Raw genomic sequence first — 57,083 nt, 5'->3', positions numbered from 1 at the left:
GGCGCGGGCAGCATAGGCGGCAGCCGACGCCGACGTGTTGCCGGTCGACGCGCACAGCACGGCCTGCTGACCGCGGGCGACCGCGTCGGTGACCGCCATGGTCATGCCGCGGTCCTTGAACGACCCGGTGGGATTGAGGCCTTCGACCTTCAAATGCACTGTGCAGCCGGTCTGCTCGGACAACCCGGTCGCATGGATCAACGGGGTGCCGCCCTCGAACAGCGTCACCGGGGTCCAGTCGTCGCCCACGGGCAGCCGGTCGCGGTAGGCCGCTATCACGCCGGGCCACGGCTGGTGGGTGCTGGTCTTCGGCAGACTCATGGGTTGGTTCCTTCCAGCCGCAGCACACTGGCCACGGCCTGCACCACATCCAGATCCTCCAGCGCAGCAACGGTTTCGGACAACGCGCCGTCCGTGGCCCGGTGGGTGACGACGACGACGCGAGCCCCGACCCGCTGGCCGCCCTGGTCGACGACGCCTTCCTGGCGGACTTCGGCGATGCTCACTTCTCGTTTGGCGAATTCTGCGGCCACCGAAGACAATACGCCGGGCTCGTCGGCAACGTGCATGCTCACGTAGTACCGGGTCACAGCCAGGCTCATTGGAAGTACCGGCAGCTGAGCGTATTTGGACTCCCGCGGGCCCCGGCTGCCCAGCACCCGGTTGCGGGCGGCCATCACCAAGTCGCCGGTCACCGCCGAGGCGGTCGGTGCCCCGCCGGCACCCTGACCGTAGAACATCAACCGCCCGGCCGCCTCGGCCTCGACCACTACGGCGTTGAACGCACCGTTGACCGCGGCGAGCGGATGGCTCAAGGGTACTAGTGCAGGATAGACCCGCGCCGAAACCCGTTGTTGCCCAACGTCTACGGTGACGCGTTCACAGATGGCCAGCAGCTTGATGGTGCAGCCCAGCGCCCGCGCCGATTCGAAGTCGTCCGGCGTGATGTTGGTGATGCCCTCGCGGTAGACGTCGTCGGCGGTGACCCGGGTGTGGAAGGCGATGGACGCCAGGATCGCCGCTTTGGCAGCGGCGTCATAGCCTTCGACGTCGGCGGTGGGGTCGGCTTCGGCGTAGCCGAGCGCACTCGCGTCGGCCAGCGCGGCGGCGTAGTCGGCGCCGGTGCTGGCCATTTCGGAGAGGATGTAGTTGGTGGTGCCGTTGACGATGCCGGCCACCCGCTGGACGGTGTCGCCGGCCAGCGACTGGGTCAGCGGACGGATAACCGGGATGGCGCCCGCTACCGCGGCCTCGAAATACAGGTCGACGTTGGCGGTTTCGGCTGCCTGCGCGAGTTCGCCGGTGGAGATCGACAGCAGTGCCTTGTTCGCCGTGACGACGGACTTGCCGTGCTCGAGCGCCGACAGGATTGCCTTGCGGGCCGGTTCCACCGGCCCCATCAGCTCGACCACGATGTCGACGTCCTCGCGGGACACCAGCTCTTCGATGTTGTCGGTGAGCAGCTCGATGGGCACGCCGCGGTCGGGCGCCACCCGGCGCACACCGACTCCGCGCAACACCAACGGGGCGCCGATCCGGGCCGCGAGGTCGTTGGCGCTGCCCTCGATGATGCGGACAACCTCGCTGCCGACGTTGCCCAATCCCAGCACCGCGACACCGACCGGCTTTCCGTTAGCGCTCACGCCTCACCTCACCTCCAAACTCAACAGGTCGTCAACCGTCTCCCGGCGCAGGATCAGCCTGGCCTGCCCGTCGCGCACGGCCACCACGGCCGGGCGACCGATCAGGTTGTAGCGGCTCGACAACGAGTAGCAGTACGCCCCGGTTGCCGCCACCGCAACCAGGTCGCCGGGTTGCAGGTCGGCGGGCACCCATGCATCGCGAACCACGATATCGCCGCTCTCGCAGTGCTTTCCGACCACGCGCGCCAACGTGGGCTCGGCATCGGTGAGCCTCGAGACCAGCCGTACGTCGTACTCCGCGGCGTAGAGCGCGGTGCGGATGTTGTCGCTCATGCCGCCATCGACGCTCACGTAACGCCGCTGTGCCGTCGCGCTCACGTCGACGTCCTTGACGGTGCCGACCTCATACAGGGTAATCGTCCCGGGTCCCGCGATCGCGCGGCCGGGTTCGACGACGAGCCGGGGCGTGGGCAGGCCGACCGCCGCGGATTCGTTGCGGACGATCGCGCCGAGCTTGGCCGCCAAATCGGCGAGTGGCGGCGGATCGTCGGGCGGCAGGTACGAGATCCCCAGTCCGCCGCCGAGGTCGACGGTCGAGATCTGCGACGTTTTGTCGACACCAAACTCGGCGACGATGTCGTGCAGCAGGCCGATGACGCGGTGTGCGGCCAGCTCGAACCCCGCCACGTCGAAAATCTGCGAACCGATATGACTATGCAGCCCAACCAATCTGAGGTTGTCGGTGGCGAAGACGCGTTTCACGGCGGCCATCGCCGCGCCGTTGGTCAGCGACAGCCCGAACTTCTGGTCCTCGTGGGCGGTAGAGATGAACTCGTGGGTGTGGGCCTCCACACCGACCGTCACCCGGACTAGGACGTCCTGGACCACACCGGCGTCGGCCGCGATCGCGTCGAGGCGTTCGATCTCGGTCATCGAGTCCAGTACGACATGCCCGACCCCGGCCTTGACCGCGGCGGTCAGCTCGGCGACCGATTTGTTGTTGCCGTGAAAGGCGATTCGCTCGGGTGGGAAGCCGGCTTCTAGCGCGACGGACAGCTCGCCGCCGGTGCACACGTCGAGCGACAGACCTTCTTGATTTATCCAGCGGGCAATTTCGGTGCACAGGAACGCCTTGGCAGCGTAGTGCACGTTCTCCCCGCCGCCGAATGCCTTGGCCATCTCGCGGCAGCGTGAGCGGAAGTCGTCTTCGTCGATGACGAAAAGCGGTGTGCCGTACCGCCGCGCCAGCTCGGTCACCCTCACGTCCGCGATACTGACGTCGCCGTCCTTGTTGCGAACGGCGTTGCGCGGCCAGACGTTCGGCTCAAGGTTGAGGAGTTCCTGCGAGGTCTGCGGCCGCGGTGGCGCGCCTGCGTGATGGATTTCTTCGGCGTGTCGTGGGCCGGCCGGATGTGCGCTCACATTCGCTCCGGAGCAGTGACTCCCAGGATTGCCAAGCCGTTGGCAATGACCTGACGGGTGGCCTGGCACAACGCTAGACGGGCGGTGTGCAGCTCGTTGGGTTCTTCGTCGCCCTGCGGCAATACTCGGCAGGAGTCGTAGAACCGGTGGTAGTCGCCCGCGAGGTCTTCGAGATAGCGGCACACGCGATGCGGTTCTCGCAGTGACGCAGCGGTTTTGAGCACTCGGGGGAACTCGCCGAGACCGCGGATCAGCGTGCCCTCTTTGTCGTGGGTGAGCAGTTCGAGGTGGTTGGTGTCCGGGATCAGGCCGAGCTCGGCGGCGTTACGAGCAAGTGCCGAGAGCCGAGCGTGCGCGTATTGCACGTAGTAGACCGGGTTTTCGTTGGAGGCCGACGACCACAGGGCCAGGTCGATGTCGATCGGGGTGTCCACCGAGGATCGGATGAGGCTGTAGCGGGCGGCGTCGACGCCGATCGCCTCGACGAGGTCGTCGAGGGTGATAACGGTGCCTGCCCGCTTGCTCATCCTGACGGGCTGGCCGTCGCGGACCAGGTTGACCATTTGGCCGATGAGCACCTCGACGGTGGCCGGGTCGTCGCCGAATGCGGCTGCGGCGGCCTTGAGTCGGGAGATGTAGCCGTGGTGGTCGGCGCCGAGCATGTAGATGCACAGGTCGAAGCCGCGCTGGCGCTTGTCCAGGTAGTAGGCCAGGTCGCCGGCGATATATGCGGGCCTGCCGTCGCTCTTGATGACGACGCGGTCCTTGTCGTCGCCAAATGCACTGGTGCGCAACCAGGTTGCGCCGTCCTTTTCGTAGATGTTGCCGTTTTCGCGGAGTTTCTCGATGGCCTGGGCGACCCGGCCACTGGTGTGCATCGATTCTTCGTGGGTGTAGACGTCGAAGTCCGTGCCGAAGTCGTGCAGCGACTTCTTGATGTGGGTGAACATCAAGTCGACGCCGATGGCCCGGAAGGTCTCGTGCTGCTCCGCTTCCGGTTGGCTGAGCGCGTCGGGGGCTTTTTCAAGCACCTGCGCGGCGATGTCGGTGATGTAGCTGCCGGCGTAACCGTCCTCCGGCGTCGGCTCCCCCTTGGCCGCGGCGATCAGCGAATTGGCAAAACGGTCGATCTGCGCGCCGTGGTCGTTGAAGTAGTACTCGCGCACCACGTCGGCGCCCTGCGTCGTCAGCAAGCGGCCGAGTGCGTCGCCGACAGCGGCCCAGCGCGTCCCGCCGATGTGGATGGGACCGGTGGGGTTGGCCGAGACGAACTCCAGGTTGATCTTGTGGCCGGCCTGGGCGTCGGAGTGGCCGTACTTGGCGCCGGCGTCGATGACGTTATTGACGATCACGCCCTGCGCCGACGCGTCCAGGCGGAGGTTGATGAAGCCGGGGCCGGCCACCTCGGCCGAGGCGATGCCGTCGGCCTGCGTGAGCGCGTCGGCCAGCCATCCGGCCAGCTCGCGCGGGTTGGTGCCGACCTTCTTGGCGACCTGCATTGCCAGGTTGCTGGCGTAATCGCCATGCTCGGGGTTGCGGGGGCGCTCGACGGTGACCGTGGCCGGCAGCGCGGCGGTGTCGAGGCCGTGCTCGGTCAGCACCGCAGTTGCGGTGTCCTTGAGCAGCTCAGCCAGGTCGCCGGGGGTCACGAACGTCCATCCTATGGGCTGTAGTGCTCGCGACCCGAATCCGTTCCGGTGGTCAGACGCGTGCCGTCATGCGCTAGTCTGGCTGGGCCCGATGGCGCAGCATCCCGCGCGTGCGCCCCCGTAGCTCAGGGGATAGAGCGTCTGCCTCCGGAGCAGAAGGCCGCAGGTTCGAATCCTGCCGGGGGCACCACGTTTTCGCAGGTCAGAGGGCTATCCGCGATTTGGTGTGATTTCGACCTGCACCCGGGCCCACGAGTTGTTGCCGTAGCCCTTGGGGTTCCACAGCGACACCGCCGATTCGGGCTGGGTGTTTCCCGCGGTGTCCCACGCCCGCGCCGTCACCGGCAGAGGTCCCGGCTCGGCGTTCACGGTCAGCGACCACTGCCGCCACGCCCACCGGCTGAGCGGGGGCTCGAGTTTGGCTTGACGCCAAGTCCGGCCGTCGTCGAGAGATACGTCGACGCGGGCAATGCCATGATCGCCGTCGGCTAGGGCATAGCCGCGGATGGTCAGCGGCCCGGCAGCAACTTGCGCGCCATTCTCCGGAATGAGGATGTCGCAATTCAGCGCGACCGACGACAGCGAAATGCCTTCCTCCGGTCCGGCGGTATCCGGATCGGCATCGGCCGGAAGGATCCGATACGCGACCGCTTGAAAGTAGTTGTGCGACGGCGTTTCTTGCACCGTGACCGCGCTGACCCATTTCACGCTGCGGGCGCCGATGTATCCCGGCACGAGTACCCGCACCGGGCCGCCGTGGATCCTAGGCAGCGGTTGGCGGTTCATCTCCCAGACCAGCAGGACCTCCTCCGACAGCGCCTTTGTCAACGGGATCGAAGCACCGAAGGGCTGGGCTGGAACCGCCAGCGGCGACACGTCCGGTGCAATGAGTGCGACGTGCAGGCCGTCGACGCGACGAACCCCGGCGGCGTCAAGCACGTCGGCCAGCCGCACACCTCTCCATTCGGCTGTCGATGTCGCGCCCGGCCCCCATGGATCCTCGCCGACGATCTCGCGGATCTCGTTGAACTCAGCCCGACGGTTCCCTGCGCACTGCAGGGTCGCGACAACCGTCCGCGCATGAAACGTGCTAGTCAGCTCGTCGAAGGTCAGGTTGAGCGGGGTGGTGACCAGCCCATCGACTGTCAGCTGCCACTGGTCGAGCGGGATGTCGGGGATCGGACCGTGGTTGCGGCAGTAGAAGACGTCCAGCGGGGTGATCTCGTCGCGGGCCAGCGCCGCGGGAGCGGCTTCGGCATTGAATGGGGACAGTTCATGCACGATGGTGCTCGCGCTCTTACCCCACATCCATCCAGCTTGCCGCAGTCTGGTGGGAACCGCCGAGCAGACGCAAAGTCGCGTTGCCAGGGCAAGAAATGGGCGATTTTGCGCCTGCTCGCGACTTAAAAATCGGCAACCACCTCGGCGACCCGCCGAAGCTGGTCGAGATCGGAACTGGTTGGGATGAGCTGGATTTCGTCGGTGCCGATCGCGTCGAACTTCCGCAGCACCGCGAGCAGCTCGTCCTCGCTGCCGGCAAATCCGGTCGTCGGCGCCATCGCGTCGACATACTCCGCCGGAATCCAGTTCATGTAGCGGCGCAAATGGCGGTGCATCTGCTTGCGGGCGTCGTCGCCGGTACCAAGCGCGAACCAGAACGACGTCGCGAGGTGGGGGTCGAGCTTGCCCGCCTCGGCCCATGCCGTGCGCGCCACGTCGAACAGCTCGTTCTGTTTGGCGACGTCGAGGTCCAACGTGGTGCCTGCCAGCCCGTCCGCCCAGGCAGCGGCGCTGCGCAACGTCTTCGGCCCAATAGTGCCGACCAGCAACGGCGGCCCGCCCGGCTGAACCGGCGCCGGCCCGACCGGCAGCACCGACTCGGTGATCTTCTCCCCCGCCCAGACGCGCTTCATCACCGCCACCCGCTCGGCCATACCGCGAATGGTCTGCGTCGCCGGATCCGCGCCGACCGCCTCATAGTCTTCGGTCCTGCCACCCACCCCGATGCCGACCGTCAGCCGCCCACCACACAACATGTCACCGGTGGCGAGAGCTTTGGCCAGCATGACCGGGTCGTGCAGCTGCGGCACGAGCACCGTCGTCACCAGCCGCACCCGATCGGTCCAAGCGGCCAGCGCGCCCAACAGCGTCAAGGTCTCCGGGTTCTCGAACGCGATGCGCTCACCCCAGCACAGTGACGAGAACTGGCCCTCGTCGATCGCCTGCGCCCAGTCGCGAAGCAGGCGCGCATCCAAGTCCGGTTCCATCACCGGCATGGTCATGGCTATCTGCACACCGGCGATTCTGGCAGCATGTCTCGCGTGGGCATCACAGCGACTTCCATTGCGCATGTCCGTCTCACCGTCACCGACATCGAGCGATCCCGGCAGTTCTACGAGAGCGTCTTCGGCTGGCCGGTTTTGATCGAGCTTCCCGACAACGCCGACGAAGCGACCCGCAGCCGACTGGGGTTTCTGTTCGGCGGCGTCATCTACGACATGGGTGGGGCGCTGATAGGGCTGCGACCGGTCGCCAGCGACCGCTTTGACGAGGACCGCGCCGGGTTGGATCACATCGCGTTCCGCTGCTCTGACAGAGACGAATTAGACGCAGCGGCACAGCATCTCGACGAGCTCGGTATCCATCACGAGCCGGTCAAGGACATCGGGCCGTCATACATCCTGGAGTTCCGCGACCCGGACAACATCGCGTTGGAGCTGACGGCGCCGAAGTAATCGTCACCTGCGCGAGCGTGCGCAAACCCGGGAATTAGCCCGGCGTGGCGGCCGGGGACACGCACGCTCGCGCAGAATGGGGAGATGGCTATCGCTTTGAACCACACCATCGTCGCCGCACGCGACAAGCGCGAGTCCGCGGAATTTCTCACCGAGCTGTTCGGGCTGCCGGATCCGGTGCCGTTCGGCCACTTCCTGACCGTCAAACTCGAGCACGGCGTGGACCTCGACTACGCCGATGTTCCGGACGGAGAAGACATCCGGCCGCAGCACTACGCGTTCCTGGTCTCCGAGGACGACTTCGACGCGATCTACGACAAGGTTCGATCGCGCGGGATCCAGCACTGGGCAGACCCCGCCGCCAAGCGCCCCGGCGAGATCAACCACAACGACGGCGGCCGCGGCGTGTACTTCCAAGATCCCGGCGGCCATTACCTGGAGATCATCACCCGCCCCTACGGCTCGGGCGGCTGAGGCACCGACGAGAAGACGTAAACGCCCACAAAATCTCGGCGTGTCGGGGACTTCTGCAGCTGCTCGCGCAACTAACGGCCGTGGCGCTTGCGTTCCTGATCGCGATAGTCATCGGCGAGCCGGCCGACGTGCTTGGGCAGGGTTCCCGCGGCAACGTCGGCAACCGTCGTTTCCTCTAATACCGAGCGCATGCTCGCCCGCAGCGCCCGCCAGACGTCGGTCAGCGCCGCGGTGGGACCGGAATACGGCAGGTCGCCGAGACCGATGTCGCGCACGCTGGCCAGCGGCCCGTCGATGCAACGCAACACATCGGCGATGCTGATCTCGGTGGCCGGACGCGCCAGCTCGTAACCGCCGTCGCGGCCCCGGTGGCTGCGCACCAGCCGATCGGTGCGCAGGTCCGACAGGATGTCAACGAGAAACTGTGGGGGGATCCCCTGGGCGTTCGCCAGGTCTTCGGTCTTGACCAGCGTGCCGCTGTCGGCCGTAGCGAGCTGCACCATCGCCCGCACCGCGTACTCCGCCTTGGCCGACATCCGCATTCTGGCGATTCTGCCACCGCCGTACGATGCGCCGAGGTCAGCCGGTTACGGCCAGCACAGCGTCGGCGTATTCGGGGCGACACACCACGACATCGGGCAGCAGCGGGTCGCTCTGGTTGTAGGCCAGCGGCGACCCGTCGATGCGTGAGGTGTGCAGACCGGCCGCGCGGGCCACCGCGACGGGTGCAGCGGAATCCCATTCGTACTGTCCCCCGGCGTGGACGTACACGTCGGCCAGCCCTTGAATGACCGCGGCGACCTTGGCCCCGGCCGATCCCATCTCCACCAGGGTGCCGCCGAGCTCGTCGCGCACCTGCAGGGCAATCGCCGGCGGGCGGGTGCGGGACACCACGACCCGGGGCGGACCCGAATGCGGCGACGGCGACGCGATTTCGGGCGTGGCCAGCGTGATGCCCTGTGCGGGCAGGGCGACGGCGCCCGCGACGAGTTCGCCGGATTGCCATAACGCCACGTGCACGGCCCAGTCCTCGCGGCCGAGCTCGGAGAATTCGCGGGTGCCGTCCAGCGGGTCGACGATCCATACCCGCTCGGAGCTCAGCCGCACCCGGTTGTCGGCGCCCTCCTCGGACAGCACCGCATCGGCCGGCCGCTCGCGCTCCAGGGCCTCCATCAGAAAATCGTGGGAGCGCTTGTCCCCCACGGCTTTTCGTTCGGCCTCCGTCGCCCCGGCCAATTCCTCGCGCACGGCAAGCAGCAGCTGACCCGCCTGCGTGGCCAACCGCGCGGCCAGCTCGTGGTCGCTCACCTGCGCGACTCGAGCAACTCGAGGACTCGCTGGGCCTGCTCGTCGACGGACATTCCGGGGGTCAGGCGCAGATCCGGGTTCTTGGGCCGCTGATACGGGCTGTCGATACCGGTGAAATGGGTGATCTCACCGGCACGCGCCTTCGCGTAAAGCCCCTTGGGATCCCGCTTTTCGCAGTCCTCGATCGGGGTGTCGCAGAACACCTCGAAGAAGTCGAGCCCGGCCTCGGCATGCACCTGGCGGGCCAGCTCACGGTGCTCGGCAAGCGGGCTGATCGCCGGCACCAGCACGGTGTGCCCGGAATCGGCCAGCAGCGTCGCGACGTGCGCCAGCCGGCGCAGGTTCTCGGCGCGGTCCGCCATCGAGAAGCCCAGGTCGGCGTTCAAGCCGTGCCGCAGGTTGTCGCCGTCGAGAACATAAGCGGGAACGTCATTTTCGAGCAGCTTTCGCTCGACGAGCATGGCCACCGACGACTTACCCGAACCGGACAGCCCGGTGAACCACACCGTGCGGCCTCGGGCCATCCGGTCCTCGGCGGTCACCAGCGACTTGTGCCGCACAGTGTTTGGGCTAGAGGTGCGCCCGGCGACGTCACGCAGCACCATGCCCGCCGCCACGGTTCCGTTGGTGGCCGGGTCGATCAGGATGAACGACCCGGTGCTGGCGTTGCGGATGTACTCGTCGAGCAGCAGCGGCACCTGGGTACGCAGCGAGATGCGGCCAAGTTCGTTGAGGTTCAACGCCGTTGCGCTCTTGTCACGGTGCAGCGTGTTGACGTCGAGGCGGTAGTCCAGCCCGGTGACGATTACCCGCGTCATGCGGGTGGTGTGCTTGACGAGGTACTCGCGACCCGCTTCCAGCGCCGAGCCGTCAGCCATCCAGCAGACGGTTGCGTCGAACTCCTGGGTGACCCGCGGCTGGTTGTTGGTACGGGCGATCATGTCACCGCGCGAGATGTCGATGTCGTCGGCGAGTCGCACCGAGACCGCCATCGGCGGAAACGCTTCGTCGACCGGTCCAGTGGGCCCCTCGATCTCGGTGATCCGGCTGGTCTTGCCCGCCGGCAACACGATCACCTCGTCGCCGGGACGCATCACACCGCTGGCCACCGAGCCCGCATAGCTGCGATAGTCGTGATGCTCGCGGGTCTGGGGCCGGATGACGTACTGCACCGGGAACCGCACGTCGACCAGGTTGCGGTCACCGGCGATGAACACCTCCTCGAGGTGCGACAGCAACGCCGGCCCGTCGTACCAGGGTGTCTTGTCGGACTTGGTGACCACGTTGTCGCCGTGCAGCGCCGACATCGGGATAGCGAGCACGTCATGCACGTCGAGGCGCGTGGCGAAGGCGTGGAAGTCGTCGCGAATGGCCTCGAAAGCTTCTTTGTCCCAGTCGATCAGGTCCATCTTGTTGACCGCGAGCACAATGTGCTCGATACCGAGCAGCGACGCCAGGAAGGTGTGCCGGCGCGACTGCTCCAGCAGACCGTGGCGTGCGTCGACGAGCACGATGGCGAGTTGGGCGGTGGATGCCCCGGTCACCATGTTGCGGGTGTACTGCACATGGCCGGGCGTGTCGGCGATGATGAATTTGCGCTTGGGCGTGGCGAAATAGCGGTAGGCGACGTCGATCGTGATGCCCTGCTCGCGTTCGGCGCGCAACCCGTCGGTGACCAGTGCCAGGTCGGTGTAGTCGTGGCCGCGTTCCTTCGACGTGGCTTCGACCGACGCCCACTGGTCTTCCATCACGGCCTTGGAGTCATACAACAGCCGCCCGATCAGTGTGGATTTGCCGTCGTCGACGGAGCCGGCGGTTGCGATGCGCAGCAACGTCGCCATCAGAAGTACCCCTGCCGCTTGCGGTCTTCCATGCCTGCCTCGGAGATCCGGTCGTCCGCCCGGGTGGCGCCACGTTCGGTCAGCCGCGACACCGCCGTCTCGGCGATCACCTCAGACACCGTGGACGCGGTCGACTCCACACATCCGGTACAGGTGACGTCGCCGACGGTGCGGAACCGAACCGTCGTCTCGAACACCTCCTCGTCGGGGCGCGGCTGCATGTGCCGGTGCACGGCCAGCAGCATCCCGTCGCGCTCGAACACCTTGCGCCGGTGGGCGAAGTAGATCGACGGCAACGTGACCTTCTCGGCGCCGATGTAGGACCAGACGTCGAACTCGGTCCAGTTCGACAGCGGGAACACCCGGATGTGCTCACCCTTGTGGTGCCGGCCGTTGTAGAGGTTCCACAGCTCGGGTCGCTGGGCTTTGGGGTCCCACTGGCCGAACTCGTCGCGGAAACTGAACACCCGCTCCTTGGCACGTGCCTTCTCCTCGTCGCGCCGGGCGCCGCCGAATGCCGCGTCGAACTTGTTCTCGCGGATGGCGCGCAGCAGCGTCACCGTCTGGATCGGGTTGCGCGACGGGATGGTCTCGACCACGCGGCCGGCGTCGATGTCGTCTTGCACCTTGGCGACGATCAACCGCACCCCGGTCTGCTTGACCAGCTCGTCGCGGGTGGCGATGACCTCGTCGAAGTTGTGACCTGTGTCGACATGCATCACCGGGAACGGCAGCCGGCCCGGGCGGAACGCCTTGAGCGCGAGGTGCAGCATCACGATCGAGTCCTTGCCGCCGGAGAACAGCAGCACCGGGCGCTCGAACTCGGCGGCCACCTCCCTGATGATGTGGATGGCCTCGGCCTCCAGGGAGCGCAGATGGCTCAACTCGTACTGCCCGGCCGTCGGGCTGGCTGTTGCTTGGCTGGTCATAAGGCTCCCACGTGATTCCCGGTAAAGTTGGCTAGATTGGCCATATTTATGATCGTTACCGTGAATTTACTCAGGCCGGGCGGCCGGTGTCAACGGGCGCGCCGAGGCGGGTAGGCCGTCGCCAATGGTCGAGTGCGAACTGAGGGCTTCGAGTGTGAGGTGAGGGCGGGAATTTTCGACTGGGGCCGCCCACGATTCACAGTCGCCGCCCGGGATTCACGCTCAGACGCGGGTGGCCTGGCGGGTGCCGCGTCAGCGGGTGACCTCGTGGAGCTTGCCGGTGGCCACGTCGAACACAAACCCGCGCAGCGACTCGTGCTTGGTGACGAACGGGTTGGCTTCGATGCGACGCAGCGACTGCTTGACGTCCTCGGCCGGGTCCGGGAAGGCCTCGGCGGCCCAGGCCGGTCTGATACCGGTCTCGTTCAGGATGGCACGCTTGAAGTCGTCGTCGGTGAAGGTGAGCATCCCGCAGTCGGTGTGGTGAATGAGGATGATCTCGCGGGTACCTAGCAACCGCTGGCTGATCGCCAGTGAACGGATCGCGTCGTCGCTGACTACCCCGCCGGCGTTGCGGATGACGTGCGCCTCGCCCTCCTTGATCCCGAGTGCGCGGTAGACATCGAGCCGGGCATCCATGCATGCGACGATCGCAACGTGTTTGCTCGGTGGCATCGGCAGCGGGCCGTTGAAGGAGCTCGCGTATTGGGCGTTGTTGGCCAGATAGTCGTCGGTAACCGTCACGCCAATCTCCTTGCGTTGTTTGCTGGATCGAGCATTCGGGTGGCTGATTCTAACAATTCGGCCGTTGCTGTTCACCGGTACGAATCAGCCGGATCGCATCTGTTCGCGGCACTGGGCAAGTGCATCTCTTACCCTGTGCCCATGCGACACGGGCGAGGCCGGCAGGCATGATCCGCTTCTTGGCGCGTCGCTTGCTGAACTACCTCGTGTTGCTGACGCTGGCGTCGTTCTTGGCGTTTTGCCTGGCGTCGGTGACGTTTCATCCGCTGGACAGTTTCGTCCAGCGCCACCCTCAGCCGCCGCCGGAGGCCATCCATGCCAAAGTCGTTGAGCTTGGCCTGGATAAACCAATCCCCATCCGCTACGCCAATTGGGTTTCCGGCGCGGTTCGCGGTGACTTCGGCGCCACGGTGACCGGCCATCCCGTCTCCGAGGAGCTCTGGCGGCGGACCGGCGTCAGTCTGCGCCTGGTGGTGATCGGCTCGGTGCTGGGCGCCGTGATCGGCGTCGTGGTGGGAGCCTGGGGCGCGATCCGGCAGTATCAGCTGAGCGACCGGGTGGTCACCGTGCTGTCGTTGCTCATCCTGAGCATCCCGTCGTTCGTGCTGGCGGGCCTGCTCATCTTGGCCGGGCTCCGAGTCAACATGCTCACCGGCGTGCGGATCTTCCTCTATACCGGCGAGACGTCACCCATTCCGTTCGGCAGCGCATGGGACCGGATCGTCGACCGCATCCAGCACATCGTGTTGCCGACTCTGACGCTCGCGCTCGGCGCGATCGCGGGTTTCAGTCGCTACCAGCGCAACGCGATGCTCGATGTCCTGGGCGAGGATTTCATCCGGACCGCGCGCGCTAAGGGCTTGACCCGCCGGCGCGCGCTGTTCAAGCATGGCCTGCGCACTGCGTTGATCCCGATGGCCACCTTGTTCGCCTACGGAGTGAGCGGCCTGGTCGTCGGGGCGGTGTTCGTCGAGAAGATCTTCGGCTGGCACGGCATGGGCGACTGGGTGGTGCAAGGCATCTCGACCCAGGACACCAACGTCGTCGTCGCGATCACGGTGTTCACCGGGGCGGCGATTCTGGTTGCCGGGCTGCTGTCGGACGTCATCTACGCGATGCTGGATCCCAGGATTCGGGTGTCATGACCGCGACGACGGAGACGACGCCGGTCCGGTCCGGCATCCACCCGGCTGCTTTTACGTCGCGGCGAAATCTGTTGGTGCGCCGGTTCATCCGTAACAAGCCCGCCGTGGTTGCGTTGATTCTGTTGGCGGTGCTGTTCGTCGGCTGCTACACGCTGCCGCCGCTCCTCCCCTACAGCTACACCGCGTTGGATTCCGGCGCGCTGCTGCAGCCGCCGTCGCTGCAGCACTGGTTCGGCACCAACGCGCTCGGCCAGGACCTGCTGGCGCGCACCCTGCGGGGCATGCAGAAGTCGATGCTGATCGGCTTCTGTGTGGCAGTGATCTCGACCAGCATCGCCGCCACGGTCGGGTCGGTGGCGGGCTACTTCGGCGGCTGGCGCGACCGGGTTTTGATGTGGCTGGTGGATCTGCTGCTCGTGGTTCCGAGCTTCCTCCTGATCGCTATCGTCACTCCGCGGACCAAACAGTCGAGCAGCATTCTGTGGCTGATCGTGCTGCTCGCGGCGTTCGGTTGGATGGTCAGCTCACGGATGGTGCGCGGGTTGACGATGAGCCTGCGGGAGCGCGAATTCATCCGCGCGGCACGGTATATGGGGGTGTCGAGCCGTCGCATCATCGTCGGACACATCGTGCCCAACGTCGCCTCGATCCTCATCATCGACGCGACGCTCAACGTGGGGTTCGCGATCCTGGCCGAAACCGGCTTGAGTTTCCTGGGATTCGGTGTGCAACCACCCGATGTGTCGCTGGGCACGCTGATCGCCGACGGCACTCCGTCGACCACCACGTTCCCCTGGGTTTTCCTGTTCCCGGCCGGCGCACTGGTGCTGACCGTGTTGTGCGCCAACCTTGCCGGCGACGGGCTGCGTGACGCGTTCGACCCCGGCAGCGGAGCCGGACGCCGCAGAAAGCGGCGTTCCAAATGACCGCGCTGCTCGAGGTGACGGACTTGACCGTCACCTTCGAAACCGAAGACGTGGTCGTGCCCGCCGTGCGCGGCACCAGCTACCACATCGACCCCGGTGAAGTGGTCGCCATCGTCGGCGAATCCGGTTGCGGCAAAACCACTGCCGCGATGGCCGTCGTCGGACTGCTGCCGGAATATGCCCGGGTGTCGGGATCGGTACGGCTGCACGGCGAAGAATTGCTCACGCTCGGCGACCAGCCGATGTCACGGATCCGCGGCAAGACCATCGGCACAGTGTTCCAAGACCCGATGTCGGCACTGACGCCCGTCTACACCGTCGGCGACCAGATCGCCGAGGCCATCGAGGTCCACCACCGCGGGATCAGCCGAGCCGATGCCCGCAAGCGCTCCGTCGAGCTGCTCGAGCTGGTCGGTATCGCGCAACCGCAGCGCCGCGCAAGGGCTTTCCCGCACGAGCTGTCCGGCGGCGAGCGCCAGCGGGTGGTGATCGCGATTGCGATCGCCAACGACCCCGACCTGCTGATCTGCGACGAACCGACCACCGCGCTGGACGTGACCGTACAGGCGCAGATCCTGGACGTGCTCCGAACCGCGCGCGACGTCACCGGCGCCGGCGTGCTGATCATCACCCACGACCTGGGTGTGGTGTCGGAGTTCGCCGATCGAGCGCTGGTCATGTACGCCGGACGCCCTGTCGAGATCGCTGCCGTCGACGAGCTCTACCGTGACCGTCGGATGCCCTACACGGTCGGGCTGCTGGGGTCGGTGCCGCGACTCGACGCCCCGCAGGGCACCCGGCTGATTCCGATCCCGGGCGCGCCGCCGACGATAACGTCACTGTCCCCCGGCGTCTGCACATTCGCCCCGCGCTGCCCGCTCGCGATCGACGAATGCCGCTCTGCAGAACCGGATCTCGTTGCCATCGCCGACGGCCATCGGGCAGCGTGCATCCGCACCGACGATGTGGCGGGCCGCAGTGCGGCCGAAATCTTCGGCGTGTCCACCGGACCGTCATACACCGATACCACGGCGGGCGAACCGCCGGTGGTGCTGCAAGTGGCCGATCTGGTCAAGACCTATCCGCTGACCAAGGGTGTGGTTTTCCGAAGACGGGTGGGCGAGGTGCGGGCGGTCGACGGGGTCAGCTTCGCCTTGGAGCAGGGCCGCACGCTGGGCATCGTCGGCGAATCCGGTTCGGGCAAATCGACTACGCTGTCCCAAATTCTCGACCTCGCGAGGCCGCAGGCGGGTTCCATCGAGATTCTCGGTGCTGACGTCGCAGCGCTCGACTCGGTGGCCCGTCGTAAGCTGCGCACCGAGCTGCAGGTGGTGTTCCAGGATCCGGTCGCGTCGCTGGACCCTCGACTGCCGGTATTCGATGTGATCGCTGAACCGTTGGTGGCCAATGGTTTTGACCGACGCCGCTGCGAGGAGCGAGTCGCCGAGCTGCTGGAGATCGTCGGGCTCGACAATGCCGACGCGAGCCGCTATCCCGCCGAGTTCTCCGGCGGGCAGAAGCAGCGGATCGGAATTGCCCGGGCGCTGGCGTTGCAGCCGAAGATCCTTGCGCTCGACGAGCCGGTGTCGGCGCTCGACGTGTCGATTCAAGCCGGCATCATCAATCTGCTGCTCGACCTGCAGGAGCAGTTCGGGTTGTCGTATCTATTTGTGTCGCATGATCTTTCGGTGGTCAAGCACCTGGCACACCGGGTCGCGGTGATGTACCGGGGAACAATCGTGGAACAGGGCGATGGCGAACAGGTTTTCACCAATCCACAGCACGAGTACACCCGACGACTACTGGCCGCGGTCCCGGGGGCACACGCCGATGTCTAGCCGGCTTGTGGTGCTGCTGTCGGTGGTCTTGTTGGTCGTCACCGGCTGTTCGAGCGGGTATCGGGATCTTCCGGAGACGCACGCCGCGCGGGTCGGCAGCACCAGCGACATCAACCCGCGCGACCCGGCGACGCTGCGCGATGGCGGCAACCTGCGGCTTGCGCTGACATCTTTCCCGGAAAATTTCAACGAACTCAACATCGACGGCAACACCGCCGACGTCGGTTCCATTGTGGCGCCGACGCTTCCGGGCGCATTCATCACCCAGCCCGACGGCTCGCTGAAACTCAATACCGACTACTTCACCAACGTCGAGCTGACCAGCACCACGCCGCAGGTCGTCACCTACACGATCAACCCGAAAGCAGTGTGGAGCGACGGCACCCCGATCACCTGGGAAGACCTCAAATCAATGGTCGACGCGTGCAGCGGTCGCGACAAGCGCTACCTGATCGCCAGCAGGGCCGGATTCGAACGGGTGCAGTCGGTGACCAGGGGCCGCGACGATCGCCAGGCGGTGGTGACGTTCGCCGAGCCGTACGCGGAGTGGCGAGGAATGTTCGCGGGCGGCATGCAGCCACGCAGCATGACCGCGAACCCGGACGTATTCAACAAGGGCCAACTCAATGCGCCCGGCCCGTCGGCCGGACCGTTCATCGTGACCACCATCGACCGGACCGCGCAGCGCATTGTGCTGACCCGCAATCCGCGTTGGTGGGGCGCCAGACCGCGGCTGGACTCCATCACGTTCCTGGTGCTCGACTCCACCGCCGTCATTCCCGCCCTGCAGAACAATGCGATCGATGCAGCCGGAGTGGCCACCCTCGACGACATGGTCACCGCTGCGCGCACCCCGGGAATCGTGATCCGCAGCGCGCCGGCGCCCACCTGGTACCACCTCACCTTCAACGGCGCACCCGGATCCATCCTGGCCGACGAGAAGCTGCGGCTGGCGATCTGTCGGGGCATCGACCGCCAGGCGATCGTCGACGTCGTCCAGCACGGCCTGACCGGCCATCCGGCGCCGCTGAACAATCACGTCTACGTCGCCGGCCAGGTGGGCTACCAAAACAACAGCGGCCCATGCGCTTACAACCCCGACCAAGCTCGTGGCGATTTGGATGCGTTGGGCTGGAAACTCAACGGGGCGGTGCGGGAGAAGGACGGCAAACAGCTGGTGATCCGCGACGTGTTCTACGACGGTCAATCGGCGCGGCAGATCGCCTTGGTGGCTCAGCAGAACCTGGCCAAGATCGGGGTCAAGCTGCTGCTCGACCCCAAGCCCGGCACCGGATTCTTCAGCCAGCACGTGTCCGTCGGCGACTTCGACATCACCCAATTCGGTTGGGTGGGCAACGCTTTCCCGCTCTCTGCGCTGCCGCAGATCTACACCTCGGACGGAGACAGCAACTTCGGCAAGATCGGCAATCGCGAGATCGACGCCAAGATCGAGCAGACGCTCTCCGAGCTGGATCCGGACAAGGCGCGTGCGCTGGCCAACCAGGTCGACATGATGATCTGGCAGGAGGGCTTCAACCTGCCGCTGTTCCAGTCACCCGGCGACATCGCTGTACGCAGCACGCTGGCCAACTACGGCGCGCACGGGCTGGCCGATGTGGTCTACACCGCGATCGGGTTCACTCGCTGACGTCTGATGCCGCGAAAGTGCATTCCACGACGCATTTCGCGAGTGGACCCGTCGGCAGTTGCACTCTCGCGGTTATGAGGAGATCAAATCCGCGGCCTTCTCGCCGATCAGCACGGCGGGCGCGTGGGTGTGCCCGCGGATGATGCTCGGCATCACCGACGCGTCGGCCACCCGCAGCGCTTCGACGCCGCGGACCCGCAGCTGCGGGTCGACGACGCTGGCGTCGTCGGTGCCCATCCGGCAGGTGCTCACCGGGTGGTACAGGGTGTGCGAGCAGGTGTTGAGCGCCTCCTCGAGGGTAGCGTCGTCCAGTTCGGTGGCGCCCTGCGGTCGGGCGATGGCGCCGAGCAAACCCTTCAGCGGCAGCGTCTGGGCCATCCGCGCGCAGATCCGCAGGCCCGCCATCATCGTGGCGCGGTCGACGCCGTCGGGATCCGACAGGTAGCGCGGGTCGATGATCGGCTTGGCGTGCGGATCGGCGGATCGCAGCAAGATCTGCCCGCGACTGTGTGGCTTGAGCAGGATCGGCCCGAATACCACGGCGTGCCGGGGGTACGGCTCCCCGATTCCCTGGTCGAAGTAGGGCGCCGGTGCGAAAATCAGCTCGAGGTCGGGCAGCTCCGACTCCGGTCTGCTGCGGACAAACCCGTATGCCTCACCGACATTGGACGTCAGCATGCCGCGGCGCCGCAGCAAATAGTTGACCAGCTGCTTGGGCTTCTCGGCGAGGTACAGACTGTCCTGTTCGACCTCGAAGCCCAGCGGTGTGACGAGGTGGTCACGCAGGTTCTGCCCCACCTCGGGTGCGTGGTGCACGATGGCGATGTCGTGGTCGTCGAGGTGGTCGGAATCACCGATGCCGGAGAGCATCAACAGCTGCGGGGTGTTGATGGCGCCGCCGCACAGCACCACCTCGCGGCGGGCGTGGACGATGCGGCGTTGGCCGCCGTGGTCGAATTCCACCCCGGTTGCGCGGTTGCCGTCGAAGAGCACCCGGGTCGCAGTGGCCTGAGTGAGCACGTCGAGGTTCTTGCGGCGCAGCACCGGTTTGAGGTAGGCGTCGGCGGTGCTCCACCGAGCGCCCTTGCGCTGAGTGACGACGGTTTCACAGAAGCCTTCCGGCGCAGCGGAATTCGGGTGGGCAGTGCCGAATCCGCATTCCCGCGCGGTGGTCAGCCAGGCCGCGGTCGAGCTGCGCGGGCTGCGCTGGCGGGACAAGATCAGGGGGCCGGTCACGCCACTCTCGTCGCCGCTGACGAAATGCCAAGCGTCGGCGACGTTTTCGATGCGCCGAAAGTAGCTCAGGGCCTCGCCGTACGACCATTCCGGACCCGCCTGGGCGGCCCACTCGTCGTAGTCGGCGCCGAACCCTCGCACCCACATCATCGCGTTCATCGACGACGATCCGCCGAGCATCTTGCCCCGCGGCCAATAGATCTCGCGGCCGGCCAGCTCCTTCTGCGGTTCGGTCAGGTAATCCCAGTCCACCTCGGTGCGGAACAGCTTGGAGAACGCCGCGGGTATGCGGATGAACTTGTTGGTGTCTCGCGGACCCGCCTCCAGCGCCACCACCGAGACCGCCGGGTCGGCGCTGAGCCGATTGGCGAGCACCGCCCCCGCCGACCCCGTGCCGACGACCACGTAATCGCAGTTCAAGTCCATCACTCACCCCCTATTGCGGGTGAGTGTATGTCGGCAGCGAGTGTTAGGCGCTCAATTCGATGCGGTGCGCGCCCTTGACGCCGTCGTAGCGGGCGGGGGTACACGTCAGCACGATCACCTGGCCGTTTTCGCCCAGTGTGTCGAATACGTCGCCCATCCGGGCCAGCCGCTCGGGATCGGTGAACCCGAGAGCGTCGTCGATCAGCACCGGGACGCTATCCTCCTTGGCGACCAGCGCCGCCCCGGCCAGCCGCGCCAGGATGCCGAGTTGCTCCTTGGCTCCGCCGGACAACGACTCGTACGGCACCGTGCAGCCGTCGAGAGTGCGGCTGCGGATACACAAGTCGCTGTCGACGTCGACCTCGAAGCTCGGCCCGAACACGGGACGCCCGAGCCGCTGCAGTTCGGCGCGGAACGGCTCGACGTAGCGCAGCCGGGTGGTGTCGCGGTGACGCGCCATCACCGACCGCAGCAGCTGCACAGCTCGGGCCCGTCGCTGCACTCGCAGGTATTCGCTGTGGGCGTGTTCGCGTTTGGTCTGGGCAGTGTCGAGCTTGCCGTGACGGCCTTCGGTGCCGAATACGGCGAGTTCGACGGCGATCTCGTGTAGCACCCGCGCCGCCTCGTCGTGGCGGGCGCGCAGCGCATCGGCCGCATCGGCGGCCTCGGCCAACTCGGCCGCGACGGCATCGGGTGCGGCCGCGGCCAGTTGTTCGGACAGCTCGGCGACCCGCCGCTCGGCGGTTTGCGCGGCGCGCTGATCGGCGTCGGCTGTGGCCGCCAGTTGGTCGTCCGCAATCGATGCGCGCTGCTGGGCTAGCCGATCGGCAGCGGCGGCCAGCTCGGCACGCTGGCTCGCCACCTTGTCGCGTAAAAGTTTTGCTTGCGTGGCTATTTCGGTGAATTTGTGCGCCGCCGCGGCCGCGACGCGGCGATGGGTTTCGCAGTCTTTGGCGGCTTGGCTGCGGGCGGTTTCGGCGGCGTCGAGTTCGGCGCCGGCCGCGGCGCTGTCCGTAACGATGTTTGGGACTTGGTCGGCGCGCAGCCGGGCAAGGTGCGAGCGCAGCTCTTCGACATCGTCGTCGCCGCACAGGGCGGTCAGGGTGGCGGTCAGACGGTCGCGACTCTGCTGGAGTTCGCGGCGCCGACGGTCGGTGTATCGTGCCGCGGCCATGTCGGCCACCTGCCCGGCGGCCAGCGCTGCGGCCAATTCCTCTTGCGCCGCCGCATATTTGGCTTGCACTTCGACGGCGGTGACGCCTGCGCTGAACCGCGCCGTCAAGACCCCGGGAACCTCGACCTCGGTGGCGGCGCCGGCGGTCATCGACCAGCTCTGCCCCGCCGATAGCGGCATCCGCTGGTTGTCGACGGCCAGTTCGATGTCGCTGAGGGCGGTGAATTCCACCGTCGTCGAGATCATCGCAAGCTGTCCTTCGGCGAGGTCGACGGCGGCAGCCGCCTGCTCGATCCGCTGGAATGTCCCGTCGGTCAACGCGATTGCGGCCAGTTCGACGCCGATCGGGTCGAGTTCGGCCCGGGCGGCGTCGATTTTCGCTAGTCGGGCGGCCAAGCGGTCGGCTTCGTCGCGGCGGGACAGCTCGGCGACGACGCGACGGGCAGATTCGGCACGCTGCTGCGCGGCCGCCAGGGCCTTTTCCGCCTCCTCGACGACGGCCTCGGCGGCCACGACGACCTCGTGTGCCGTCGACTCCGCCTCGGCGACGTCGCGGGCCTCGGCTTCCGACGCGGCGACCGCCGCGGTGCGGGTGTCGATTTCCGTGCGCAGCCTAAGCCGTTCGGTGTACGCCGCCGTTGACGCGGCGCTGGTCGCGGTGGCGGCCGCGGCGATCAGCTTGGCTTCCCGCAACTGTTCGGTGAGTTCGGCGATTTTGTCGGCGGCGCTTTGAGCGGCGCTGTGCCGGTCACGCGCGGCCTTCTGCTGCTGCGACAACTCGGCCAGTTCCGCGGTCAGCGCGGCGTGCCGTTGTACCCGTTGGTCAACTTCGGCGACCGCGGCCGCGCACCGCTCCACTTCGGCCTCGGCGTCGCCCAGCGCAGCGATCGCGGCGGCCCACTCCCCTGTCGGGCGACCGGTCGGGGTGAAGTAGCGGGCGTACTCGACGTCGATCCGCTCGATGAGCAGCGGCTCGGTACCCGACAACGCGGCGGCGTCACCGGCCGCGACGTCGAGCGCGCGCGACAACGCGTCGCAGCCGGACAGGTCGACCGCCGCCGTCGAATCCGCCTGCAGGACGCGTTGAGCACGCCAGAGCTCGGTGTCCACCGTCTCGGCGAGCATGGCCCGCACCCGCTCGTGCGCCTCGTCGCCGGTGAGCTGTTCGCGGTGCGGTGCCAACACCGTCAACTGCGTCTCGGGTTTCTTGTGGAAGCGCTTATGGTAGACGAAACGGTAAGGGCCGGTGCTGATTTCGGCGGTGACTTCCGAGCCGACGTCGGCGTGGGTCGGCTTGACCTGCTTGACGTCCTTTTTGGTCGAGCGGTCCTTGGATTCCAGCAGCAGATCCAGAGCCTCGATCATCGAGGACTTGCCGACCTCGTTGGCCCCGCACACGACCACCACCCCGTGGTCGGGGAAGTCGAGCTCGCGATGGTCGATGCCGCGGTAGTTGCGCAGAACCAGCCGGTGCAGCCTCATGCCGCACCCCGATCGGCGAGCCGCAGCAGCAACGCCAGCGCCGCCTGGGCATCGTCGTCCCCGTCACGCGCGGTCGCGACCAGCTCGTCGACGGCGGCGGCGGCGAAGCCCCCGATCCCGAGATCGTCGAACTCGCCGTCACCCGGGACCACGGCGAGGTCGGTGTGCCGATCCCAGGTGCCCAGCCAGGCGAACAGCCGCGAGTAGCGATCCAGGCAGGCGTCCAGCGCGGCGCGGTCGGTGACCGACAGCGACCCGACCAACGCCAGGCGCACCACCGTGCGGTCCTTGTCGGTGATCTGGTCGAGGTTCAGGTCCAAGTCGGCGACGTCGCGGTTGTTGTCGACCTGACGGCGCAGGGTGAGGAACCGCCAGCGGCCGACGCGCCGGGCATCGACGGTGACCGCGCGGCGCGGATCGGTCGCGTCGACGTCGACGACGAGCACATGACCGGGGTCGGTTTCGATGTCGTCGAAATTGGTGACCTCCGGGGATCCGGAATACCAGATGCGATCCCCCACTTCGGTGACCGAATGCTTGTCCCCCAGCGCGACGTAGTGGATGGCGCCGCGGGCCAGCGCGTCCTGCACCACGGCCAGCCGGATCAGCGCCGGGTTTGTGGGGTCGGGGTCGAGCGCGTCGACGCCGCCGTGCGCGACCAGCACGCGGGCGACTCCGTCATCGGCCGAAAGGCCGTCGAGCACCTCGGCGACCAGGTCGGCGGTGGGCGACTTGGACCGCCATGGCGCGGCGACGATCTGCAGGCCGGGCCGCACCTCGTGCACGCCGGCGCGTTCCAGCACAACGACGTTGTCCGGGCATTCGGCTTTGAACAGCGCGCTGGTGTACACCGACGACGCGTCCAACGGGTCATGGTTGCCGGGCAGCAGATAGACCGGAATTCCGATGGCGCGCATGGCTTCCAGCGACTGGCTGATTACCTGCGGCGCGAGCTGGTTGTGTTCGAAGACGTCGCCGGCGACCACCACGAACTCGGCGCCGACCTCGCCGGCCAGAGCCCCGAGCCCGGCCACCACGTCGCGCCGGGCCGCCGAATACCGGGGTTGGGCTTCGCCGGCCAAAAAGTGGCGGGTCATGCCGAGTTGCCAGTCGGCGGTGTGGATGAACCGCATCTCGATCCCGTCCTTTCTCTAGCCAGGCATCGCGAGTGTATGGCCGGCCACCGACAAGTCCGGGGACGTCGTTCGGCAGGTCTGCCCTACCGTGGGTCGGGTGAAAGGAACTCTGGTCTTGCTGAGGCACGCGAAGTCGGCCTACCCGGACGGGGTGGCCGACCATGAGCGGCCGCTGGCGCCGCGCGGCGAACGAGAGGCCGCCCTGGCCGGTGAGTGGCTGCGCGCCAGCCTGCCGCCCATCGACTTGGTGTTGTGCTCGACGGCGACTCGCGCGCGGCAAACTTTGGCGCGCAGTGGTATCGACGCGCCGGTGCGCTATGTCGAGCGCCTCTACGGCGCGACGCCGGGAATGGTGATCGACGAAATCAACAGTGTGCCCGACGAGGTGACCACCTTGCTCGTCGTCGGGCACGAGCCGACGACGTCTGAGGTGGCCGTCGGGCTGGCCGGTGCTAAAGGCACCAATGCCGATGCGGTCGAAGCGATTTCAGAGAAGTTCCCGACGTCGGCCATCGCGGTGCTCAAGGTAGCCGGCCGATGGACAGACCTGGAATTGGGCGGTGCGGCGCTCGTCGACTTTCACGTGCCGCGCTAGCCGAACGTCGAGTTGTTGTGAAGAATCGCGCCAATTGGCCCGACAACTCGACGTTGGACGCAGATCACGAGTTCGTCGACAGGGTCAGCTCCATGAGCTTGATCGCCTGCGCACACGCGTCGATCCCCGGTGCCTGCGGGTTAACCCACCAGCCGACCACGCCGGCGGCGTCGCTGGCCACACCGCACGAGCCGTTGGGGTCGTTGGGCCGCATCACGATCGACTGCACACCGGAGATGGACCGGCTTTCGATCTGATACTTCAGGCCCTCGGCGACCTTGCGCTCGTTGTCGAGGCTGCCCTGCTCGAACCAGAACCGGGTGATGTCGATCAGTCCGGCCGGGTTGGCGGCCTGCCAGCGGCAGATTGCGCCGACGAAGGTGCTCTGGATGTCGAGTGGGTCGGCGCCGACCGTCTTGGCGAGCAGGTCGGTGGTCAGCACCTCACATTCCTTGAGCAGGTTGGGGTACTGCTGCTCGGAGTTGTTGTTGCGCTGCACGTCGCCCGAGCCCGCCTTCACCGCGGTGCCGCCGACCGACCTGGTGCAGCCGGTCACCACGGCCAGCGCGGTGAGCAGCGCGGCCGCAACAATCAGAATCCGCCTGGTCATTTCGAGTTCGCAATCGACTGGCGCGTCAGCTCTTTGGCGATGTTGCACGGATCGGGGAACGGCTTTTGGTTGAAGCTGACCGACCATTCGATGAAGTCGTCGTTGAATTGAATTCCGACCTCGCACAGGGAGTCACCCAACGTGGGCTCGTTGCCGATGGCGATGAAGCCGCCGTGGCCGTTGATGTTGATGTCTTCGACGCTCGAGCGCGACAGCTCCTCGGTTTTGCGTTCTCGGCCGATCGGGCTGCCGCGATACCACGAGAAGGAGAAGTGCGGGCCGAGGATGCCGCCACCGGCCAGCCACTGACAACCCACCGAGTTCTGGGCGGTGTTGATCAGCCCGGTGATCTGGGTGAGCTGAGCGACGGTCTCGTCGGTGACGCCGCCGCACTGCGGGAAGAACGGGCCGTGATGTCCTTCTCCGGACGCCGGGGCCGACGACTCCGTCGACTTGGCCTGGTTGGAGTCGGAACCGGAGCATGCGGCTACCGTCGGGATCAAGGTCGCTGCCGCCAGGGCCAGCGCCGCCACACTGCGCCGCACCGCTACACGCACCTGCTTCTCGTCACAGCATGCACTGTAGCGGCAGCATCTGTGGCCAACCCAGACACCACGCTGACCAGGTCTTTCTAATACAGTTACCAGATGCTCCTGGCACTGCTGCGCCAGTACGTCCGGCCGTATCGCTGGCTGGTCGCGGCGGTGATGACGCTGCAGTTGGTCAGCACGCTGGCGTCGCTGTACCTGCCGACGGTCAACGCCGCGATCATCGACGACGGCGTCACCAAGGGCGACACCTCAACCATCGTCCGGCTCGGCGGGGTGATGCTCACCGTCACCGGGCTGCAGGTGCTGTGCGCGGTCGGCGCCGTCTACTTCGGGTCCCGGACGGGGATGGGGTTCGGCCGGGATCTGCGCTCGGCGATGTTCCACCACGTCATCACCTTCTCCGAACACGAGACCGCCAGGTTCGGCGCGCCGTCGCTGCTGACGCGCACCACCAACGACATCCGGCAGATCCAGTTTCTGGTGCAGATGACCTGCACGGTGCTGGTGACCGCCCCGATCATGAGCGTGGGCGGAATCTTCATGGCCATCCGCCAGGACGCCGGGCTGTCGTGGCTGTTGCTGGTCAGCGTCCCGGTGTTGGCAGTGGCCAACTATTGGATCGTCTCGCACACGCTGCCGCTGTTCCGCAGCATGCAGCGGCTGATCGACAACATCAACCGGGTGATGCGCGAGCAACTGTCCGGTGTCCGGGTGGTCCGGGCATTCGCCCGCGAACCGTTCGAACGACGGCGATTCGGCGAAGCGAACCTGGCGCTGTCCGACACCGCGCTGGCTGCGGGCAATTGGCAGGCGCTGATGTTGCCGGTCACCACCCTGACGGTCAACTGCTCCAGCGTCGCACTTATCTGGTTCGGCGGGCTGCGCATCGACGCCGGCCAGATGCAGGTGGGCTCGCTGATCGCCTTCCTTGCGTACTTCACCCAGATCCTGATGTCGGTGTTGATGGCGACGACGATGATGATGGTGTGGCCGCGGGCCTCGGTGTGCGCGGACCGGATCACCGAGGTGCTGTCCACCCGTCCCGCAATCAGCAGTCCGGACATGCCGCTGCCGCCCGCGGCCGAGACCCGGGGCACGGTAAGGCTCGAGAACGCGACGTTTTGCTACCCCGGCGCGGATCGCCCTGTGCTGCAGGACGTCTCGCTGACCGCGCGGCCGGGTACCACCACCGCCATCGTGGGCAGCACCGGTTCGGGAAAGTCGACACTGATCTCGCTGATCTGCCGGCTTTACGACGTGACCGCCGGCGCCGTCCTGGTCGACGGCGTCGATGTGCGCGACCACGACATCGAGCGGCTGTGGGCGGGCATCGGGCTGGTACCGCAGCGCGGCTACCTGTTCTCCGGCACCGTCGCCGACAACTTGCGCTACGGCAAAGCGGACGCCACCGATGACCAGATGTGGGAAGCGCTTCGGGTGGCGGCCGCCGACGGGTTCGTGCGGGCACACGACGACGGCCTGGCGATGCGGGTGGCGCAGGGCGGTATCAACTTCTCCGGCGGGCAGCGCCAGCGGCTGGCGATCGCCAGGGCGGTGATCCGCCGCCCGGCCATCTACTTGTTCGACGACGCGTTCTCGGCTCTCGACGTGCACACCGACGCCCAAGTCCGCGCGTCGCTGCGCGAGGTCGCCGCGGAGGCGACGGTCATCATTGTCGCGCAACGCATTTCGACGGTTGCCCAGGCCGATCAGGTGATCGTAGTGGACGACGGGCAGGTAGTCGGTGCGGGTACGCACGAATCACTGCTGGGCGACTGCGCCGCCTACCGGGAGTTCGCCGAATCGCAGTCGGTGGGCAGCGGAGTGGGAGGCCAGCGGTGACCGCGGCGATGGACCGGCCGATCCGCGGCGTGGTGCAGGCACCGACGGAACGGTCCCGCGACTTCACCGGCTCGGCCGTGCGGCTGGTGAAACGCCTGGCGCCGCAACGCGGGCTGGTCGCCGCGGTGATTGCGCTCAGTGTCGTCGGCACCGGAATCGGCGTGGTGGTCCCGCGCATCCTCGGCCACGCCACCGACCTGTTGTTCAACGGCGTGATCGGCCGCCAGCTGCCGGCCGGGATGACCAAGGCGCAAGCCGTCGCCGCCGCCCGGGCACGTGGCAACAACACCTTCGCCGATTTGCTGTCCGGGATAAACGTCGTTCCGGGCCAGGGAGTCAACTTCGCCGCGGTGGCCCGGACGCTGGCTGTGGCGTTGGCCCTGTATCTGATTGCCGCAGCGATGGTTTGGGTACAGGCGCGGCTGCTCAACCTGACGGTCCAGCGAACCCTGCGGGCACTGCGCTCCGATGTCGAAGACAAACTGCACCGGCTGCCGCTGGCCTACTTCGACGGCCGACAGCGCGGCGAAGTACTCAGCCGGGTCACCAACGACATCGACAACGTCGCGACGTCGCTGTCGATGACGATCAGCCAACTGCTGACCGCGATCCTGACCGTGACGACCGTGCTGGTGATGATGCTGACCATCTCGCCGCTGCTGACTGCGCTCACCGTGCTGACCGTGCCTTTGTCGTTGCTGGCGATCCGGGCGATCACTCGGCGTTCGCAGCGGCTGTTCGTCGCGCAGTGGGCCAACACCGGACGGCTCAACGCCCACATCGAGGAAACCTACAGCGGTTTCACGCTGGTCAAGACCTTCGGCCATCGAGCGCGGGCCGAAGAGCAGTTCCGCCAGCTCAACGGCGATGTGTACCAAGCGAGTTTCGGCGCACAGTTCTTCTCGGGGCTAGTGTCACCTGCGACGACGTTCATCGGGAATCTCAGCTATGTCGCGGTGGCGGTGGTCGGCGGACTGCAGGTGGCGACCGGACAGATCACCGTCGGCAATATCCAGGCGTTCATCCAGTACGTCCGCCAATTCAATTGGCCGCTGGGCCAAGTGGCCGCCATGTACAACACGCTGCAGTCCGGAGTGGCCAGCGCCGAACGGGTCTTCGAGCTGCTCGATGAGCCTGAAGAATCACCCGATCGCTCAGCGGCGTTGCCGTCGCTCAACGGTCAAAGCCCAACCGGCCGTGTCGAATTCGAGCATGTCAGCTTCGCCTACCGTCCGGGCACGGCGGTGATCGACGACCTGTCGCTGGTGGCCGAACCCGGCAGCACCGTCGCGATCGTCGGGCCGACCGGGGTGGGCAAAACCACCCTGGTGAACCTGCTGATGCGCTTCTACGATGTGGATTCTGGCCGGATCCTGATCGACGGCGTCGACATCGCGTCGGTGAGCAGGCATTCGTTGCGGTCGCGCATCGGCATGGTGCTGCAGGACACCTGGCTGTTCGGCGGGACGATCGCGGAGAACATCGCCTACGGACGGCCCGACGCCACCGAGGACGAGGTGATCGAAGCCGCCAGGGCGGCCTACGTCGACCGGTTCGTGCACACGCTGCCGCACGGTTACCACACCCGGGTCAGCGACGACGGCGGCAACATCAGCGCCGGCGAAAAGCAGCTGATCACCATCGCCCGGGCATTCCTGTCCCGGCCGCAACTGCTGATCCTCGACGAGGCGACCAGCTCGGTGGACACCCGCACCGAACTGCTCGTCCAGCACGCAATGCGCGAGCTTCGTCGTGGCCGGACGAGCTTCCTTGTCGCCCACCGGCTTTCGACGATCCGAGACGCCGACGTCATTCTGGTGATGCAAGCGGGCAAGATCGTCGAGCACGGCAACCACACCGAGCTGATGGCGCGCCGCGGGGCGTACTACGCGATGACGCAGGCCTGAGGAGTCTGGGCAATCTGCCACCCGGAGAGCAGAATTCTGCAAACTCACCGATTGCGGGTGGATTAAGGTAAACGGCATGGTGGCGACGTTTATCAGCCGCGGGTTGCGCCTGTTCACGGCCTCTTTGTTGGCTGCCGCTGTCGGGCTGGTCGGAGCCCCCACTGCGTCATCGGACAACAAAGAAGCCCTGAGCAGCTTAGAGAAATCCATCGTTTTTCTCGTGACGCAATGGGTCGGCGCGGTCCAGGTGCCACCCAGTGCCGATGCAGACGGTGAGGGCTTTTGGACCAAACCGCTGAAGTATTCGGTGACCTGCACCGGCTGGTACGTCAGCACATCGGCGCAGATCGTTACGGCCGGCCATTGCGTGGATCCCGGGCAGGGCCGGCTGGTCATCCTCGATGGTTTTCTGCACGATCAGAAGGCGACCAAGTTCAAAGACCAGGCGTACGCCAACTGGCGTGTCGAAGGCGCAATGGGCGGTTCGCCCGTCGAGCGCACCGTGCGTGCTATCCAGCCGAACGGGGTCGACGGTGCCACGATCACCAGTCCCACCACCGTCGAGGTCGTCGACTTCAAGGCGCCCGACGCCGGCGATGTCGCGTTGCTGCACGTCCCCAATATGACCAAGTCCACCCCCGGGCTCGTCATCGCGCAGAACGCACCGCAAGTCGGTGATCCGGTGACGTCGATCGGGTTCCCCGGTGATATCCAAGACATCGCCGACCAAAGCCAGATCGCGCGGGCGTCGTTCAAATCCGGCACCATCTCCAGCAATCAAGTGACGCCGTCGGGGGTGGTGCAAATTGAGGTCAGCACCGAACTCGCGCCCGGCATGTCGGGCGGGCCGACCGTCAACAAGGACGGCCAGGTAGTTGGCGTGAACAGCCGGGGCCTGACCACGGCAGCCGGCTTCAACTTCATCACCAACACACCCGACCTTCGATCATTTGCGTTGTCGCACAACGTAACTCTTGTCAAGCCCCCGGCTCCGCCCGACACCGGGCTGGGCAACCTGTGGTATATCGTCGGCGGGGTGGCGCTGGTTGGCGTCGGAGCACTGCTGTTGCTCATGCTGCTGGTGCGACGACGCCGGCGCAGACCGCAATTTGCGGGCGTAGGCGGCCCCCCAATGCCCGGCTACCCGATTCCGCCGCCGTCGCCGGTGCAGGGCTGGGCCGCGCCTATCCCCCCTCCGCCGCCGCCACGCGGCCCCGCCGGTCCGGTTCCGCCCCAACCGATTCCGAGGCCGAGCAACCCAGTGCCCGGCAGCGACTCGGTGACCACCGAGATCAAAGTCTGTGCGGCGTGCGGCGCGCCGCGCCGGCAGCTGGACCGCTTCTGCACGCGCTGCGGTAAGCCCGTGTCTTGACCGCGGTTTACAGGTCGGGGCCCTGCGCCCGCAGGTCGTCGACGGCCGACATGGCGTCGCGCAGCTTGGCCAGCCACTCTTCGGTGTGCTCGCCTACCAGCTTGACCGTCCAGGCCAACGCATCGGATCGGGATCGGGCCACTCCCGCGTCGACCAGGGTGTCGAGCACCTGCCGCTCGGGCTGCTTGAGGCGCGTCATGACCGGTACCGCGATGTGGGTGAACAAGATTCGCTCGCCGCCGACCTCCACGCCCCAGGAAACCTTGCGGCCGTAGCGTTCCTGCGCCTCGTCGGCGATGTTCATCCGCTCCGGGCGGGTTTCTTCCCGGAACCGGGAGACGCGGCCTGACGTGCGTGCCTCGCTCTCGTCCTTCTCGGAACTGTCGGGCAGTTTGCCGATCACCGTGATCTCCTCACGGTCGACGATGACGGTGGGATCGCCGTCGAACCAGGTGTCGGGCAGGCGTCCGGCGAACCACTCGGCGGCGTCGCTGGCGTCGGGTTGCTGGGCCTGCTGCCAGCCGCCGGGCCGCCGGTGCGTGTGATGGTGTCTCATGCTTACATCATTACATCATTACACCCGGGCCGAAAGAGTGTTTCACCGCGAGCGAAACACCGCTCGGCGAGGAGTGCTCGTGGCCGGTGGCAATGCCTTGCCGGATACCCTGCCGGATGCGCGAAAACCATTGATATGACGCGTCGAACGTTGTAGCTTTGACAGCGAAGCAGGCCCGAGAGTGGCTGATCCAAAGAGCCGGTGTAAGGGGTAAGAGAGCCGGCCGCGCAGGATGTATGAGACGCAGCCCCAGTGCCCTCCGGGCCTGCCCTCATGTCTGGGCTACGAGCCGTCAGTGCTGTCACCGCGTCGCGCGCGGAAGAGTTTCACCTCACCCTTGATGCCCTTGAGGTGGCGCGCACCGGCGAACGACCAGCCGAATCCCGCGGAATCGCCTAGGGTCTCCCGCGTCGATTCGGCCGCGAGCACAGTGCCGGGCCGGGCCACGCCGGTCACCCGGCTGGCCATGTTCACCGGGCTGCCGAACCAATCGCCGGCCCGGCTCACCGCGAGCCCGGTGGCGATGCCGGCCCGCAGCCGCAACAGCTCGTTGTCGGTGTCGGTCACCTCGACCAGCTTCAGTACGGCGTCCAGCAGCGGCCCCGGTTCGGCGCAGACGAGCATGACTGCGTCGCCGATGGTCTTGACGAAGCGCACCGGCGGGACCGCCACGTCCCGGGCAAGATCGGCCAGGCGGTTGGCGAGTTGCACCAGATCCTCGGGCGGCACAGCCTCCCCCAGCCGGGTGAAACCGACAAGGTCGGCGAAGGCCACGGTGACCTCCCGGGCACCCGGAAGCGCCCTGCCCGCAGCACGTTCGCTGGCATTGACGGCTTCGGTCTCCATCTGGTGGCGCAGGTGCATGAACAGCATGTCCTCGATCCACGGACCGAGCAGCGGCGCGATTCGGCTGACCAGCGATTCGGAGCGCTTCGCGACTTCCAATTCGGTCACCCCCGGCTGCAGAATGGCGGCCAGTGCCGTGTAGCGCATGACCTGCGCGGCATGCGAAAGCCCCTCGGCCAGCACTCGAACGACGAGCACGAGGTGCTCGGGATCCAGGCCGACCTCGAGGAAGCGTTGCGCGTGGGCGGCGGCCGCACCGTCGGCCTGCATGTGCACGGCCGCGTCCGGATCGTCCACCCGGGCCAGCCCGATGGCACGTTGCACGCGCTGCAGCAGGTCGAGGTCTATGCCGTAGCGCTCGCTGATCTCCCGCGCCGACACGTAGACGCCGTCGTCACCGAGAATTCGGCGCGACGCCAGCAACATGGGCGGATCCCCGGTCCGGATCTCCTCGGCGGTGAAACTCCGGTCGAGCAGCCACTCGATCAGCTCGGCCCGCTCGTCGCGTGCAGAGCCCTCCAGACCGGCGAGCAGATCTTCGGGCACGTCCACGCCGTCAACGTATAACGCGGCGAGGCATCATGTGGGTCGATGACCACACCGCTTCTGCAGGGATTCCCGCCGGTGGTCGACGACGCTGCCCGGTTGCTGATCCTCGGATCGTTTCCCAGCGTCCAGTCGCTGGCGGCGCGCCAGTACTACGCCAATCCGCGAAATGCGTTCTGGCCGATGATGGCTGGGCTGTTCGGCTTTGACGAAGGCTTGGCCTACGAAAGTCGGCTGGCCGCACTGCAATCCCACGGGATCGCGCTGTGGGATGTGGTGAACAAGTGCCGCCGAGCCGGCAGCGCCGACGCGCGGATAGCCCAGAAGGGATTGGTAGTCAACGACTTTAATTGGCTGTTCGACCGTTACCGCGGAATCACCACGGTGTGCTTCAACGGGCAGAGGGCGGCCACGCTGTTTCGCCGGCTGGCCCCTGTCGACCGGCCGATGACCTGCCATCTCCTGCCGTCAAGCAGTCCGGCTCGTGCGATGCGAGCCGGCGACAAACTCGCCGCCTGGCGAGTGATTGTGCAGTCATGACACCGGCGGACGCCTATGCGCCCACGGCCGAACCGCTTCGATCTGGGCGGACAACGCCAGCAGCGTGGCCTCGTCGTAGGGCTGGCCGACGAGCTGCACCGACATCGGCAAGCCGTCGGCGTCGAGTCCCCACGGCACCACGGCGGCCGGCTGGCCGGTCAAATTCCAGATCTCGAAGAACGGCACCCGAGCCGACACCAGCAGCAAGCTCGAGATCGCACCGCGCCGCTGGTAGGCGCCGACGCGGGGTGGCCCGGTGGCATTGGCGGGCGTGACGAGCACGTCGACGTCGTCGAAGATCGTCTGGATTCTGGCTGCCAGCGCAGCCTCTTCCGCACGCACCGCGGCCATCCGCCGGTCGGAGAACAACGCGCCGATGCGGGCCATGTTGCGGGTGCGGGCCTCTAACCGCTCCGGGTGGGGCAACAAGCGAAAGTCGTTGTAGATGCCGCGGAAATAGCGGGGCAGGTAGTTGCGGTAGATGGCCGCCGGCGGGTATTCCGGATCGCGGGCGACGACGTGGTGGTCCAGGTCCGAGAGCAACCGGCCCGCCTGCTCGACCGCCGCCCGCTGCTGCTTTCCGCCCCGGATCACCAAGGGCGGTGGCGCCTTGGCGCTCAACGCAATTCGCAGCCGACCGGGCGGCCGCGACACCGCCGCGACGAATCCGCCGTCAGGGGCCGGCAATGTCGTCGTCGCGTCCAGGAACAGCGCCGCATCGCGCACCGAGCGCGCGATCGGGCCGTTGACGCTCAGGCCGCACCAGGCGTCGTCGTGCGGTGAGACCGAGACCCGATCGCGGTGCGGTTTGAGGCCGTAGACCCCACACCAGGTCGACGGGATGCGGATGGAGCCGCCGCCGTCGGAACCCAGCGCCATCGGGGCCAGCCCGGCGGCCACCGCGGCGCCGCTGCCGCCGCTGCTGCCGCCCGGCGTGCGGGAAACGTCCCAGGGGTTACGGGTGGCGCCGAAGCTGACCGACTCGGTGAACGGCAGCATCATCAACTCCGGCACCGCGGTCTTGCCGAGGATCACCGCGCCGGCCTCGCGCAGCGCGCGCACCACGGCTGCGTCCTCCGCGCCCGCCGGCCCGTGCGCGCTGGTGCCGAAAGTTGTTGTCTGCCCGGCGATGTCGACGTCATCCTTTATCGCGATGGGCACGCCCAGCAGGGGCAGGCGTTCACCGGCGTCGATGCGGCGCTGCGCGTCCTGCGCCTCCCGGCGCGCGGTGTCGGCCAGCACGACGCGATAGGAGCGCAGCTGCGGGTCGAGTTGCGCGATGCGGTCCAGATACACCTCGAGCAGCTCGGGTGCGGTGGTCGCGCCGTCCGCCAACATCCACGCCTGCTCGGCCGCGCCGGCGAACGCCAATTCACGGGGGTCCATGTGCAGGCAGACTACTGACATGTTCGATCTGTTGACCGAAGATCAGCTCCGCGCGCGCAACACGATCAAGTGGAACCTGTTTGCGCCCGACGTGTTGCCGTTGTGGATCGCGGAAATGGACTTCCCGACCGCGCCGGCGGTGCGCGACGCGGTGCGCGCGTGTGTTGCCAACGAGGAGTTCGGCTACCCGCCGGTCGGCGAGGACACCCTGCCGCGGGCCACCGCCGACTGGTGCCGGCGCCGCTACGGCTGGCACGTCGAACCCGAGTGGGTTCGCGTCGTTCCGGACGTGCTCAAGGGCATGCAGACTGTCGTCAACTTCCTCACCCGCCCGGAAAGCCCCGTGGTGCTGCCCGTCCCCGCCTACATGCCGTTTTTTGACGTGCTGCGGGTCACTGGCCGCCAACGCGTGGAAATCCCGTCGCCGCAACAGGATTCGGGACGGTATGTGCTCGATTTGGATGCGCTCGACGCCGCGTTTGCTGGCGGGGCCGGATCGTTGATTCTGTGCAATCCGAACAATCCGCTGGGCACCGCGTTCAATGCCGACGAGCTACGGGAGATCGTCGATATCGCGGCCCGGCACAACGCCCGGGTGATCGCCGACGAGATCCATGCGCCGCTGGTTTACGACCGGCCGCACGTTGCCGCCGCGTCGGTGTCCGACACGGCCGCCGACACGGTGGTCACGCTGCTCTCGGCGTCCAAGGGCTGGAATCTGCCGGGGCTGATGTGCGCTCAGGTGGTGTTGTCCAATCCGCGCGACATCGACGAGTGGGACCGGATCAACATGCTGCACAAGATGGGCGCGGCCACGGTCGGTATTCGGGCCAACATCGCGGCGTACGAGGGTGACACCGACTGGCTCGACGAGTTGCTGGCGTATCTGCGGGCCAACCGGGACCATCTCGCCCGGGCCCTGCCGGAAGCGGTTCCGGGGTTGAAGATCAACACCCCGGAGGCCACCTATATGTCGTGGGTGGACTTCCGGGCGCTGGACCTGCCGGCCGAGCCGGCCGACTACCTGCTCGCCAAGGCCAAGGTGGCGCTGTCCCCCGGCATTCCGTTCGGCGCGAGCGTCGGCTCCGGTTTTGCGCGGCTGAACTTCGCGACCACCCGGCGGATCCTGGACCGCGCGATCGAGGCGATGGCCGCGGCGCTGTCGGCCTGACTACGGTGGCCCTATGTCTTGTGTGTTCTGCGCGATCGTCGCCGGCGAGGCCCCCGCCATCCGCATCTGCGAAGACGACAACTACCTGGCCATCCTCGACATCCGCCCGTTCACCCGAGGCCACACCCTGGTGCTGCCCAAGCGCCACACCGTCGATCTCACCGACACCCCGCCGGAGACACTGGCCGACATGGTGACGATCGGGCAGCGCATCGCCAAAGCCGCCCGCACCACCGAGCTGGCCGACGCCACGCATATCGCGATCAACGACGGGCGCGACGCCTTCCAGACTGTGTTCCATATCCACCTGCATGTGCTGCCGCGGCGCAATGGCGACAAGCTGTCGGTCGCCAAGGGAATGCTGCTGCGCCGCGACCCCGACCGCGAGGCGACCGGCAAGATCCTGCGCGACGCGCTGGCGCGGATCGATGCCCGGCAGTCAGACTGAGCTGATGAGTAACCTCACGCCGATCGAGCAGGTGGGCATCCGGCTGCTGCGGATCCACGACATGATCTACCAGAAGACCAACGGCTGGGTCGGTCATCGGATACCGGGGGCGCCGCCGAGCTTGCTGTTGCACACGACAGGCGCGAAAACCGGCCGGCCGCGCACCACCTCACTCACGTACGCTCGCGACGGCGATTCGTATCTGATCGTCGCCTCCAACGGCGGCGCCGACACCTATCCCGGCTGGTACCACAACCTGCGCAAGCGCTCTGACGTCGAAATCAACGTGGGCCCAAAACGTTTCGCTGTCACCGCACGACGGGTCATGCCCGGCGACCCCGATTATGACCGGCTGTGGGAAATCGTCAACAAGCCCAACGCCAACCGGTACAAGGCCTACCAACGGCGGACGTCGCGGCCGATCCCGGTGATCGTGCTGACGCCTTCTGCTTAGAACAGTTCTTTCGCCAGCAGTTCGAGCGTCTTCTCCCGGCCCGGCGAGGTAGCCGGGTCAGTGCCGCGGTGGGCCGACGCGACCGGGTGCACCATCACCTCGTCGACCTCGAATCTTTCGGCCAGCGCACGCAATTGCTCGGCGGCCTCCGCGGGTGTGCCGAGAACGGCACGCTTCAGGCCGCTTTCGACGATGTGCTGCTGTGGCGGCGTGAGCTCGACGTGTTGCGCGTCTTCGACAAGGTGCAGCGGCCCGAGCGGCTGGCCGGTGCGCAGCCGCGCCATCATCTGCAGGTTCGGCAGGATCAAAGCCGTTGCCTCGTTGCGTGTTTCGGCAACGACGGCGTTGACCGTCAGAAAGGTGGTCGGCTCGGCGGCCAACTCGCTGGGCACGAACTGCGAACGGTACAGTTCAAGCGCCTCCTCGGTGCCCTTGCCGGAGAAGTGATGCGCGAACACATACGGCAGTCCCTTGGCAGCCGCCAGCCGGGCCGAATACAGCGACGAGCCGAGCAGCCACAGCCGCGGCTCGGTGGCCGCGGCTGGGGTGGCTTTGAGGACGTAGTCCCCGTCGCGCAGTTGCACCCGCACACCGCTTCGGCTCATCATCGCCCGCACGTGGTCCAGGTACTCCGGGAACTGGTCGATGTCACGATCGTCGCGGCCGGCCGCGCCCCGCAGCATGTACGAGGTCACCGGGTCCGAGCCAAGGGCACGGCCGATGCCGAGGTCGATGCGGCCGGGCGCGGCGGCTTCCAGGAGCGCGAACTGCTCGGCCACGGCCAGCGGCGCGTGATTGGGCAGCATCACGCCACCGGAGCCCAGCCGCAGCTGTGTGGTCTGGGCGGCGAGGTAGGCGATCAGCACCGGCGGGCTGGTGGCGCCGACCGACGGCATGTTGTGGTGTTCGGCGGCCCAGTACCGGGTGTAGCCCAGCCGGTCGGCGGTCTGCGCCAGTGCCACCGTGGCCGCCAGCGCGTCGGCGGTGGTCTGGTCTGTGCGGACCGGGACGAGGTCGAGGACGGATAGCCGCATGTCGGCATCAACGCCTTCGGTCATTCGGATAGTCCTGCCAGTGCCGCGGCCCGGCCGAAGACATCGTCGAGCATCGCGGTGGTCAGTTTGCCGGTGAAGGTGTTCTGCTGGCTGGGGTGATAGCAGCCGAGCAGCGTGACCTCGCCGTGAGCGGCCTGCAGTGCGGCGGTGGCGCCGTGGCCGAACTTCGGCTGCGGCCGCGGCACCTGACCGCCGCCGGAGCGGACCATCTCCAGCGCCGACCGCCAGCCGAAGCCCCCCAACGCCACGATGACTCGCACCTCGCCGCCGGTGAGTCGCCACTCGGCGGCCAGCCACGGCGCGCAGGTCGCTCGCTCGACCGGTGTCGGCGCGTTGTCCGGCGGCGCGCAGCGCACGGCCGCGGCCACCCGGGTGCCGATGAGCCTCAGGCCGTCGGCGGCGTCCACGCTGATCGGCGAATTGGCCAGCCCGGCCCGGTACATCGCCGCATAGAGCACGTCGCCGGACCGGTCACCGGTGAAAACCCGGCCGGTCCGGTTGCCGCCCTGGGCGGCTGGCGCCAACCCGACGATGAGCACCCGGGGGCGCTCGGCGCCCCAACCGGGCACCGGCCTGCCCCAGTACGGCTGATCGACGAACGATCGCCGCTTGGTCAGTGCTGCCTGCTCGCGCCACTCGACCAGCCGCGGGCACGCCCGGCATACCGACACCTCCGCGTCGAGCTGCCCGGGCGTCTCGGCAGCCTCGGCCATCGCGACGACCTGCGCCGGCGTCGACGCGATCGGCGTATCCGGGGTGGCGGGATCACCCGGCCAACCTGTGCCAGGCGGCACCGGCGACTCGAACATCGCTCCGGTGCGCGGGTGGGCAAGGATCACCGGTCTACTCTGCACCAGGACGTCACCGGTACTGCACGATGCCCAGGCCGTCGATACGCCGAAAATCCGCGACGTTCGCGGTGACGATCGGAACGCCCAAACGCAGGCTGGTGCAACCGATCCAGAGGTCGTTGCTGCCTATCAGCTCGCCGCGACTGCGTAGCCCGCGAACGACTTTCGCGTAAACGAACGACGTTTGATCGTCGACCGGGACCAGGGTGTGTCCTTCGCGTACTGCCGTGACGACCGGGTTGTCGGCTTGGTCGAACCCTTCAGCGAACTCGCCCAATGCGATCGTCGACAAAAACAGCTCGGCATCCGGGGAGCGTTTCAGGAGCCGATGCGCCGGGCCGTCGGTATCACCCGCGGATCGCTCTCGTTGCAGGTCGATGAGGAACGTCGTGTCGATGCTCAGCCGGAGCGCCACTGGTCCTCGGGTGGCGTGTCCGTGTGCTGCGCTTGATCGAGGCGCTCGAGTACGTCGTCACCAACGGTCGGTAGCTCAGCGAGGGCACGGAGCAGCGCTGCGGCGGTGGGGACTTCGTTACGCCAGTGCGCACGTTTGATGACTTGGGAGAACGATTCGTTCGGCGAACGCCGGGCCTCCCGAAGGCGCTCGTACGCCTCGAGATCGATCGAGATCGTCTTGGTCGCCATGATGCATGTATACATGCATGGATCTGTGTATGCAATGGGGAGGGCGGCTACCTCGTAGGATCGCGTTGTGGATGCCTTGGCCCAGCTAACCGCCGAACTGCCGGAAGGCATGGTGGTCACCGACCCGGCGGTGACCGAGGGCTATCGGCAGGACCGCGCGTTCGACCCCTCAGCCGGAAAGCCGCTGGCCGTGGTGCGGCCACGCCGCACCGAGGACGTGCAGATCGTCATGCGGTGGGCCAGCGCGAATCGGGTGCCGGTGGTGACGCGCGGCGCCGGCACGGGCCTCTCCGGCGGGGCCACCGCCGTCGACGACGGGATCGTGCTGTCGACGGAGAAGATGCGCGACATCGTCGTCGACCCGGTCACCCGCACCGCGGTGTGTCAGCCCGGGTTGCTCAACGCCGAGGTGAAAAAGACCGTCGCCGAATACGGGCTCTGGTACCCGCCCGACCCGTCGTCGTACGAGATCTGCAGCATCGGCGGCAACATCGCCACCAACGCCGGCGGGCTGTGCTGCGTCAAGTACGGCGTCACCACCGACTACGTGCTCGGCGTGCAGGTGGTGTTGGCCGACGGGACCGCGGTGCGGCTGGGCGGACCGCGGCTCAAGGACGTTGCCGGGCTGTCGCTGACCAAGTTGTTCGTCGGCAGCGAAGGCACCCTCGGCGTGATCACCGAGGTGATACTGCGGCTGGTGCCGCCGCAACCCCGGTCCTGCACGGTGGTCGCCAATTTCGCGTCGGTGCAAGCCGCTGCCGAGGCGGTGCTGGAGGTCAGCTCCCGGATCCGTCCGGCGATGCTCGAGTTCATGGACACGGTCGCCATCAACGCCGTCGAGGACAAGCTGCGGATGGGCCTGGACCGCGGCGCGGCCGCGATGCTGCTGGCCTGCTCCGACGAACGGGGCCGCGCCGGCAGCGAGGACACCGAATTCATGGCCGAGGTGTTCACCAAATACGGTGCGACCGAAGTGTTTTCGACTGACGACCCGGAGGAGGGCGAGGCATTCGTCGCCGCGCGCCGGTTCGCGATCCCCGCGGTGGAAGCCAAAGGGCCTTTATTGCTGGAGGACGTTGGCGTTCCGGTGCCCGCGCTGGCCGACCTGGTCACGGGGATCAACCGGATCGCCGCCGAACACAAGCTGATGATCTCGGTGATCGCGCACGCAGGCGACGGCAACACCCACCCGCTGATCGTCTACGACCACGACGACCCGGCCATGACCGAACGTGCGCAGCTGGCCTACGGCGAGATCATGGACTTGGCCTTGCACCTCGGCGGCACGATCACCGGCGAACACGGCGTCGGCAGGCTGAAGCGACCCTGGCTGGCCGACCAGCTCGGTCCGGACGCGATGGCGCTCAACCGCCGCATCAAAGACGCGCTCGACCCGCTGGGCATCCTGAATCCCGGCGCGGGGGTATGACCTTCAACGACGGGTGCGTGACGCGATTCACAGCCCTGGCGGCTTGAGTTCCTGATTGACCGATCGGTAACTTACCAATTGGTCAACAGGAAGGTGTGCCTGATGGAAGCGTTCTGGCATCAAATCGAAAACCCCGTGCTCTACGCAATGCCGTTTTTCTTCGGCTTCATCGCTATCGAGGTAGTGCTGCTGCGGGTCGCCGGACATCACGAGACCCGGACCGGCTACTCGAAGATCGACACCCGCACGAGCCTGTCGATGGGCATGGGCGCCCTGGTGATTGCCGGCGTGTTCAAGTTCGCCGTGCTGGTGGTCTTGGGGGTGCTGTGGACCTGCGTCGCACCGTGGCACATCCCGACCGATACCTGGTGGAGCTGGGCGCTGCTGATGGTGGTGATCGATTTCGCGTGGTACTGGTATCACCGGTTCTCGCACCGGGTGCGCATCGGATGGGCAGCCCACCAGGCTCACCATTCGAGTGAGTACTTCAACCTCGGCACCGCACTGCGGCAGAAGTGGAACCCTTGGATAGAACCGCTCTTTTGGCTGCCGCTGCCGTTGTTGGGGTTTGCGCCGTGGGCAATCTATGTCGCATTCGCGTTCAATCTGATCTACCAGTTCTTCAGCCACACCGAGACCATCGGCCGGCTGCCGCGCCCGATCGAGTTCGTGTTCAACACCCCGTCGCATCATCGGGTGCATCACGCCAGTGACCGGGAATACCTGGACCGCAACTACGGCGGCATCCTCATCGTCTGGGACCGGATGTTCGGCACGTTCCAGCGCGAGTTGCACACCCCGACATACGGGTTGACCAAGCCAGTCGACACCTACAACGTGTTGAGGTTGCAGTACGGCGAGTACGGCAACATCATCACCGACATTCGGGCTGCCCGCCGCTGGCGGGACAGGCTCGGCTTCATCTTCGGCCCGCCCGGCTGGCAGCCCGCTATGGTCCTGCTGTGACAGATACGGCGGTGGCACGACCGGTCGGCACCAAGGGAGTGCCACGCGCGCAGCGCGAACAGCTGATCCTCGATGCCGCGACCGAAGAGTTCGGCCGTTACGGCTACGCTGGCGCCGCGCTGTCGACGATCGCGTCCAACGCGGGTGTGTCAAAGCCGTTGGTGCTCAACTATTTTGGGTCCAAAGAGGGACTCTACGACGCCTGTGTGCAGCGCGCGGGCGCTAACCTGATCGAGCGAATCGAGCAGGTCCTCGCCGATCCACAACACGCCGGGCAAATGGCGCAAGACACCCTCGCTGCGATCTTCGCTGCGCTGCAACCCCGCCCGCACGACTGGAACGTCATCAACGACCGCACTGTACCGGCCGGCAGCGCCGCCGACGAGGCCGCACGACGAGTCCGCAGCACGATTGCCGACCAGGCCAACCGCGGCGTCGCGATGCTCGCCGACCTCAAGGTGCTCGACGATGCCGACGACCTATCGATGCTCACCGACATCTGGACCAGCACCGTCACCGCCGCCGTCAACTGGTGGCTGCAACACCCCGACCAAAGTGCCGAGGAAATGACCCGCCGCACCCAGCGCATCGTGGCCGCGATCACGGGAACTCGGTGATGTCGACGGCTCGATCCTGGTGGGGATGGGGAGCCCCCGCAGACGAGCTGTCGCCGACCGAGTGCGCCGATCTGGTCACCCGGAGCGCGGCCCTGCTGCCCGGGCACGACTTCACCGACCATGCCCCACCGGACCCGACGACGCTCGACATCGCCACGGCGCGGGTCCACCCACCGGCGGCGCTGGCGGGTTTGTGCAGCGACGACCCCGTCGACCGGCTGTCGCACGCCAGGGGCAAGGCCTTCCGGGACGTGGTGCGCAACCTGCTCGGCCGGCTTGATTACGTGCCGGACCTCGTCGCGCGGCCTCGCACCGAGCAAGACGTCATCGACCTGCTGGACTGGTGCTCGGCCACCGCGATACCCGTGATCGCTTATGGCGGCGGCAGCTCGGTCGTCGGCGGTATCGAGCCCCGGTTCGACGGGCCCGCAATCTCACTCGACCTCGGCCATCTCGACCGGGTGCTCGAGGTTGACCCGATCAGTCGCACCGCGCGGATCCAGGCCGGCAGCTACGGGCCCGCCCTGGAGAACGCGCTTCGCCCGCACGGACTGACCCTGCGGCACTACCCGCAATCGTTTGCCTATTCCACCCTCGGCGGCTGGCTGGCCACCCGCGCCGGCGGGCACTTTGCCACCCTTTACACCCACATCGATGACCTCACCCAGTCGATGCGGATCGTCACCCCCTCGGGCGTCGTCGAGTCGCGACGACTGCCCGGCTCCGGCGCCGGGCCGTCGCCGGACCGGATGTTCCTTGGCTCTGAAGGGATTCTCGGCGTCATCACCGAAGCCTCCATGCGGCTGCAGCACCGGCCACGCTGGCAGGTCACCGCATCGGTCACCTTCGAGGACTACCAGCAGGCCGTCGCGGCGACCCGGGCGATCGCCCAAGCCGGGCTGTACCCGTCGAACTGCCGGTTACTCGACGCCGCCGAGGCAGTCATCAATGCCGGTGTCACCCCCAGCGGAGGTCTGTTGCTGGTCGCGTTCGAATCGGCCGACCATCCCGTCGACGCCTGGTTAGACCGGGCGCTGCAAATCGCCGCCGACCACCGTGGCGCCGTCGCTGCCAGGCGGAGCAAGGACGCCGAGCGACCCGACGACTCGGCGGCGACGTGGCGGTCGGCCTTCTTGCGGATGCCCTACCAACGTGACGCCCTGGCCCGTCGCTCGATGATCGTGGAAACCTTCGAAACCGCCTGCACCTGGGACCGTTTCGAATCGCTGCACCAAACGGTGACCGCCGCCGCCAATGCCGCCATCGCCGAGATATGCGGCGCCGGCGTCGTGACCTGCCGGTTCACCCACGTCTACCCCGACGGGCCGGCGCCCTACTACGGCATCTACGCCGCCGGCCGCTGGGGCAGCACCGTCAGCCAGTGGGACGACATCAAAGCCGCAGTCTCGCAAGCCATTATCGACAGCGGCGGCACCATCACCCATCACCACGCCGTCGGCCGCGACCACCGACCCTGGTACGACCGGCAACGCCCGGACCCATTCGCGAGCGCGCTGGCCGCAGCCAAGGCCACGTTGGATCCTGCCGGGATCCTCAACCCCGGGGTGCTGATCCCCGCTTGACAGAATTCATCATCCGTCGTACGAATAAGACATGACAGCAGCTTTGTCTCATGAGGCCCGCTTCGAGCTGTGCACGGCCGAGACCTGGCCGAACCCGTGGCCCATGTACAAAGCGCTGCGCGACCACGACCCGGTGCACCACGTGGTGCCCGAGGGCAGACCCGACGACGACTACTACGTGTTGTCCAGGCACGCCGACATCTGGGCGGCCGCGCGCGACCACGAGACGTTCTCGTCGGGGCAGGGCCTGACGGTCAACTACGGCGAGCTGGAACTCATTGGGCTACAAGACAACCCGCCGATGGTGATGCAGGACCCGCCGGTGCATACCGAGTTCCGCAAGCTGGTATCGCGCGGCTTCACCCCGCGCCAGGTCGAGGCGGTGGAGCCGAAGGTCCGCGAGTTCGTCGTGCAGCGCATCGAGCGGCTACGCGCCGCGGGCGGTGGCGACATCGTCGCCGAGCTGTTCAAGCCGCTGCCGTCGATGGTTGTGGCGCACTACCTGGGCGTCCCGGAAGAAGACCGGGCGCAGTTCGACGGCTGGACCCAGGCCATCGTCGCGGCCAACGCCGCCGGGGCGGGCGTTGCGTCCGCCGGCGACGCGGTCGGCGAGATGATGGCCTACTTCACCGGGCTGATCGAGCGGCGCCGCCGCGAACCCGAAGACGACACGATCTCGCACCTGGTGGCGGCCGGCGTGGGCGCCGACGGCGACATCGCCGGGACGCTGTCGGTGCTGGCGTTCACCTTCACGATGGTCACCGGCGGCAACGACACCACTACCGGCATGCTGGGCGGCTCGGTGCAGCTGCTGCACCAGCGTCCCGACCAGCGGCGGCTGTTGGCCGACAACCCCGACCTGATTCCGGACGCGGTCGACGAACTGCTGCGGCTGACCTCCCCGGTGCAGGGCCTGGCCCGCACCACCACCGGGGACGTGACGATCGGCGAGGAGACCGTGCCCGCCGGCCGCAAGGTGCTGCTGCTCTACGGCTCGGGCAACCGCGACGAACGCCAGTACGGACCGGATGCCGGTGAGCTCGACGTGCGCCGGTGCCCGCGCAACATCCTGACTTTCAGCCACGGCGCGCACCACTGCCTGGGCGCGGCGGCGGCCCGAATGCAGTCGCGGGTCGCGTTGGCCGAATTGCTGTCTCGCTGCCCGGAATTCGAAGTCGACGAGGCCGGCATCGTGTGGTCCGGGGGCAGCTACGTGCGGCGTCCGCTGTCAGTGCCGATGCGGGTCAGGTCCTGATGCCCCGCAACGACTGGCTGACGGAGCGGCGCACCGAGGTGGCCGCGGACCGGATTCTCGACGCGGCCGGGGAGCTCTTCACCCGCCACGATCCCGCTTCGGTGGGCATGAACGAGATCGCTAGGGCGGCAGGGTGTTCGCGCGCGACGCTGTACCGCTACTTCGAGAGCCGTGAGGCGCTGCGGACCGCATACGTACACCGCGAGGCGCGCACGGTGTACGGCCGGATGACCGAGAGCCTCGCCGGTATCGAGGACCCGCGCGAGCGGCTCGTCGCGGGCATCACCAGGTCGATAGCCATGGTGCGGGAGAATCCGGCGCTGGCATCATGGTTCGCCACCACACAGCCGCCGATCGGCGGCGAGATGGCCGAACATTCGGAAGTGATCAACGCGCTGGTCGGCGCGTTCGTCACCTCTTTGGGTGTCGGCGATCCAGCGGCGGTCGATCGTCGGGCCCGATGGCTGGTGCGGGTCATCACGTCGCTGCTGATCTTCCCGGGCCGCGACGAGTCCGACGAGCGGGCGATGGTCGAGGAGTTCGTGGTGCCGGTTCTGGCGCCTGCTAGGCTCCCCGGGTAGCCATCCAATATGCCCGCGACGCAATCGAATTCCGTGGGATGCCGAACTCGTCGCGCAACACCTTGACCACCGAGCGGGTGGTGCGATGGTCACACGCCACCCAACCGAAGTGGTCCCCCGCGTCGAAGGCCGCCGACCGGACCGCTTGGACCAACGCCTCGCCGGCGTTCTTGCGGTCCACCCAGGTGATGTCCGCGTCGCGGGCCACCGGCAGGTCCTTGTCATCGTCGTAGCCGGCCTCGAGAAACACCTGAGCCGGGGCGTCCCCGATGGCGCCGAGCAGCGAGTTGATCGCCGGCAGCGACGCGGTGTCCCCGACGATGACGTAACCCGCCGGCGGCGGCTCGGGGACGGCGAACTTGCTGCCCAACACCGTCGCCTCGATGGTGTCGCCGGGCCGCGCGTCCTGCGCCCACCGCGACGCGATCCCGCCATGCAATGCGAATTCGATGTCGAAGGTGCCGGCGACCGGGTCGGGGTCGACCAAGGTGTAACCGCGCTGATGCTGTTTGTCGCCGTCGGCGAACCACATCCGGATCCACATGGTCGGGTGCACCGGATGCTCGGCGAGCATGCCGCCCGCGTCGAAGCTCAGTCGCAGATAGTGCGGGCTTATTTCGCGCTTGCCGGTCACGGTCAGCCGGTAGTCGCCGGCTCGCAAGAGCTTCAGCACCGCGCCGGCGAAGCCGCGGGACCCCTTGTGATCAGCCATCTGCGTCAAGCTACCCTTCCCTCGTACTTAGGGAAGGTTAACCTAACACATTTAGCCCGGCGGCACTCGGGTGAACCGGTGCAACAACCAGGCCAACGGGATGGTGATCGCCAGCGTCGCCACGAACAGGTTGAACATCGAGCCGGTGTAGACCGGTTTCCGCACCACCTCGACCATCGCGATCTCCATCGTCACCAGATGGATCAGGAAGATCTCGTAAGAGATCTCGCCGAGCCACACCATCGGACGGCTCGCCAGCACCCTGCCGTACCAGCCCTGGTCACCGAGTGCCAGCGGCGCGACCGCCAGCGCGGCGATGGCCGCGTAGAACGCCGACTTCACCAGCGCTTCGGGCAGCCCCTGCGGCGACGTCGTCGGGGCGCCTGCAATCGGGGTGGAGACGATCAGGTAGCTGACGATCGCCAGCGGCAGCGCGACGATCGTGTAGCAGCGCACCCCCATCGCCTGCAGCACCGCCAGCATCATGCCGGCGAGAAACCAGGCCAGGTAGGTGGGCAGCCACAACCGCGCCCCGTTCGGCACCGACGTGGTGGCATGTACGAAGGCAATCCACGCCGGGGTGACCAACATCAACGCGCCCAGGGCAACAAGCAGCCGCACCGGCTGCCACCGACGCTTACACAGCACCACCAGCAACAGGTAGGCCAGCAGCGGCAACACCACGTAGAACGCGGCTTCCACCGCCAGGCTCCACATCTGGGTGAGCCCCTGATGCAGGTACGAGTCCAGGTAGTTGCCCGCGTAGATCTGCGTCAGCGTCAGGTTGCGGAACAAGCCGATCCAGGTGTGGCCGGGATTGGGTCCCGCGGTGCGGAATTGATAGATGACGTAGGCGACCAGCACCGTGACGACGTAGGCCGGCATGATGCGCCGAACCCGATGCCACGCGTAGCGACTCACCGACGGCGACGGGCCGTCGGTGGCGACCGAGCGCACCCACGGGCGAAACAGCAGAAATCCGGACAGCACAAAAAAGATCGGCACCCCGATCTCCATGCGCGCACAGACCAACCCGAAATAGCCGTGGGTGTACTTGCCGGTGGTGTAGGCGGCGTGCGTGCCGACCACGAGCAGGGCCGCGACCGCGCGGATACCGGTCAGCGACGCAACCCGGTCCGGGCCGGAGACCTGCTCGAGTCCGCCCTGGTCGGTGGTGGCGTCGAAGACGGTCATCCCACGTGTTTCCGGCGGGGCTTGGCGCCGTCGCGACGCTGATCCGGTCGCAGATTGATCAGTACCCCCGAAATACGGGTGCGCTCAAGCGCTTTGAGCGTCGAACGCGGCAACTTGGCCGGCAACTCCACCAATGAGAAGTCCGGCCCGATCGTGATGTGGCCGAAGTCGCTGCGGTGCAGACCGCCCTCGTTGGCGATGGCCCCAACGATTGCTCCCGGACCGACCTTGTGCCGCTTGCCCACGGCGATGCGATAGGTGGCGAACCCGTCCTTCGGTCTCGGCTTGGCCGGCTTGTCGCGGCGCTCTTTGGGACGCCGCTCGGGCGGCGGCTCCGGTTTCATCAGGAACGCATCGCCGTCGCGGGATTGCAGCGCCAGCGCCGCTGCGATGTCGGCCATGGGGACATCGTGCTCGCGTTCGTAATCCTCGACCAGACTGCGGAACAGCTCGATTCCCGGAGAGCCGAGCGTGTCGGTGATCGAGTCGGCGAACTTGGCCACCCGCTGCGCGTTGACGTCCTCGACGCTGGGGAGTTCGGCTTCGGCGAGTTTCTGGCGCGTTGCCTTCTCGATTGCCTTGAGCAAGTGGCGCTCCCGCGGCGAGACGAACAACAGCGCGGTGCCCGACCGACCGGCCCGCCCGGTGCGCCCGATCCGGTGCACGTAGGACTCGGTGTCATGCGGGATGTCGTAGTTGAGCACGTGCGAGATCCGGTCCACGTCCAGTCCGCGGGCAGCCACATCGGTGGCGACCAGGATGTCGATACTGCCTTCCTTGAGCGCGGCGATGGTCCGCTCCCGCTGCGCCTGCGCGATGTCACCGTTGATGGCAGCCGCGGAAAACCCTCTGGCACCCAGTCTTTCGGCCACCTCTTCGGTGGCCTGCTTGGTGCGCACGAAGACGATCATCGCCTCGAACGGCTCGACCTCGAGCACCCTGGTGAGCGCGTCCATCTTGCGGGGGCCGGCGACCTGGATGTAACGCTGCGAGATGTTCTCCGCCGTAGCGGTTTTGGTTTCGACCGTGACTTCGAGCGGCTCGTGCAGGTATTTGGCGGTGAGCTTGCGGATAGCCGGCGGCATGGTGGCCGAGAACAGCGCGACCTGCTTGTATTCCGGGGTGTCGGACAGAATGCGCTCGACGTCCTCGGCGAAACCCATCTGCAGCATTTCGTCGGCCTCGTCGAGCACCAGATAGTCCACCCGGGACAGGTCCAGTGTCCCGCGTTCGAGGTGATCGATGACGCGGCCCGGGGTGCCGACCACCACCTGCGCGCCGCGCTTGAGCCCGGCCAGTTGCACGGCATACGACGAGCCGCCGTAGATCGGCAGCACGTGGATCTGCGGCAAGTGTGCGCCGTAGCGGCTGAACGCCTCGGCCACCTGCAGCGCGAGCTCACGCGTGGGTGCCAGCACCAGCGCCTGAGTCGCTTTGCTGGCGGTGTCGATCTTCGACAGGATCGGAATGGCGAACGCGGCCGTCTTGCCGGTGCCGGTCTGCGCCAGGCCCACCACGTCGGAGCCCGCCATCAGCGCCGGAATGGTCGCCGCCTGAATGGCCGACGGCGACTCGTAGCCGACGTCGACGACGGCCTGCAGCACCGCGGGGTGAATCTGCAGGTCGGCGAATGTGACAGGCGCGTCGTCCGGGGAAGCCATTTCACAAGGAGTCTAGTGGCCGCGCCTGCCGCACCCGCGACTCCGATGCCGGTACGGTGCAGCGTTGTGTGGAAGCGGTTGACCGTTGCTGCCGTGCTGACCACCGCGATGCTGACCGGCTGCGGATCGGGCGACTCGACCGTCGCCAAGACGCCCCAGGCCAGCACACCGCATCCGACCAGCACACCGGGCAGACCGGGCGCGCCGCGCGCGGCACCCCCGACGACCACCGCCGTGGGGCCCGCCGACCCGTGCGCCATCGATCTCGCCGACCCGGCCATCGCCAGGGCGGTCTCCGAGCTGCCGCGTGATCCGCGCAGCCAGCAGCCGTGGAACCCCGAGCCGCTGGCGGGCAACTACAACGAGTGCGCCCAGCTGTCGGCCGTCATCGTCAAGGCCAACACCAACGCCGCGAACGCCAACACCAGGGCGGTGATGTTTCATCTCGGCAAATACATTCCGCAAGGAGTGCCCGACACCTACGGGTTCAACGGCCTGGACACGTCGCAGTCCACCGGCGACACGGTGGCGCTGACGGCTTCCACGGGTATCGGCGGGTTGGCCAGCGTGGTGAAGTTCCGGTGGAACGGCAACGGCGTCGAGCTCATCGGCAACACCGCCGGCTGACCGACTTTTTTGCGCCGAGCGTGCGTGTCGCCGGGCGACACGCCGACGCAATTCCCGGATTTGCGCACGCTGACCGGAAAATGGTCGCCGGCATTGTCGGTGCCCTCACTTAGGGTTGCCCTGTGTTCGTCACCGACGACGGCGTGATCTACAGCGCGTCGGATCTTGCGGCCGCCTCCCGCTGCGAATACGCGCTGCTGCGGGCCTTCGACGCAAAGCTGGGCCGCGGGCCCGCGGTGGCCGTCGAGGACGAGTTGCTGGCGCGCACTGCCGATCTCGGCCGCGAGCACGAGCGACGCCAACTCGGCCGGTTCCGCGCCGAATTCGGCGACGCGGTTGCCGTCATCGGTCGTCCGGCCTACACGACCGCCGGGCTGACCGCCGCCGCCGAGGCAACTCGACGCGCGATCGCCGGCGGCGCGCCGGTGGTGTATCAGGCGGCGATGTTCGACGGCCGCTTCGTCGGGTTTGCCGACTTCCTGGTGCGTGACGACGGCCGCTACCGCGTCGCCGACACCAAACTGGCTCGCTCCGCCAAAGTCACCGCACTGCTGCAACTGGCCGCCTACGCCGACACGCTGAGCTGCTCGGGTGTGCCGGTGGCGCCGGAGACCGAACTGATCCTCGGCGACGGCACGGTCCTGCGCTACGCGGTCGACGAGCTGATCCCGGTCTATCGCTCTCAGCGCGCGCGGGTGCAGCGGCTGCTCGACGAGCACTACGCCGCAACCGAACCGGTGCGCTGGGACGACGAGCGGGTGCGGGCGTGTTTCCGCTGCCCCGAGTGCGAGGAGCAGGTTCGGCTCAGCGACGACCTGCTGCTGGTCGCCGGCATGCGGGTGAGCCAGCGGGCCAAGCTGCTCGACGCCGGCGTCACCACCGTCGCCGAATTGGCCGGCCACACCGGGCCGGTGCCCGACCTCGCGCCCCGCACGCTTGGCAAGCTCACCGCCCAAGCCAGGCTGCAGGTGGTCGAACGCGAGACCGGTGAGCCTCAGTTCGAGATCGCCGATCCGCAGCCGCTGGCGTTGTTGCCCAACCCCGACGACGGCGACCTGTTCTTCGACTTCGAGGGTGATCCGCTGTGGACCGCCGACGGCAAGCAGTGGGGCCTGGAGTATCTGTTCGGCGTCTTGGAAGCCGGCGGCGCTTTCCGCCCGCTGTGGGCGCACAACCGCGCCGACGAGCGGCAGGCGTTGACCGACTTTCTGGCGATGGTGGCCAAGCGCCGCAAGCGCTACCCGAACATGCACATCTACCACTACGCCCCGTACGAGAAGACCGCGCTGCTGCGGCTCGCCGGCCGGCACGGAGTCGGTGAGGACGACGTCGACGATCTGCTGCGCAGCGGCGTCCTGGTGGACCTGTACCCGTTGGTGCGCAAAAGCTTCCGGGTCGGGGCCGACTCGTTCAGCCTCAAGGCGCTGGAACCGCTGTTCATGGGACGGCAGCGGCGCTCCGGGGACGTGACCACCGCCGCCGATTCGATCACCCAGTACGCCCGGTTTTGCGAGCTGCGCGCCGACGGTCGCGTCGACGAGGCCACGACAGTGCTCAAAGAGATCGAGGACTACAACCACTACGACTGCCGGTCGACTCGGGCGTTGCGTGACTGGCTGCTGATGCGGGCGTTCGAATGTGGCATCACACCGCTTGGCGCCCAACCAGTTCCAGATGGTGGCAGCGTCGAGCAACACGACGCGCTGGCGGCAACGCTGGCGGACTTCGCGTCTTTCGGCGACCGCACTCCCGAGCAGACGGCGGTCGCGCTGATAGCTGCGGCGCGCAGCTATCACCGGCGCGAGGACAAGCCGTTCTGGTGGGCGCATTTCGACCGGCTCAACTACCCGCTCGAGGAATGGGCCGATAACACCGACGTTTTCGTCGTCGACGACGCCTCGGTGGCGGTGGACTGGCATCAGCCGCCACGCGCCCGCAAGCCACAGCGCAGGCTGCGGCTGACCGGTGAGCTGGCCCGCGGCGAACTCAGCTCGACGGTGTTCGCGCTCTATGAGCCCCCGGCGCCCGAAGGCATGACCGACGATCCCGACCGTCGCGCCGCCGGCCACGCGCATGTCGTCGAGGCCGACGACCCGGCGGTGCCCACCGAGGTGGTGGTTCTGGAAAGAACACCCAAGAACGGCAACATGTTTCATCAATTGCCGTTCGCGCTCGCACCCGGCCCACCGATCCCGACGACGAGGTTGCGGGAGTCGATCGAGGCCACCGCGGCACAGGTCGCCACCGCGTTGCCGCAACTCCCCCACACCGCCGCCGTCGACATTCTGCTGCGGCGCGCCCCCCGCCTCCGCAGCGGCGCGTCGCTGCCGCGCAGCGCCGATACCGCCGCGGACATCGTTGCGGCGCTGCTGGACCTGGACTCGTCGTATGTGGCGGTGCACGGGCCGCCCGGGACGGGCAAGACATACACCGCGGCGCGCGCCATCACCCAGCTGGTCGCCGAACACGGCTGGCGGATCGGCGTGGTCGCACAATCACACGCCGTGGTGGAGAACCTGTTCGACTGCGCGGTCTCGGTCGGGATCGACCCCCAGCGGGTGGCCAAGAAGCGACACGACCGCCACAATCAGGCCTGGCAGCACATCGACGAAGACGAGTACGTCGACTTCGTCGCCGCAACCCCGGGATGCGTGATCGGCGGCACGGCCTGGGACTTCGCCAACAGCACTCGGGTACCACCGGGCAGTTTGGAGATGCTGGTGATCGACGAGGCCGGCCAATTCTGCCTGGCCAACACCATCGCCGTCGCACCCGCGGCGAAGAACCTGCTGCTGCTGGGAGATCCGCAGCAACTGCCGCAAGTCAGCCAGGGCACCCATCCCGAACCGGTCGACACGTCCGCACTCGGGTGGCTGGTCGAGAATCGGCGCACGTTACCGGCCGAACGCGGCTACTTCCTCGACCGCTCCTATCGGATGCATCCCGCGGTCTGTGAGCCGGTGTCAAGGCTCGCCTACGATGGCCGGCTGCATTCCCATGTAGAACGCACCGCCGCGCGTCGCCTCGACGGCTATTTACCTGGGGTTCAGGCAATTACGGTGCACCATGAAGGCAATTCGACCGAGAGTCCGGAAGAGGCCGAGGCGATTGCCGCCGAGATCTCGCGGCTGCTCGGCTCGTCGTGGACCGACGAGCACGGCACCCGGCCGTTGCAGGCCGCCGACGTATTGGTGCTGGCACCCTACAACGCCCAGGTGGTGCTTCTGCGGCAACGACTGGCGGCCGCCGGTCTCGGCGACGTCCGGGTGGGGACGGTCGACAAATTCCAGGGCGCGCAGGCTCCGGTCGCCATCATCTCGATGACGGCGTCGTCCGTCGAGGACATTCCGCGCGGAATCCCGTTCCTGCTCAACCGGAATCGGTTGAACGTGGCAGTCAGCCGGGCGCAGTACGCGGCGCTGATCGTACGGGCGGAGAGCCTCACCGAGTACTTGCCCACCACGCCGGCGGGGCTGGTCGAGCTGGGCGCGTTCCTGGCTTTGACGTCTGCCGGCGGTTAGTCGTACGAGTTTCGCTCGTAGCCGGGCCCCTCATCGGGGTCGGCCCGGTAGTGCCTATTGCGCCGCGGCGGCGGGAACTGCGCGACGGGCCGGACGCGCTTCTCGTCGTCGACATGGAAACCGTTGTGCGCGAACCCGATCGGCTCCGCCTTCGATGCTGGCGGCGGGGCAGGTTTGAGGGGAGTCAACGGCTCAGTATCGTGCTCGTCGACGCGCGGCTCGGGCGCACGAGGCACCACGTACTCGACGTAGTCGTCGAAATCGTCGGAAACATTCGGCATCGCGCGGATCCGCTCGGTCCCGGCGTAGCCCCCGACGGGCTGCGATCTACGACCGGCTGGCGACACGGTGAAGCCGACCATGAACAGCGCCGCGCCCACCCCGAACAGCGCGATGAACGCCGGCAACAGCATCGACTGCGACATCGCGGCGGCGAACGGCTCCCGCAGGAACTCCGGTAATTGCAGGGCGCTGCGGTCCTCGGTGGCCTCCGGATGCAGCCCGCCCGGCATCGGCGGCAACTCGGCAGTGATCCGCAACGTCATGAACGCGGCGATGCTGGAGCTGCCGAGTACGGCGCCGACCTGCCGGGTCGCGTTGTACACCCCAGAACCCGCGCCGGCCAGGTGCGCCGGCAGGTTGCGGGTCGCCGTGGCGGCCAGCGGCTGCCAGACGAACGCCATCGCGACACCCATCGCGACGAACACCAGCACGAGCCGCCAAATCGGCGTACCCGGCGCCATCTCGATGGAAAGCCAGGTCAACGCGATGGCCAACACGGAGAACCCGAAGCCGACCACCGGCCGCGGATGGGTTCGGTCGACGATTCTGCCGACAACCGGGGCCAAAAGACCGCTGGTGATCGCCATCGGCGCGGTCAGCAGCGCCGAGCGCGTCGGCGACAGACCGCACACCGCCTGCGCGTAGAACATCAGCGGCAGGATCATCGCCGTCGTGGCGAAGCCGATGACCGCTACCCCGAGGTTGGACAGGCTGAAGTCGCGGTCGCGGAAGATGTCCAACGGGATCAGTGGCTCGCGTGTGTTGATCGCCTGCCAGTAGACGAACGCGACCATGAACCCGATACCGGCGACGAGCACCGCCCAGATCCACGGCGCCCAGCACGCGGACTGGCCCTCCTGCAGGGCGAAGACGATGAGGAACATTCCCGCGCCGGACAAGGCGACACCGGCCAGATCGAAGCGGTGCATCTGGGTGGGCAGGACCGGAACCAACCACGCTGCCAAACCCAACCCGACGACGCCGATCGGGACGTTGACAAAAAAGATCCACTCCCAGCCCAGCGCGTCGACCAGGACACCACCGGCCAGCGGGCCGACCAGGGTGGCGACACCGGCGGTGGCGCCCCACACGCTCATCGCCACGCCGCGACGCTCGGGCGGGAAGATGCGGGTGATCGTCGACAGTGTTTGCGGGGTCAGCAACGCGGCGCCGATGCCCTGAAGCACCCGCGCCGCGATCAGCATGGCGACACTGCCGGACAGGCCGCACCACAACGAGGCGACGGTGAACACGGCCAGACCGGCCAGATAGAGGTTCTTCGGACCGAAACGATCGCCGAGCCGGCCGGCCACCAGCAGCGGCACCGCGTAGGCGAGCAGATAGGCGCTGGTCACCCAGATCACCGTGTCGTATCCGGTTTCCAGCTTGGCCATGATGCTGGGATTGGCGACAGCGACGATCGTCGAGTCGAGCAGGATCATGAAGAAGCCGACCATCATGGCCCAGAGCGCGTGCCACGGATTCGGGGCGCTCCCGCGCCTTCTCGGCGTCACGGCAGGGGTGCGTCGGGAGCTTCCCCCGGAACGCGCCCGCATCGTCGCCGTGGTCATCTGCCCACCTCGTCTCGCCTGGCGGTGTCGAGTACCGCGGTCTGCCGACCCGAACGCAGCGAATCGGCAAAGCCGCGCAGCCACGAGAGCTCGGCCCGCGTTGCCGCCAGCAAGTAGTCGAATGCGACCTGATAACCGACCGACGGCGTGACACCCGCGTCCCGCAGCGCCATGACCTCCGCGGCGCGCGCCTCCAAGGCCCCGACCCGGTCGTCGACCGCATTCGCCGCGGCATCCAGATCGAGAGTATCGATCGCGGCGAGCGCCGCAACGAACTGCGGGAACTCGTCGCCCGGCGTCGCCACCAGCTCGCGCACCCGCTCACCGAGCGCCTCGGCGCCGGCGTCGGTGATCTCGTAGACGGCGCGCTCGGGCCGGTTGCCTGCCCGGGTGGTTGCTGCGCGCCGAACCAATTTCTCCTCGGTCAGCCGGTCCACCACGTGATACAGCGATCCCGGCCGAAGCTTCACGATGCGATCCGCCTGCCGCCGCACCAGCGTCTGCAACATCTCGTAGCCATGCATCGGCCGCTGCCGTAGCAGCGCCAGCACCGAGATACCCAATGCCGTCAATTGGTAGGCCATCGACCATCCGTCCTGTTCGGCTCGCCGCGTCCCGGATCGACCGCACGGATTATTCCGGGTGGAGTAATCGAATGCGACAGCTGCCCCGCCTTCGGCTGCGGCAGCGTTAGCCTGAAGTGACGCCATTCCAGCTAACGGAGGCACTATGAGCGCCCGACGGAGCGGGTCGACGGCGGACCCGCAGACAACCAGTAACGGCAAGCCCAAAGCGTCCGCGCGCGCGTTGGCGCATGTCATCGAGCGCGCTTCGCGGTCGCAAGGACCGCTGGCCACCGCATACGTCGAACGGCTGCGGCGCGCCAACGCGGGCGCCGGGCCGGCCACCATCGTCACGAAGCTGGAAAAGCGTTACCTCGCCGCGGTGACGGCCAGCGGCGCCGCGGTGGGCTCGGCGGCGGCGCTGCCGGGAGTCGGCACGTTGTCGGCGCTCTCGGCCGCCGCCGGGGAGACCGCGGTGTTCCTCGAAGCCACCGCGTTCTTCGCGCTGGCCGTCGCCGCCGTGCACGGTGTCCCCATCGAGGACCGGGAACGCCGCCGCGCCCTGGTACTGACCGTGCTGGTCGGCGACGACAGCAAGCACGCACTCGCCGAACTGATCGGGCCGGGGCGCACCAACGGCGCGTGGCTGTCCGACGGGGTGGCAACGCTGCCGATGCCCGCGGTGTCGCAGCTCAACTCGCGGTTGCTCAAATACGCCGTCAAGCGCTACACGCTGCGGCGCGGAGCCCTGCTGTTCGGCAAGCTGCTGCCGGTCGGGATCGGTGCCCTGATCGGCGCGGTCGGCAATCGGATGGTCGGCAAGAAGATCGTCCGCAACGCCCGCAAGGCATTCGGCGCGCCCCCGGCTCGCTGGCCGGTTACCCTGCACCTGCTGCCGACGATTCGCGACGCCGGGTAAGCGGCGATCGCAAGCGCGGCGAAGCCGGGCGCAGCGGGTCGCCGCCATCAGGCCAGGCGATCGCAAGCGCGGCGAAGCCGGGCGCAGCGGGTCGCCGCCATCAGAGCGGCAAAGATGGCAAAGAGATAGCCTTTATGGGGCGGCCAGCGTCAGTCCGCCGCAGGTGGGAGTTGCGCCGGCACATCAGGCGCAGTGAGGGGGCAAGCGTCGTGAGTAGCGCGCTTGCCGGACAGAGGAATCGAGGCGAGCAGCTGCCGTGAGCAGTACGAGTTCACCATTCGGGCAGAACGAATGGCTGGTCGAGGAGATGTACCGCAAATTCCGCGACGACCCCTCCTCGGTCGACCCGAGCTGGCATGAGTTCTTGGTCGACTACAACCCCGAGCCGACGGTCGACACCCCGACCACCGGTGACGGGCAACCGGCCACCCCGGCTTCCGCCGCCCCCGAGCCGGCGCCGGCCCCCCAGCC

At 67.3% G+C, this 57,083-nt stretch carries 52 protein-coding genes and 1 tRNA gene (1 of these 53 running past the window's edge); 25 read left to right on the top strand and 28 right to left on the bottom strand.

Annotation, left to right across the window (positions count from 1 at the left end):
* The 4 genes in view from thrC to argS are tightly spaced (at most 35 nt apart) and all read right to left on the bottom strand, a layout consistent with a single transcriptional unit that may run on beyond the window.
* On the bottom strand, positions 1-321 hold the start of the coding sequence (thrC, locus tag AWB95_RS06880; protein WP_062539566.1) for a threonine synthase. 762 nt of this gene lie to the left of the window's left edge; the window shows 321 of its 1,083 coding nt (coding positions 1-321); it begins with the start codon at positions 319-321; the stop codon falls past the left edge of the window.
* Positions 318-1,643 (bottom strand): homoserine dehydrogenase, encoded by a 1,326-nt coding sequence (locus AWB95_RS06875; RefSeq protein ID WP_062539565.1) that lies wholly within the window; start codon positions 1,641-1,643, stop codon positions 318-320. Before AWB95_RS06875 ends, thrC begins: the two co-directional genes overlap by 4 nt.
* Before the next feature lie 3 nt (positions 1,644-1,646).
* A complete protein-coding gene (gene lysA / locus AWB95_RS06870; RefSeq protein WP_232315643.1) occupies positions 1,647-3,026 on the bottom strand; it encodes a diaminopimelate decarboxylase in 1,380 nt (459 codons plus the stop codon).
* 35 nt (positions 3,027-3,061) lie between these two features.
* A complete protein-coding gene (gene argS / locus AWB95_RS06865) occupies positions 3,062-4,714 on the bottom strand; it encodes an arginine--tRNA ligase (protein WP_062539563.1) in 1,653 nt (550 codons plus the stop codon).
* Positions 4,715-4,828: 114 nt separating this feature from the next.
* Here argS and AWB95_RS06860 point away from each other — a divergent pair.
* Positions 4,829-4,904 (top strand) — tRNA-Arg (locus AWB95_RS06860).
* Between the two features lie 20 nt (positions 4,905-4,924).
* On the opposite strand, the gene AWB95_RS06855 is transcribed toward AWB95_RS06860, so the two are convergent.
* Together AWB95_RS06855 and AWB95_RS06850 are read right to left on the bottom strand one after the other, a co-directional pair.
* The gene (locus tag AWB95_RS06855; RefSeq protein WP_062539562.1) at positions 4,925-6,022 is read right to left on the bottom strand and encodes a sulfite oxidase; all 1,098 of its coding nucleotides are present in this window, start codon (positions 6,020-6,022) and stop codon (positions 4,925-4,927) included.
* A 95-nt stretch (positions 6,023-6,117) separates the two neighbouring features.
* Positions 6,118-6,996, bottom strand: a complete 879-nt coding sequence (locus tag AWB95_RS06850; protein WP_062539561.1) for an LLM class flavin-dependent oxidoreductase — start codon at positions 6,994-6,996, stop codon at positions 6,118-6,120.
* A 39-nt stretch (positions 6,997-7,035) separates the two neighbouring features.
* Here AWB95_RS06850 and AWB95_RS06845 point away from each other — a divergent pair, with 39 nt between their 5' ends.
* Both AWB95_RS06845 and AWB95_RS06840 read left to right on the top strand, forming a co-directional pair.
* Positions 7,036-7,449, top strand: coding sequence for a VOC family protein (locus AWB95_RS06845; RefSeq protein WP_099539702.1), 414 nt, complete (start codon positions 7,036-7,038; stop codon positions 7,447-7,449).
* Positions 7,450-7,533: 84 nt separating this feature from the next.
* Positions 7,534-7,923, top strand: a complete 390-nt coding sequence (locus tag AWB95_RS06840; protein WP_062539559.1) for a VOC family protein — start codon at positions 7,534-7,536, stop codon at positions 7,921-7,923.
* A 71-nt stretch (positions 7,924-7,994) separates the two neighbouring features.
* Here the strand turns inward: AWB95_RS06840 and AWB95_RS06835 are convergent, their stop codons facing one another.
* The 5 genes from AWB95_RS06835 to AWB95_RS06815 all read right to left on the bottom strand — a co-directional run bounded on the left by AWB95_RS06835 (position 7,995) and on the right by AWB95_RS06815 (position 12,745).
* Positions 7,995-8,465 carry an Rrf2 family transcriptional regulator gene (locus tag AWB95_RS06835; RefSeq protein WP_062539558.1) on the bottom strand — a complete coding sequence of 157 codons (471 nt, stop codon included), beginning with the start codon at positions 8,463-8,465 and terminating at the stop codon, positions 7,995-7,997.
* Between the two features lie 37 nt (positions 8,466-8,502).
* Complete coding sequence (locus tag AWB95_RS06830) at positions 8,503-9,231, bottom strand: 3'(2'),5'-bisphosphate nucleotidase CysQ (protein WP_062539557.1); 729 nt, start codon at positions 9,229-9,231, stop codon at positions 8,503-8,505.
* Positions 9,228-11,072 carry an adenylyl-sulfate kinase gene (gene cysC / locus AWB95_RS06825; RefSeq protein WP_062539556.1) on the bottom strand — a complete coding sequence of 615 codons (1,845 nt, stop codon included), beginning with the start codon at positions 11,070-11,072 and terminating at the stop codon, positions 9,228-9,230. The genes AWB95_RS06830 and cysC overlap by 4 nt, the downstream gene beginning before the upstream one ends.
* Complete coding sequence (cysD, locus tag AWB95_RS06820) at positions 11,072-12,001, bottom strand: sulfate adenylyltransferase subunit CysD (RefSeq protein ID WP_062539555.1); 930 nt, start codon at positions 11,999-12,001, stop codon at positions 11,072-11,074. Before cysD ends, cysC begins: the two co-directional genes overlap by 1 nt.
* A gap of 252 nt (positions 12,002-12,253) precedes the next feature.
* Positions 12,254-12,745: a beta-class carbonic anhydrase gene (locus AWB95_RS06815; protein ID WP_062539554.1), complete on the bottom strand. Its 492-nt coding sequence runs from the start codon at positions 12,743-12,745 to the stop codon at positions 12,254-12,256.
* Between the two features lie 167 nt (positions 12,746-12,912).
* On the opposite strand from AWB95_RS06815, the gene AWB95_RS06810 reads away from it, so the two are divergent.
* From AWB95_RS06810 to AWB95_RS06795, 4 genes are read left to right on the top strand one after another with little or no spacing between them, the layout of a single operon-like run.
* Positions 12,913-13,890 carry an ABC transporter permease gene (locus AWB95_RS06810; RefSeq protein WP_062539553.1) on the top strand — a complete coding sequence of 326 codons (978 nt, stop codon included), beginning with the start codon at positions 12,913-12,915 and terminating at the stop codon, positions 13,888-13,890.
* Positions 13,887-14,816 carry an ABC transporter permease gene (locus AWB95_RS06805; RefSeq protein ID WP_062539552.1) on the top strand — a complete coding sequence of 310 codons (930 nt, stop codon included), beginning with the start codon at positions 13,887-13,889 and terminating at the stop codon, positions 14,814-14,816. Before AWB95_RS06810 ends, AWB95_RS06805 begins: the two co-directional genes overlap by 4 nt.
* Positions 14,813-16,654 carry a dipeptide ABC transporter ATP-binding protein gene (locus AWB95_RS06800; protein WP_062539551.1) on the top strand — a complete coding sequence of 614 codons (1,842 nt, stop codon included), beginning with the start codon at positions 14,813-14,815 and terminating at the stop codon, positions 16,652-16,654. Before AWB95_RS06805 ends, AWB95_RS06800 begins: the two co-directional genes overlap by 4 nt.
* Positions 16,647-18,302, top strand: a complete 1,656-nt coding sequence (locus AWB95_RS06795; RefSeq protein ID WP_062539550.1) for an ABC transporter family substrate-binding protein — start codon at positions 16,647-16,649, stop codon at positions 18,300-18,302. Before AWB95_RS06800 ends, AWB95_RS06795 begins: the two co-directional genes overlap by 8 nt.
* Before the next feature lie 72 nt (positions 18,303-18,374).
* On the opposite strand, the gene AWB95_RS06790 is transcribed toward AWB95_RS06795, so the two are convergent.
* The 3 genes from AWB95_RS06790 to AWB95_RS06780 are packed head-to-tail and all read right to left on the bottom strand — an operon-like array spanning position 18,375 to position 23,753.
* A complete protein-coding gene (locus AWB95_RS06790) occupies positions 18,375-19,964 on the bottom strand; it encodes a GMC family oxidoreductase (RefSeq protein ID WP_062539549.1) in 1,590 nt (529 codons plus the stop codon).
* A gap of 43 nt (positions 19,965-20,007) precedes the next feature.
* Complete coding sequence (locus tag AWB95_RS06785) at positions 20,008-22,620, bottom strand: AAA family ATPase (RefSeq protein ID WP_085167858.1); 2,613 nt, start codon at positions 22,618-22,620, stop codon at positions 20,008-20,010.
* The gene (locus tag AWB95_RS06780) at positions 22,617-23,753 is read right to left on the bottom strand and encodes a metallophosphoesterase family protein (RefSeq protein WP_085167856.1); all 1,137 of its coding nucleotides are present in this window, start codon (positions 23,751-23,753) and stop codon (positions 22,617-22,619) included. The genes AWB95_RS06785 and AWB95_RS06780 overlap by 4 nt, the downstream gene beginning before the upstream one ends.
* Positions 23,754-23,853: 100 nt before the next feature.
* Between AWB95_RS06780 and AWB95_RS06775 the strand changes: the two genes are divergently transcribed.
* The gene (locus AWB95_RS06775; RefSeq protein ID WP_373280766.1) at positions 23,854-24,351 is read left to right on the top strand and encodes a SixA phosphatase family protein; all 498 of its coding nucleotides are present in this window, start codon (positions 23,854-23,856) and stop codon (positions 24,349-24,351) included.
* A gap of 64 nt (positions 24,352-24,415) precedes the next feature.
* Here the strand turns inward: AWB95_RS06775 and AWB95_RS06770 are convergent, their stop codons facing one another.
* Both AWB95_RS06770 and AWB95_RS06765 read right to left on the bottom strand, forming a co-directional pair.
* The gene (locus AWB95_RS06770; RefSeq protein WP_062539544.1) at positions 24,416-24,961 is read right to left on the bottom strand and encodes a DUF3558 domain-containing protein; all 546 of its coding nucleotides are present in this window, start codon (positions 24,959-24,961) and stop codon (positions 24,416-24,418) included.
* Positions 24,958-25,506, bottom strand: coding sequence for a DUF3558 domain-containing protein (locus AWB95_RS06765; protein ID WP_062539543.1), 549 nt, complete (start codon positions 25,504-25,506; stop codon positions 24,958-24,960). Before AWB95_RS06765 ends, AWB95_RS06770 begins: the two co-directional genes overlap by 4 nt.
* Positions 25,507-25,608: 102 nt before the next feature.
* Between AWB95_RS06765 and AWB95_RS06760 the strand changes: the two genes are divergently transcribed.
* The 3 genes from AWB95_RS06760 to AWB95_RS23930 all read left to right on the top strand — a co-directional run bounded on the left by AWB95_RS06760 (position 25,609) and on the right by AWB95_RS23930 (position 30,633).
* The gene (locus AWB95_RS06760; protein WP_062539542.1) at positions 25,609-27,354 is read left to right on the top strand and encodes an ABC transporter ATP-binding protein; all 1,746 of its coding nucleotides are present in this window, start codon (positions 25,609-25,611) and stop codon (positions 27,352-27,354) included.
* Positions 27,355-27,362: 8 nt separating this feature from the next.
* Positions 27,363-29,261, top strand: coding sequence for an ABC transporter ATP-binding protein (locus tag AWB95_RS06755; RefSeq protein ID WP_062539546.1), 1,899 nt, complete (start codon positions 27,363-27,365; stop codon positions 29,259-29,261).
* Between the two features lie 220 nt (positions 29,262-29,481).
* Positions 29,482-30,633 (top strand): S1 family peptidase, encoded by a 1,152-nt coding sequence (locus tag AWB95_RS23930; protein WP_169714642.1) that lies wholly within the window; start codon positions 29,482-29,484, stop codon positions 30,631-30,633.
* A 7-nt stretch (positions 30,634-30,640) separates the two neighbouring features.
* On the opposite strand, the gene AWB95_RS06745 is transcribed toward AWB95_RS23930, so the two are convergent.
* Positions 30,641-31,189: a hypothetical protein gene (locus tag AWB95_RS06745; RefSeq protein WP_062539540.1), complete on the bottom strand. Its 549-nt coding sequence runs from the start codon at positions 31,187-31,189 to the stop codon at positions 30,641-30,643.
* 282 nt (positions 31,190-31,471) lie between these two features.
* Positions 31,472-32,587: an adenylate/guanylate cyclase domain-containing protein gene (locus AWB95_RS06740; RefSeq protein ID WP_062539539.1), complete on the bottom strand. Its 1,116-nt coding sequence runs from the start codon at positions 32,585-32,587 to the stop codon at positions 31,472-31,474.
* A gap of 39 nt (positions 32,588-32,626) precedes the next feature.
* On the opposite strand from AWB95_RS06740, the gene AWB95_RS06735 reads away from it, so the two are divergent.
* Entirely contained in the window at positions 32,627-33,121 is a 495-nt protein-coding gene (locus tag AWB95_RS06735; protein ID WP_062539538.1) for a DNA-deoxyinosine glycosylase, read from the top strand.
* On the opposite strand, the gene AWB95_RS06730 is transcribed toward AWB95_RS06735, so the two are convergent.
* The gene (locus AWB95_RS06730; protein ID WP_085167854.1) at positions 33,116-34,507 is read right to left on the bottom strand and encodes an amidase; all 1,392 of its coding nucleotides are present in this window, start codon (positions 34,505-34,507) and stop codon (positions 33,116-33,118) included. The genes AWB95_RS06735 and AWB95_RS06730 overlap by 6 nt on opposite strands.
* A gap of 19 nt (positions 34,508-34,526) precedes the next feature.
* Between AWB95_RS06730 and AWB95_RS06725 the strand changes: the two genes are divergently transcribed.
* The 3 genes from AWB95_RS06725 to AWB95_RS06715 are packed head-to-tail and all read left to right on the top strand — an operon-like array spanning position 34,527 to position 36,580.
* Positions 34,527-35,678: a MalY/PatB family protein gene (locus AWB95_RS06725; RefSeq protein ID WP_062541693.1), complete on the top strand. Its 1,152-nt coding sequence runs from the start codon at positions 34,527-34,529 to the stop codon at positions 35,676-35,678.
* 13 nt (positions 35,679-35,691) lie between these two features.
* Positions 35,692-36,126 (top strand): HIT family protein, encoded by a 435-nt coding sequence (locus tag AWB95_RS06720; protein ID WP_062541694.1) that lies wholly within the window; start codon positions 35,692-35,694, stop codon positions 36,124-36,126.
* Positions 36,127-36,130: 4 nt separating this feature from the next.
* On the top strand, positions 36,131-36,580 hold the full coding sequence (locus tag AWB95_RS06715; RefSeq protein ID WP_062541695.1) for a nitroreductase family deazaflavin-dependent oxidoreductase: 450 nt from the start codon (positions 36,131-36,133) through the stop codon (positions 36,578-36,580).
* Here the strand turns inward: AWB95_RS06715 and AWB95_RS06710 are convergent.
* Genes AWB95_RS06710 through AWB95_RS06695 form a run of 4 tightly spaced genes read right to left on the bottom strand, consistent with a single transcriptional unit; the run spans position 36,577 to position 39,131 of the window.
* Positions 36,577-37,614 carry an LLM class flavin-dependent oxidoreductase gene (locus AWB95_RS06710; protein WP_062541696.1) on the bottom strand — a complete coding sequence of 346 codons (1,038 nt, stop codon included), beginning with the start codon at positions 37,612-37,614 and terminating at the stop codon, positions 36,577-36,579. The two genes, AWB95_RS06715 and AWB95_RS06710, sit on opposite strands and share 4 nt — an antisense overlap.
* Positions 37,615-37,634: 20 nt before the next feature.
* Positions 37,635-38,444, bottom strand: coding sequence for a uracil-DNA glycosylase (locus AWB95_RS06705; RefSeq protein ID WP_085167862.1), 810 nt, complete (start codon positions 38,442-38,444; stop codon positions 37,635-37,637).
* A gap of 52 nt (positions 38,445-38,496) precedes the next feature.
* Positions 38,497-38,901, bottom strand: a complete 405-nt coding sequence (locus AWB95_RS06700; protein ID WP_062540475.1) for a type II toxin-antitoxin system VapC family toxin — start codon at positions 38,899-38,901, stop codon at positions 38,497-38,499.
* The gene (locus AWB95_RS06695) at positions 38,886-39,131 is read right to left on the bottom strand and encodes an antitoxin VapB family protein (RefSeq protein ID WP_062540476.1); all 246 of its coding nucleotides are present in this window, start codon (positions 39,129-39,131) and stop codon (positions 38,886-38,888) included. Before AWB95_RS06695 ends, AWB95_RS06700 begins: the two co-directional genes overlap by 16 nt.
* Positions 39,132-39,240: 109 nt before the next feature.
* Here AWB95_RS06695 and AWB95_RS06690 point away from each other — a divergent pair, with 109 nt between their 5' ends.
* The 6 genes from AWB95_RS06690 (at position 39,241) to AWB95_RS06665 (ending at position 45,562) form a co-directional block, all read left to right on the top strand.
* A complete protein-coding gene (locus AWB95_RS06690) occupies positions 39,241-40,560 on the top strand; it encodes an FAD-binding oxidoreductase (protein WP_062540490.1) in 1,320 nt (439 codons plus the stop codon).
* Positions 40,561-40,662: 102 nt separating this feature from the next.
* Positions 40,663-41,526, top strand: a complete 864-nt coding sequence (locus AWB95_RS06685; protein ID WP_062540477.1) for a sterol desaturase family protein — start codon at positions 40,663-40,665, stop codon at positions 41,524-41,526.
* Entirely contained in the window at positions 41,523-42,143 is a 621-nt protein-coding gene (locus tag AWB95_RS06680; RefSeq protein WP_232315699.1) for a TetR/AcrR family transcriptional regulator, read from the top strand. Before AWB95_RS06685 ends, AWB95_RS06680 begins: the two co-directional genes overlap by 4 nt.
* Complete coding sequence (locus AWB95_RS06675; protein ID WP_062540478.1) at positions 42,143-43,726, top strand: FAD-binding oxidoreductase; 1,584 nt, start codon at positions 42,143-42,145, stop codon at positions 43,724-43,726. Before AWB95_RS06680 ends, AWB95_RS06675 begins: the two co-directional genes overlap by 1 nt.
* Before the next feature lie 31 nt (positions 43,727-43,757).
* Positions 43,758-44,981, top strand: coding sequence for a cytochrome P450 (locus AWB95_RS06670; RefSeq protein ID WP_062540479.1), 1,224 nt, complete (start codon positions 43,758-43,760; stop codon positions 44,979-44,981).
* A complete protein-coding gene (locus tag AWB95_RS06665; protein WP_062540480.1) occupies positions 44,981-45,562 on the top strand; it encodes a TetR/AcrR family transcriptional regulator in 582 nt (193 codons plus the stop codon). The genes AWB95_RS06670 and AWB95_RS06665 overlap by 1 nt, the downstream gene beginning before the upstream one ends.
* Here AWB95_RS06665 and AWB95_RS06660 read toward each other — a convergent pair.
* From AWB95_RS06660 to AWB95_RS06650, 3 genes are read right to left on the bottom strand one after another with little or no spacing between them, the layout of a single operon-like run.
* Positions 45,546-46,274 (bottom strand): siderophore-interacting protein, encoded by a 729-nt coding sequence (locus AWB95_RS06660; RefSeq protein WP_062540481.1) that lies wholly within the window; start codon positions 46,272-46,274, stop codon positions 45,546-45,548. The genes AWB95_RS06665 and AWB95_RS06660 overlap by 17 nt on opposite strands.
* Positions 46,275-46,325: 51 nt before the next feature.
* Positions 46,326-47,468: an acyltransferase family protein gene (locus AWB95_RS06655; RefSeq protein ID WP_062540482.1), complete on the bottom strand. Its 1,143-nt coding sequence runs from the start codon at positions 47,466-47,468 to the stop codon at positions 46,326-46,328.
* Positions 47,465-49,129 carry a DEAD/DEAH box helicase gene (locus tag AWB95_RS06650; RefSeq protein WP_085167852.1) on the bottom strand — a complete coding sequence of 555 codons (1,665 nt, stop codon included), beginning with the start codon at positions 49,127-49,129 and terminating at the stop codon, positions 47,465-47,467. Before AWB95_RS06650 ends, AWB95_RS06655 begins: the two co-directional genes overlap by 4 nt.
* Positions 49,130-49,174: 45 nt before the next feature.
* On the opposite strand from AWB95_RS06650, the gene AWB95_RS06645 reads away from it, so the two are divergent.
* Together AWB95_RS06645 and AWB95_RS06640 are read left to right on the top strand one after the other, a co-directional pair.
* On the top strand, positions 49,175-49,756 hold the full coding sequence (locus AWB95_RS06645) for an LppP/LprE family lipoprotein (protein WP_085167850.1): 582 nt from the start codon (positions 49,175-49,177) through the stop codon (positions 49,754-49,756).
* 122 nt (positions 49,757-49,878) lie between these two features.
* A complete protein-coding gene (locus AWB95_RS06640) occupies positions 49,879-53,277 on the top strand; it encodes a TM0106 family RecB-like putative nuclease (RefSeq protein ID WP_062539433.1) in 3,399 nt (1,132 codons plus the stop codon).
* Here the strand turns inward: AWB95_RS06640 and AWB95_RS06635 are convergent.
* Positions 53,274-55,130: an MFS transporter gene (locus AWB95_RS06635; protein WP_062539434.1), complete on the bottom strand. Its 1,857-nt coding sequence runs from the start codon at positions 55,128-55,130 to the stop codon at positions 53,274-53,276. The two genes, AWB95_RS06640 and AWB95_RS06635, sit on opposite strands and share 4 nt — an antisense overlap.
* Positions 55,127-55,714 carry a PadR family transcriptional regulator gene (locus AWB95_RS06630; protein ID WP_062539435.1) on the bottom strand — a complete coding sequence of 196 codons (588 nt, stop codon included), beginning with the start codon at positions 55,712-55,714 and terminating at the stop codon, positions 55,127-55,129. The genes AWB95_RS06635 and AWB95_RS06630 overlap by 4 nt, the downstream gene beginning before the upstream one ends.
* Positions 55,715-55,859: 145 nt before the next feature.
* Here AWB95_RS06630 and AWB95_RS06625 point away from each other — a divergent pair, with 145 nt between their 5' ends.
* Complete coding sequence (locus tag AWB95_RS06625; protein ID WP_085167848.1) at positions 55,860-56,612, top strand: hypothetical protein; 753 nt, start codon at positions 55,860-55,862, stop codon at positions 56,610-56,612.
* Positions 56,613-56,868: 256 nt separating this feature from the next.
* Positions 56,869-57,083: 2-oxoglutarate dehydrogenase E1 subunit family protein (locus AWB95_RS06615; RefSeq protein WP_139818466.1), on the top strand; the 215-nt coding region annotated here is incomplete at its 3' end.

The sequence above is a fragment of the Mycobacterium celatum genome (genome assembly GCF_002101595.1).
GTDB lineage: Bacteria > Actinomycetota > Actinomycetes > Mycobacteriales > Mycobacteriaceae > Mycobacterium > Mycobacterium celatum.
This window is presented reverse-complemented; position numbering and strand designations above follow the sequence as displayed.

Coding starts and splice junctions, on each gene's coding strand:
- AWB95_RS06840 (WP_062539559.1), top strand. CDS start 7,534: ATGGCTATCGCTTTGAACCACACCATCGTCGCCGCACGCGACAAGCGC.
- AWB95_RS06855 (WP_062539562.1), bottom strand. CDS start 6,022: ATGTGGGGTAAGAGCGCGAGCACCATCGTGCATGAACTGTCCCCATTC.
- AWB95_RS06730 (WP_085167854.1), bottom strand. CDS start 34,507: ATGGACCCCCGTGAATTGGCGTTCGCCGGCGCGGCCGAGCAGGCGTGG.
- AWB95_RS06770 (WP_062539544.1), bottom strand. CDS start 24,961: ATGACCAGGCGGATTCTGATTGTTGCGGCCGCGCTGCTCACCGCGCTG.
- AWB95_RS06760 (WP_062539542.1), top strand. CDS start 25,609: ATGCTCCTGGCACTGCTGCGCCAGTACGTCCGGCCGTATCGCTGGCTG.
- AWB95_RS06835 (WP_062539558.1), bottom strand. CDS start 8,465: ATGCGGATGTCGGCCAAGGCGGAGTACGCGGTGCGGGCGATGGTGCAG.
- AWB95_RS06800 (WP_062539551.1), top strand. CDS start 14,813: ATGACCGCGCTGCTCGAGGTGACGGACTTGACCGTCACCTTCGAAACC.
- AWB95_RS06670 (WP_062540479.1), top strand. CDS start 43,758: ATGACAGCAGCTTTGTCTCATGAGGCCCGCTTCGAGCTGTGCACGGCC.
- AWB95_RS06850 (WP_062539561.1), bottom strand. CDS start 6,996: ATGACCATGCCGGTGATGGAACCGGACTTGGATGCGCGCCTGCTTCGC.
- AWB95_RS06810 (WP_062539553.1), top strand. CDS start 12,913: ATGATCCGCTTCTTGGCGCGTCGCTTGCTGAACTACCTCGTGTTGCTG.
- AWB95_RS06805 (WP_062539552.1), top strand. CDS start 13,887: ATGACCGCGACGACGGAGACGACGCCGGTCCGGTCCGGCATCCACCCG.
- AWB95_RS06715 (WP_062541695.1), top strand. CDS start 36,131: ATGAGTAACCTCACGCCGATCGAGCAGGTGGGCATCCGGCTGCTGCGG.
- AWB95_RS06690 (WP_062540490.1), top strand. CDS start 39,241: ATGGTGGTCACCGACCCGGCGGTGACCGAGGGCTATCGGCAGGACCGC.
- AWB95_RS06625 (WP_085167848.1), top strand. CDS start 55,860: ATGAGCGCCCGACGGAGCGGGTCGACGGCGGACCCGCAGACAACCAGT.
- AWB95_RS06725 (WP_062541693.1), top strand. CDS start 34,527: ATGTTCGATCTGTTGACCGAAGATCAGCTCCGCGCGCGCAACACGATC.
- AWB95_RS06710 (WP_062541696.1), bottom strand. CDS start 37,614: ATGCGGCTATCCGTCCTCGACCTCGTCCCGGTCCGCACAGACCAGACC.
- AWB95_RS06735 (WP_062539538.1), top strand. CDS start 32,627: ATGACCACACCGCTTCTGCAGGGATTCCCGCCGGTGGTCGACGACGCT.
- AWB95_RS06675 (WP_062540478.1), top strand. CDS start 42,143: ATGTCGACGGCTCGATCCTGGTGGGGATGGGGAGCCCCCGCAGACGAG.
- AWB95_RS06780 (WP_085167856.1), bottom strand. CDS start 23,753: ATGCGGTTCATCCACACCGCCGACTGGCAACTCGGCATGACCCGCCAC.
- AWB95_RS06745 (WP_062539540.1), bottom strand. CDS start 31,189: ATGAGACACCATCACACGCACCGGCGGCCCGGCGGCTGGCAGCAGGCC.
- cysD (WP_062539555.1), bottom strand. CDS start 12,001: ATGACCAGCCAAGCAACAGCCAGCCCGACGGCCGGGCAGTACGAGTTG.
- AWB95_RS06650 (WP_085167852.1), bottom strand. CDS start 49,129: ATGGCTTCCCCGGACGACGCGCCTGTCACATTCGCCGACCTGCAGATT.
- AWB95_RS06695 (WP_062540476.1), bottom strand. CDS start 39,131: ATGGCGACCAAGACGATCTCGATCGATCTCGAGGCGTACGAGCGCCTT.
- AWB95_RS06755 (WP_062539546.1), top strand. CDS start 27,363: ATGGACCGGCCGATCCGCGGCGTGGTGCAGGCACCGACGGAACGGTCC.
- AWB95_RS06630 (WP_062539435.1), bottom strand. CDS start 55,714: ATGGCCTACCAATTGACGGCATTGGGTATCTCGGTGCTGGCGCTGCTA.
- AWB95_RS06665 (WP_062540480.1), top strand. CDS start 44,981: ATGCCCCGCAACGACTGGCTGACGGAGCGGCGCACCGAGGTGGCCGCG.
- AWB95_RS06790 (WP_062539549.1), bottom strand. CDS start 19,964: ATGGACTTGAACTGCGATTACGTGGTCGTCGGCACGGGGTCGGCGGGG.
- cysC (WP_062539556.1), bottom strand. CDS start 11,072: ATGGCGACGTTGCTGCGCATCGCAACCGCCGGCTCCGTCGACGACGGC.
- AWB95_RS06705 (WP_085167862.1), bottom strand. CDS start 38,444: ATGTTCGAGTCGCCGGTGCCGCCTGGCACAGGTTGGCCGGGTGATCCC.
- AWB95_RS06635 (WP_062539434.1), bottom strand. CDS start 55,130: ATGACCACGGCGACGATGCGGGCGCGTTCCGGGGGAAGCTCCCGACGC.
- AWB95_RS06720 (WP_062541694.1), top strand. CDS start 35,692: ATGTCTTGTGTGTTCTGCGCGATCGTCGCCGGCGAGGCCCCCGCCATC.
- AWB95_RS06655 (WP_062540482.1), bottom strand. CDS start 47,468: ATGACCGTCTTCGACGCCACCACCGACCAGGGCGGACTCGAGCAGGTC.
- AWB95_RS06685 (WP_062540477.1), top strand. CDS start 40,663: ATGGAAGCGTTCTGGCATCAAATCGAAAACCCCGTGCTCTACGCAATG.
- AWB95_RS06795 (WP_062539550.1), top strand. CDS start 16,647: ATGTCTAGCCGGCTTGTGGTGCTGCTGTCGGTGGTCTTGTTGGTCGTC.
- AWB95_RS06660 (WP_062540481.1), bottom strand. CDS start 46,274: ATGGCTGATCACAAGGGGTCCCGCGGCTTCGCCGGCGCGGTGCTGAAG.
- AWB95_RS06785 (WP_085167858.1), bottom strand. CDS start 22,620: ATGAGGCTGCACCGGCTGGTTCTGCGCAACTACCGCGGCATCGACCAT.
- AWB95_RS06645 (WP_085167850.1), top strand. CDS start 49,175: ATGCCGGTACGGTGCAGCGTTGTGTGGAAGCGGTTGACCGTTGCTGCC.